We start from the raw sequence: 57,087 nt of genomic DNA, 5'->3' as shown, positions 1-57,087 counted from the left end.
GTTCTTAATGCATTCTCCAAGTTCATCCCTTACGCTAAAGAACAGATCATTCTCCTGAAAAGCCTCCCGCGAAGCCGTGGGCCGTAAATTCTCCGTGTTAATAATCCCGTTGACGAAAAAAGCCCAAGGCGGCAAAACATTGCTCATCTTATCGGATAAAAGCATGCCTTTCAAATAAACACGATGTTTTTTCTCATCTTGCAGGCTGACAGCATAAGGCAGGATCGAAGCGATGCCCTTAACGCCCCCTATGACCGAACTAAGCGAGATTACATCCATAGGTCTGAAATAGGCCGTTTCCTCTACAAAATCCATGGCTTCTTGTTTGTCCATATCCCACGGCGGGATGGAAGTATTGATGCTCACTTCGTAGTTATCTTCGGACAATATAATCGGTGTCGGCAGAAATTCCCCGTATTTCTCCAATAGCTCTCTCAACCGGTAAAACTCGAAATACTCTTCGTAATCCGTTTTCGCTTTCAAATATACCGTAGTTCCTACGGGGACTTGGCGCTCTAATTTTTTGATCGAGTAGGTGCCATCCGGCTTTCCCCGCCATTCCAAAGAGCCGCCTTCCCCATTTGACGAACGGGTAATCAGTACGATCTCTTCACTGACGACAAAGCAAGACAGAAGACCGACGCCGAATTGTCCGATATAATCGTCTGCAAGATCCTTATCTTCTCTTTTGGCGGAACTGCCGATCTTAGCGAGAAACTGCTCAATTTCCTTTTCCGTTAAACCGCAGCCATTGTCGGAGAAAGAAATGGTACTTGAAGAGAACACCTCTACTCTTACTTCTCCTTCAAACTCCTGTCCGAGTCGTTTTCTTGCCGTAACGGCATCTATGCCGTTCTGAAGTAATTCCCGGATAAAAACTCCAGGGTCGGAGTAAAGGTGATTCGATAACAAATCAATGACACCTTGTAAATCAACCTGAAAATTCATCGTTTTCATCGTCCTTTTAATTTTGTAATCACGGATTGGTTAAAATTAGTATATCAAATTGTGAAATTGGGAGTGTAGATAAAAATTAGCTGTATATAGAGTTTATTTTAAAGTTTATTGTCCTTATTTTTTTGAAATACAATAAAATAAACATTCACTATCCATATCCGCCCCCGCCGCTCAATTCCGGAGTTTGCCGATTGTCTATCCGTTTAATAGAGTTTGACTCATTGGATCTGATCGCAAAAGTTCAAAAACAGCGATTCTGGGAGGCGAATATCCTCCCAAACGAAGAAGACTGCCGGATTCGAGCAGTCTAAAAAGGAGACTCTATTATTTTCATAGTGGAGGCATTATAGTCCGAATAATCGCTAAGGATTGCTGCATGTTGTGCAAACCCCGATAACCTTACCCTTTAAATCTTGCAGGGATAGTCTGCGAAAGGTGGAGGTATTGCTCCTGGACCAATCATCACCGATGATGAAGACTTCATCCCCGCTCAACGTGATTTCTTCCGCCTGTTTCTTATAGATTTCTTCGATCAACCTTTGTTTGGCGGGCTCCTCCATGTCACTAGTTTGAAACTCTTTATAATCATATCCCCGAATATGGGCAGCCCCGTAGAACGTATCCAATTTGGCCCCGTTAATATAAATTTGTCCGTTCGTTATGTTTATTTTCTCATTCGGAAGTGCGACCACTCTGGATACGTTACGATCCCCATAGTACACGATGTCCCCTCTTGCCACGGCCCGGGTTTTATAAGATGAGACATCGACTACCACATTCTTCTCTAGCTCGTGCCGACCACGGTCCATTGCGTCACTTAGCGGATCCACGAGTGTATGATTGCCGGCGGACATTTCGGGCACAGATTTCTTCGTATCTTTGTCCTCCATCACCTTTTCGGAACATGCGGCAAGTGAACTTAGTAGAAGGCCTGCTAGAAGCCATTGTTTCATCGTTTATCCCCCTCCGATTGGCATAATACCGTTTCGCCTCTATCTGCCGGTAAGTGTCTCCCCGGTTTCAAGGAAGGTTTTCATGCCCGAAAGGATAACCGGCATGGCCCAGGGCGAGAAAGTGATAGCCAGAATTGTGATAACCGGTACGCATACGGGCACATTCGCAGGAAACGCGCCGACAGGCCGGTCCGTGAAGATCACCCAGTTCCGTGAATTCCGCTTAACGGGCGGCAGCATCGCCGAGCAGCACGGCTGGTTCGACACGGGCACGCTTTTGCCGCAGCTTCAAGCCGATTAAACCGGCTTTGTTCGAAACGAAGGTCTCAAGACCGGCCATGCCAATCAAACCGAAGGAGATGCTGGATATGAAAACAACCGAGCAGCACAATATCGAAACCGTAAACGCGTTTATCGAAGCTTTCTGGAATCAAAGCGAGTGGGATTGTACCGAACGGTTTTTATCCGACGATTATCAGGAACTTTCTTACGAATCCAAGGAAGGTCTCAAGCGCTTTGCCGGAACAATCTTGGAAGCCTTCCCCGATAAACTCTACACCGTCGAAGAAATCATGGCCCAAGGCGAAAAAGTTCTGGTACGCATGGTCGTGAAAGGCACGCATGAGGGAACGTTTTTCGGAAGTGCGCCTACCGGCAATTCCATTGATGTCACGTTGTACCGTCAATATCGTGTAGATGGCGGCCAAAATAACCGAGCACCGCGGGTGGATCGACATGGTGACCATGTGGAGCCAGATTCGGGCAAATAACCGCTAAGGAGATGTCCCCGTCATGGCGTTACAAATGAACACCTACCAACCATGAACGGAAACGCACAAGAGGCAATCCGTTTTTACGAGAAAGCATTGGAGCCAAGGTCCTCTTTATGCAACGAAACCCGACAATAGTTTCTTTTCACGCTTGTTTATAGAACCTGCATGATCGTACCCCCTGCGTATGAAGGCTTTCCTCCCGGAAGGATCGGCAAATCGCTCGGGGTATTTTTTGCATGCTTATGCGGACTCCGGCCTGTATTCCCAAGATGGGTCCATGCGGCACTTCTTTCCTTCCCACGCTTTCCCCTAACCTTTGTCCGCCCCCATTCGTCCTACTATCCGTGAAAGCTAATCCGCCGCAGGGCGCATCCGGCTAACCTTTTTACCCCTTTCACAAAAATTTTTTTTAAAACTAGTGAACCTTTTCGGTCCGGAGAGCCAATCTCTCATGTATACAAGTTCAGGGGGCCCTCGAATGAATGACGAACAGCTCGAACATTGGCTCGACCGGCTGGCGGCCGGGGATCAGGAAGCGATGGAAGAGATCTATCGCATGACCCGGCGCAAAGTTTATGGAACCGTCGCCGTGCTCGTTTCCAATAAAGAAGACGTTAACGATATCGTGAGTGAAATTTACTACCAGCTGTGGCGCGCATTGCCCGGCTATGACCGCAGCCGTCCTTTTCATTTCTGGCTGAACGGAATTGTCATCCGGCAGGTGAGCAGCTGGCGCCGTCAGCTCTGGAGACGATTCCGTCTGACCGACAAAACTTCTCGTCTGAGCGAAGAGCCGCATGTGGAAACGCCGGATGAAGCTCTGGCCGGTAACGAACTCCGGCAAGATGTGCGGGATGCCATTAACCGGCTGCCCTATAAACTCAGGGTGGTCGTTATATACCGCTATTTCTACGAGTATACGTACGACGAAATTGCCGAACTGCTGGCGATTCCGTCCGGCACGGTAAAATCCAGAGTTCATCTGGCTTTGAAACAACTGCGAAATAAATTCGACACTCCATTGGACGAGGAGGCTTATCCGAATGTCTATTCCGGAAAACATTAAAGAAACGCTGAAAGATCAAATCGAAAACGTTGAGATCCCGCAGGAAGTGGACCGGCGTGTCCGCCAATCCTTCCTCGAATTTCATAAGAAAAAGGAGTCCAAACCCATGAAAAAAAGACTTGTCGCCTTCAGTATCGCCGCCGCTATCCTTGTTCCCACGAGTGTATTCGCCTCCCTGGGCGGAACGTCTTACTTCTTCAAAGATTCGGCCAACATCAACGGACTGGTTAGTGAAGGCACCAAACGCGCCCTTTCCGAAGGCTTGTCGGTTCCGATGAACGAGAAAATTACCGATCACGGCCTCACCGTCCAGTTCTCCGAAGTATACGTCGAGGATAGCAAAGTGCTCGTACACTATAAGATCACCGGAGAAGACGGGAAGCTCGTTCCTTACGAATTCGATACCCGCGGCCTGAATGTCATTAATGACGGCAAGAAAAACGGCAAGCAGGTGGATAATCCGACCTATCAGGAGAACGGATTGGAAGGTTTTTCGGTCCTCAGCTTTATCGGCACCGGTAAAAAGGATCATCTTCCGTTCACCTTGACGGACGCGGCCGGAAACGAAATCAACACAGGCATCGCCGAGAAGGATCAGCCCGAGGGCGTGCTTGCTTTCGCCACACACGCCAAGCTGCCTGAGTCTATCCGCCTGAACGTGGATATTAACCGCATCGGCGCCACCAAAGGCAGCTGGAAAGCGCAGTTCACGATCGATCAGAGCAAGGCCAAGCAAGCTTCCGAGAAAGCGCATTGAGTCCGGTTGATAAAAATTTCGAGAATAGGAATCAGGAAGAAGACGTCGGCGGCCCGGCGTCTTTTTTATTTGCACTCCCTTATCCATTTTCGTGCTCGTTGATTCTCTTAAACAGATACCGGCAAGGTATGTGCTTATGCTCTATTTTCCTGCCGTGCCGTTCCTATTACTAGCATTCTACATATCGTAAATTGAGATAGTATGGAGTCTTTACGGATAGGAGGAACGAAAAATGAAAGAAGGCTCAATAGAATCTGTAAAAAAGCTGGGAGTTTCCGTTATCACATGCACCAATCGCCGCAATTATTTAAAAAATCTGTTTGATAATTACAAGAGACAAGAGCACCCGACTAAAGAGCTCATCATCATCGTGAACAATGATAAGATACCGCTCGCCCCCTACCGGGAATTAGCCAAAAAACTTCGAAATATCCGCATTTTCCGCGTTACGGAACAAACCTCTCTCGGCGCTTGCTTGAATTATGCAGTCAAGAAAACCAAATACGGCTACATTGCCAAATTCGATGATGACGACTATTATGCCCCCTATTATCTCACCGAAAGCTTGCAGACCCTCCGGCAAACAAAAGCCGATGTCATAGGAAAGCGGGCTCATTATATGTACTTGCGCGGTTCGAAAACGCTTATCCTTCGTTTTTCGCAGGATGAAAACCGTCCCGTTACCCGGTTGCCGGGAGCTACTCTCGTCATTAGACGCGACGTTTTGAAGAAGGTGCCGTTTCCGGACCGGAACGTGGGGGAAGACGATCTTTTTTGCCTAAGAAGCAAGAAAAAGGGCTTCAAAGTCTACTCCGCGGGAAAAAACAACTTCGTCGCCATACGCCGGAAAAACTCCAGCAACCATACCTGGATCATCAGCGACCGGGAACTGATCACTCATCATAAGAAAATCTCCAACGTGAACAATTACAAGAAGTTTGTGCAAAAAAAGCCCAAGGACGGCGCTCTCTAATGGCGAAGCCGGATGCCGCTCGGCCGGAACATGCCGTTTCCATCATCACTTGTACCAAACGCCGGGACTGCATGGAGACTCTTTTCCGGAATTACAGCAGACAGAAATTCAGAAACAAAGAACTTATCGTGATCCTGAATCAGGACAACCTGAACGTGAACGAGTATATCAAAGCCGCAAAAGCCCATAAGCAAGTACGGATATACAGCCTGCCGGGGCTTATATCGCTCGGTAACTGCCTGAATTTCGGTGTCCGAATATCGAAATATAACCGGATCGCCAAATTTGACGACGACGATTACTATGCTCCCGGCTATTTGACGGACAGTATGCGGATTATGGCGAAAACCGGCGCCGATATCGTAGGGAAGCGGGCCCATTATATGTATCTGAACGGGAAAAACAAACTCCTTCTTCGTTATCCCGCCCGGGAAAATCAATATGTCTCCCTGGTACAAGGGGCGACCCTTCTCGTGAAGCGGCACGTGTTCGATAAAGTCGGCTTTCCGGACCGGAACCGGGGCGAATGCGTGAAGTTCTGTTCCGACAGCGCGGCAAAAGGGTTTAGGATTTATTCAGGCAGCCCCTATAACTTTCTGGCGATTCGCAGGAAAAATTCCAAAGATCACACGTGGATCGTAAGCGATCGGCGGCTTTTAGCCGGAAACGCCAAAGTGGTGAAAGCGGACAACGCACGAAAATTCGTGAGCCGCCGGAGTTTAGATTCTTAAGCTCACGGTAATTCAAGTCGGCAGTCTTGAGGGACGAGGCTGTCCTCATCCCTCGGGCGACATACAAAAGAGCACCGTTCGGAAGAACGGTGCTCTTTTCGGCGGCTCAATCGGATGAACAAACCTTATCCGTCTGCGGTCACGTGCCGCAGAACGTCCGGTAAGGGCTGTCGCAAGCCTCCGGCAGCGTAGAATAAGCGGCCTGTTCGGGAGAGTGCGCGGAGGGCTCCGCCAGAACGCCAAGCAGCCGCTCCATTACGCTGTAATCTCCCTGTTCCACCGCGGCTTCCAGCGCCTCTTCCACCCGGTGGTTGCGGGGGATTACGGCAGGGTTGCTGCTGCGCATCAGCTCATGCGAGGAGGCTTCGGACTCCGGCTGCCTGCCCCGTCTGGCCTGCCACAGCTCATGCCACCGGGTAAACTCATCCGTCCCGGACAAGGCCGTGCCTTCAAATTTACCGAAAGTTAAGGCCAAGAACGTGTTGGTGTAGTCGGCCTCCCGCTTCCGCATCAAACCGAGGAGATCCTCTATGAGGGACTCATCACCCTCCTCCTCGTTAAAGAGGCCGAGCTTCGCTCTCATACCGGCAAGGTAGCTCCGGTTATGCAGCACGCCAAACTGCGCGATCGCCTCTTCGGCCAGTTTGATGGCCTGCTCCTGATCGTCATGAAGCAGCGGCAGGAGCGTTTCGGCGAAGCGGGCAAGGTTCCAGGCCGCTATGTGCGGTTGATTGCCGTAAGCGTAGCGCCCGTACGTGTCGATGGAGCTGAACACCGTCTCGGGGTCGTAGGCGTCCATGAAGGCGCAGGGACCGTAATCGATGGTCTCTCCGCTGAGGGCCATGTTGTCGGTGTTCATCACCCCGTGGATAAAGCCGACAAGCTGCCACTTGGCAATCAGCGCCGCTTGGCGCTTGATGACTGCCTGAAGCAGCGAGAGATAGCGGTTCCCGCTTCCTGCTGCGGCTGCTTCCGGGTAGTGTCTTTGCAGGGTGTAATCGGCCAGCGCCTGCAGATCCTCGGCGGACCCCCACTTCGCAGCGAACTGGAAGGTCCCCACGCGCAGATGACTCGCCGCCACGCGGGTCAGAACCGCACCGGGCAGCTCCGTTTCGCGGTAGACCGGTTCGCCGGTGGTCACCACGGCCAGGCTGCGCGTAGTGGGAATGCCGAGCCCGTGCATGGCCTCGCTGATGATGTACTCGCGCAGCATCGGCCCGAGGGCCGCCCGGCCGTCGCCCCTGCGGGAATACGGCGTCCGGCCCGGCCCCTTGAGCTGGATATCCATCCGCTCGCCGCCGGGAGTGATCTGCTCTCCGAGCAGAACGGCACGGCCGTCGCCCAGCATCGTAAAGTGCCCGAATTGATGCCCTGCATAAGCTTGGGCAAGCGGTTCGGCGCCTTCGGGAATCCGGTTGCCGGCGAACACTTCGGTTCCTTCGTTGCTTTTAAGCGCTTGACTGTTCAGTCCCAGAGACGCCGCCAACGCATCGTTAAAAATGACTACATCCGGCGAAGCCGCGGGAGTCGGATTCGTCTTGGTAAAAAATATGTCCGGCAAACGGGCATAACTATTGTCAAAATTCCAACCGGTTTCCGTCCCTGCTTTTTTATCCGTCATCTTGTCTCCTTCTGTTCTCCATCATTTTATTTGGATCGCTTAACGGGTTTGTAGAATAAGAGTCCACCTCTACACAAGGCTGCGTCTCCTCGTGGAGTCCTGCCCTTTTATAAACGTATATTACCCTTTCTATGCCCGAATCACTCGCTGCCGCCTATCGGCTGAAATGAGCCTTCTCTATGTAACCCTGTGTACCTTGCAGGTGTGAACGTTGTGCTTGTCCCCTGCACCCGCCTCTTGCTGGTGAAAGGCTTTCCTCATTATTCTCTTATCCGGGACAAAATTTCAAATCTTTTTTAGACAAAAAGAGCTTATTGACTCTAATAACTCCAGTAATAAGCTCTGTTTAGTAGTTTAAGCGATCTCGGAGGATCAGCGTGTCCAGTTCATTATGACCGGCGTCAAGTTCGCTTCAATCAGGCTGGCCGCAATCAATAGCACCGCTACGATGGCGAAAAGTTTGGCGCTGTCCGAGGCTTCCTTTTTCCAGCTTATTGCCTGTTTCAACTTGATAGCACGAGCAAATAAGCCAAGCGGCCTCATTCCGATAGCCCCTGCAAGCAGCAGTGCGGGGATTTCCAGAATCGCGTGCGGAAGCAGCCCTGCCAAGATAGTAGGCCAAGAATGCACCGCGGAAGACAAGACGATGACAAAGCCGATCATAAGGCCGTTGAACAGCAGCAGCAGAACTGTCGGGATAGACAGCAGGATCCCGCTGGCCGCAACGATAAAAGCCGTTCCGATATTATTGATGGCAAGCGCGTACCACACGGCATCCCGATCGGGACGGTAGTACGTGCCGGGGTTAACGTTTATCTGGCTTCCCAGCGAAAGGCCGAGAATAACGCCGACAAATAAGAGCACACCGGAGACCAGAAGCCGTTTCTTCTCTTGTTTCCAAACCCGGATCAACATGGATTTCACCCTTAATCTCCCCAATCTTCGTGATGTCCTTGCAAGCTGACGTTAAGGGAAAAAGTGTATCTGCCGGGCAGATACACTTTTTCGGTGACTTACAGAGCGATGGCCGTGTCGATCAGACCCAGGTTGATCAGCGTGAGAAGAAGCTGACGTACCGGCTCCAGCTCCGGAGGAAGAGTACCCGAGGAGATCAGAGCCTCAATGATTTGAGTCGCGATCGAAAGGTCAACGCCGAGAATTTGAGCTACATCCATGAACATGGTAAGCACCACCTTTCCCTTTAAGATACTGCTACTCTATGAAACTACCTTTGAAAAGGTTCTAAATTTGAGTAGAGTATCCGATAGATTCGGGACAGGTATCCGGAGAAGTCTATGGAATACGCGTAAGAAAATACTAGTCTTCTAATTTCTGTACAGCTAAAGCTCCGGAGATTTAACCACCGTTTTTAAACGGCAAAAAAACAGCCCCGCATAACGCGGAGCCACCTGATTCTTATCCGTTTTTCGGATACATATGCTGCAAATAACGCCAGCGGATAAGAAAGAAATAAACAACCTGAATCCCGATGAAGGACAAGAAAATGAGCACCGAATTCGTCCAGACGGAAAAATCCACCAACTGCTGCAGAGCGATAAACGCTACCCCGCTGTGTACGAGCGCCATGACGATCGGCAGGAAAAACATGAGCAGCAGCTGCCTCGTCACAATCCTCCGCAGCTCCTTGTTCAGGAGGCCCATTTTCGCGATCATCCCGTATTGCTCCCGGTCCCGTTCCATATCGGCGTACAGCCGGAAGTACAGGAAACTGGCGGCGAAGGTGAAAAATACGACGCCTACCATTGCGCTGATAATGAACAGCAGTCCGTTGGTTTGCTTATCGGACAGCCAGTCCAGCACTAACGCATCGAATTCGAACCGGTCGAATTCATCCTGGCCGATCTCTTCTGACAGCATGCTCGCGACATCCCGGGTGTTCTGCCAATCGGCCACGTAGAAAAAATTAAAATGCAGCTGCGTGTCTTCAATCTCCGGCACAGTTTCAAAGACTCGATCGGAAACGACAACGGTATAGTGCCCCTCCGGCAGGATGACCGTCGGCACGTACTGCTTTACCGTTACGTTCTTTTGCCAGGTTTCACTAATTCCGAGGTCAATTGAGTCAGGCACGATTTCCTCCTTCTGTTTAATTAGAGTAGCCAGATAGAGGCTGCCCGGCAGCAGCAGGCTTTCCCCGTCTGCCAGCTCCTCCGTATCGCGCAGTCCCAAGGTTTTGGCCAAGGCGTTAAATTCGCTCTGCTTGACGAGGACAAGGCGCCCCCACAGCCGCTTTGCATGAACAACGTTTAAGTCGTATTCGAAGCCGTGGTCCTCCAGTTGTTTTTGGATCCGTGAAATAACTTCTTCTTCCTTTTGAACACTCAGATCCGTTTTGTACGTAAAGGCATACGGGTTCTCCATCTCTTTCAGCCCAGGGTGATTCGTCGCAAGCACCGTGCCGATCCCGGTAAAGGCAATCGCCGAAACGATCGTGATCATGAAAAACATCGTCGCGTTATCCTTCATGCGATACGCCAGCTGCGACAAAACCAGCAGATTCGTCCCTTTGAAGAACACGCGGTCCTTCCGTTTCAAGCTCCGGAGCGCGTACACGCTGAGCTGCGTGAACAGGAAGTAGGTACCTGCGACTACGAGACCGACACCGGCAAAAAGAAGCCAGAACGAGTGAAAGTACCTGTGGACGTAAACCATCACAACGCCGTATCCTGCCAGGATCAGGACAATCGCCAAGACCGACAGCAGCCGTGAAGGCTTCGGCTCGGGCTTCGGCTTTTCATCCGACCGGAACAAATCCGCGAGCCGGCCGGCTTTCACTATCCGGGAGGTGACCAGCGCGACAACGCCAAACAGCAGAGCGAATGCGGCAGCCGTCGTAACAATGGCCAGCACCGGCACGTAGAAGGTCAAGCCGGCCTTGATGACGAGCAGCTTGGCGATGCCGAGCAGAATCATCTTCGTGAAAACAAGCCCCACGACGATACCCGTTACAATCGACGCGCTCCCGATAAGCAAGTTCTCCATGAAAACGAGACGGCGCAGCTGCCGCGGGGACATGCCGTGCATCATCAGAATGCCGAATTCCCGCTTGCGGGTTTGCAGAAAAGTCCCGGCCGAATACAGGCAGAAGAAAAACGAAAAAATGAAGAGGATCACTTGCGAAAGGCGCATACCGTTGGTCGCGAGTGCACTGATCGTTCTGCTCGTCGTTTTCAGCTCTCCCTGCAGATCGGGATGAAACAACAGAAGGGCATAGACGAAAAAAACAAGGACCGAAAACGAGCTGCTTAAGAAGTGCGCCAGATAAACCCGTTTGTTGCGGATGACGTTATTAAACGCGAACTGTCGGAAAGTCATGTCTGTAGCCTCCTAGCAGCGAAAGGGCGTTGATGATCTTCTGGTAAAAGACTTCACGGTTTCCTCCCTGCGTGATCTCATTATGAAACCTGCCGTCCTTGATAAATACCACGCGGTCGCAGTAGCTTGCCGCCATCGCATCGTGCGTGACCAGCATCATCGTCGCTTCCTGCCGCTTGTTCATCGCCGTCAGCAGTTCCATGACATCGCGGGCCGATTTAGAGTCCAGATTGCCTGTCGGTTCGTCGGCAAGCACCAGCTTCGGCGAATGAATCAACGCGCGCGCGATGGCCGTTCGCTGAGCCTGTCCGCCGGAAATCTCATAGGTCCGCTTGTCCAGGACCGGCGTAATGCCAAGCTGTTCCGCGATCGGCTCCAGCAGGCTTTTCATTTGATCCAGCGCGACTCCTTCGAGCGTAAGCGGCAGTAAAATATTTTCCTTCACGGTCAGCGTAGGCAGCAAATTGAACGATTGAAAAATAAAGCCCAGCTTGCGTCTGCGAAAAAGCGCCAGCTCGTCCGCGTTCATCCGGTGCGGATGGTTGCCGTCCACGCAAACCTCTCCGGACGTCGGTTCGTCGATGGTCGACACCAGATTGAGCAGCGTCGTTTTGCCGCTTCCGGAAGGACCCATGATGCCGACGAATTCCCCCTTCTCAATCGTCAAGTTAATATCCGACAACGCCTCAAACGGCATTTTTTCATTGTAAATTTTGCATAAGTTCGTCACCTTCAAAATGTCCAAGCAAAACACGTCCCTTCTTGCTTCTAGCATACCCCAAGCGATCCGCCGCTCCTATCTCGCTATCTTGCGCCAATCTTACAGAGATGTAAGACTCCGCAAAGCCTACACACCGGTGCATACACAAAAAGGCGAAGAGTGATCGCTCACTAGTCGCCCTATTCGGTCGCGTACGGAAAAATGATGCGGACGGTCGTCCCTTTGCCGGTCTCGGATTCGATCTCGACCCGGTGATGCAAGCGGTCTGCCACTTCCTTCACCAAATACAGGCCCATGCCTGTCGATTCTTTAAACTTCCGCCCGTTTTCGCCTGTAAAAAACGGATCGAACACCCGCTTCAAATCGGATGAGGGTATGCCGACGCCGCGATCCGTGACGCTTAGAATGACGGCCCTATCCTGCGTATGCGCCTTGAATACGACCTTCGTCCTGCTCCCGGCCGAATACGTAATGGCGTTCGAGATGAGCTGCTGGACGATGAACCGCAGCCATTTGGCGTCGCTCTCGACCGTGATGCTCTCGTCAATCAGAAGCTCCGGATGCACGTAATGCCGGATGAACGACCGCCGGTTGTCCTGAATGACCTCGTTCACAAGCTCTCTTAACTGCACCCGGTAAATGTGGAAGTCCTGGGCGAACGTTTCCCGCCGTGCCATATAAAGCACCATTTCAAGCCCGTGACGCAGCCGGTCGGACTCCTCCGCAATACTGGCAAACCGCTCGTCGTCGCCGTTCTGCGTAATGAGCTGGATGACCGATAACGGGGTCTTCATTTGGTGCACCCATTGATTCATGAATGTCAGGTGCTGCCGCTGTTTTTCCTCCCACACATGCTGCCGCTGTTTATTTTCGCGGTATTGGGTATCCAAAATCTTCGTTAGAGATGCCGCGAGCGGCGCACGGCTTACCTTAAGCTCCCTCGGCAGGACGTCGCTCGGGTCGGAGATGTACCGGTAAAATGCCCGAAGCCGGACATAGCGGTACATCAGATAAACAAGCAGCACGCAAAGGCCGAGAAACAGCGCGTACAAAGCGGTCCCTAGATGGTTGTACCCGTCCAGCCAGCAGATCAGCAGGATGGCCAGCATCTGTACCAGACTGAACCCGACAAGCGGCACATGGTCCCGTACAAACAGCCTCATCGCTTCGTTTCGCCCTTCCATGTAAGGTGCAGCCGGTACCCGACGCCGCGCAGCGTTTCGATGGCATCGTCGATGCCGAGTTCCGCCAGCTTCTTGCGCAGCCGCGTAATGTTGACGCTCAGCGCGTTATCGTCGACATAGCTGTAATCGTCCCACAGCTTGTCGAGAATAATCTCCCGGCTGGCAATCCGGGGACAATGATGCATCAGCGTCTCCATCAGCAGCGATTCTTTGCGCGTCAAAAGCGCGGACTGCTCCTTCAGCCGCAGCTCCATCCGCTCGGGATACAAAATGAGCCCATCCCGTTCCACAATGCGTTCCTTCGTCGCATAATCTCCGTAGACGCGCCTGATCTGGCTGCGGATCTTGGCCATCACGATCTCATAATGGAACGGCTTCGTGATATAATCGTCCGCCCCGCTCTCCAGCGCCATCACCTGATCCATTTCCCCGTTTCGGGCGGAAATGAAAATGATCGGACACGTGGACACCGTGCGGATTTGGCGGCACCAGTAATAGCCGTCGTAGCTCGGCAGATTGACGTCCAGCAGCACGACCTGCGGAAGCTGCTCCTGAAACAGGTCCATCACGCGCTGGAAATCATCCACCACGATCGCTTCGTCCCCGTATTTTTGAATGTGCGATTTCAACAATTCCGCTATTTTAGGATCGTCTTCGACGATCATAATTTTATTCATCCGGGAAATTCCCTCCCTTTTTCTGCAAATGCCTCGGCGTCACCTCCATTAAACCACAAAAGAGCGCGTTGTCCCAATAAGGGAGACGCGAGGTGGAATCTGATTATGGAGTTGGTTGCATTTCATTTAATCTTTGAATTGGGGGTTGTAAAGAAGCTACATTCCGCTCAGCAGTGCAAGAGTCGCTTGCTTGTTCAGCTATAATCTTAAGTAGCGGTTCATTTTTAAAACAAGATCTGTAGAATCGTATTGAATCTCCAGTTACAGGAGATAGTAAACTAGCTTTCCGGAGGTGAGTGGTTTGCATTCAAAAAACGGCCCGGATTTGCAGAAGCAGCAAGCTTCTGATTCCATAGACCGAGAGCGGACCTATCCGATTGGGGACGTGGCCAAAATAATCGGGTCCACAATCAAAACCGTGCGTTACTACGACGAGGTCGGATTAGTAAAACCAGCTACCTACACAGAGGGAGGGCACCGGTTATACACGACGCAAGATATATGGCGCTTAGAGCTGACGATAACTCTTCGTTACTTGGATTTCGGAATTGATGAAATAAGCCAGATCATCTCCCGGGAAACACCCGTCGATAAAGCACTTGACTGGCAGATCGAGTCCTTAGAGCTACAGGTTAGCACACTGACGAACATGATCTCGATTTTGCGTTTGGCGAAAGAGAATGACGGGGATTCCCTGCAATATATCTATGATCTGGTCCATGAACGGGCTGTCAATAACGAGAAACGAAGCCGTTTCATCGCGAAAAGAGTGGAAGAATCCAAATTTCTAGAGGGCATTCCTGCGGAATGGAGAAGCTCGCTTCTTTATAACTTTAACAAGTACATTGTCAATCAGACGAAAACATCGGCCAAACAAACCGTTGCTTGGAACGAGTTACAGGAACTTATTAACGATCCCGAGTTTATTTCGGACCTTAAAAAAGATGAGTTTCTGTTTCTTAATATGGTCCATCAACCTCGAATGGGTGCGGACGCATGGGTCAAGAACCTGGAGGGAATACACACCCGATTAAATACGGCTTTGAAGCGCAAACTATCTGCCGAAAGTCCTTTTGTACAAGCCATTGTAGAGGATACCGCCATGCTATATGCGAACTCGGAGCAATCGGTTGATCAAGAAGAGTTTTTTCGCTATTTTGCCGAATATTCACAGAGAACCCGATCGGAACGCATCGAACGCTTCAACACGCTATGCTCTCTCTTGAGTCCTAAATTCCGCTTGTTTTCTCAAGGAAACCTCTTATTGCTTCAAGGTATCAAGTGGAGGCTTGAACAGATGTAACCCCTTCTAACGAAAAGCGAGGGCTACCCGCCCTCAACCCTTCGTTATATGGCAGCGGAAATTCAGGCTCAACCTTTCTGCAGCGTGAACCCCGGATGTTCGCCGATAGTCTGTTCCAATAAATTAAACGGCTTTTGCTTTAAATAATGGTTAAAGAAATCAAGCGAGTACTCGTTAATCAGCCGATGCGCCTTTCGCACATCCACCCCTTCCATCTTTTCAAACACGGGTGAAATCAGATACATATCGGAGAAGCCCATATGTTTCATGGCATTCATTTTGATCCAGTAATTTCCGCCTACGGTTATATATTTATAGCGCTCTAATGTTTCGTCAAAAAACTTAGTCAGTTCCTCTCTTGTCGTACCCTGAGAAGCGATATTCTCATCGCTCGTATTCTTCGTACCGGATAGCGTGTCATCTGCGCTCAACATCAGAAACGGCTTCCCCAGTCCTTCCGCCGGAATCCGCAGCTCGCCGTATAATCCGCCGTCCATATTGATTGCCGCTTTAATCCTGGAATCCGCCATCAGCATTTGGACGGCTGTCGCTCCGCCGAAGGAATGGCCGAACATACCCATGTTCTCCAGATCCATTCGGTTTGTAAAACGATCGTCCGGATCGCTCTTGGCAAGCCGCTCGATTTGATCGACCACAAACTTTGCGTCTTCCACCCATTCCCCGTTTATTTTATCTAAATAGGCGACCGTATTCCCTTCTTGAGGAACAAAATTTACAACGCGGCCATCGGGGAAAACCGATGTAGTACTACGGTAAGTATGATCAATACCTACCACGATATAACCCTGACTGACTAATTGTTCGACCTCAAACGTGTTTTGATTTTTGGTTCCGTTTAAGGAATGCGAAAAGACGAGCACGGGATAGGCCGGTTCCTTGTCGGATAGTTCCGCTTTTTCAATCGCATGAGTTTTAACCAATCCCATGCTCGTAAATAACGGTTTAGGCAGATGAAGCGCTTTGCCGTATCCATCTGCAAAAATATCGGGATGAGACACATAAGAAGCCGTCTTTCCCTTTGCGTTCATGCTCGCCGGATACCAAATCTGTCCCATCAACTCTCTCTTATCGCCGGGGTCGGGAGTATGGATATCCTTTCGCTGATCGTCTTTCCAATGATAGGTTACGGTTCCGATTTTGTACGGGCCGGCCGGTTTCTCGAACGTGAATACCGGAAGCAGGACGGGCAGAGCCACGGCTGCGACAGAATAAAGCGCGGCAAGCGCCGTAATCAGGATGATTCGGCGGGTTCGGGCTGCCTTCTTTTCCTCTTCCTTCGGTTCGATCCTGTACCTTACAGCAAAAATCCCGATTGGGCCTAACGTCATCGCATAGACGGGGACCATTTGCCAACGCATGCCTTCGGTAAGCCCCTGCGTCAGCGCCAATAAGGCGGAAATCCCGAAGCCAATAAGCAGCATGCGCCGCGACTTGTTCTTGGCGACTATTAACCAACCGAGCAGTAAGATATTAAAGATGGTAACTAGCATTTCAAAAGACCTCATAAGAGAAACCCTCCATTTACAGTTTTGGCTGCTTGCAGCTCAAAGTATAAATCCTCCTGTAACTGGAGATTCAATTGTGGTTTCTAAATTTATAAACAAGGAGCCTCTCCATACTCTTCAAAGTACATGTGAACCGCATTCCGTTTGCACTCTATGTAACAGGTCTTATTCATTTTCCCATAAAAAAATCCCCTCTAAGTAAACGGTAACGTGCTTTTAAAGCACTGTTTACTTAAAGGGGATACGATCAGTTTTCTAACCCAATTCGACCGTTTTATTTAGATCGGATTCGTCATTCTCTTTGCCCGCCAGTTTCTTGAACATATTCTTCACCAGCTTCGCTTTATTGCCGGTTTCCCAATACTCGGCAGTTTCCGCTTTGACTTTAATCAAGGCGAGACTCGGATCATCGCTCGAAACCCCGAAAAACTTCTCGTACATAGGACTCCAAAGCTCTTTCAGTTTGGCCCTGTCTTCAATCAGTTCAGCTTCACCGCGAACCGATACATACGATTTGCCCACATAAGCCAGGTTGACGCTCTTATTCTGAAGCAGCTCTTGATAGACGCTTTTGTCCTTCATCGTCATAAACCACAGGTCACCGTCGAACTCCACTTCCTGAGTGCTCATCGGCCGGGAAACCAGCCCGTCGCTGCTTATGGTCGTGAGCATGGCGACGTCGATGTCTTTGATTAGATCCCGGACCTTCTCGACAGCTTCCTGATTTTTTTCATAAGTGCTCATTCTAACATCCCCCTTCATGCGTTTGTCGGTATACGAATGGAACCATCTGAAAGGTTCCTGCCAAGTGCGCAGTCTCTTTTCTATTTAAACCAAACGCATAGACCGGCAAACGGAAGCTCCTAAAGCTTGTACGAAACTTACTTCATTAAGGATTGAGCGCTCTTGCAATCGCGTCCACATAACTTTTGCTGGCGCGTTGGCTTACTTCCGCTTGCGGAACCATCACTTCAAAGCTGTGGAATGTGCCGGGATATAGATGAAATTCGACGTCTACACCCGCTTGCGCCAGGCGCGTCACATATTCAATCGTCTCATCCCGGAACAGATCGAGCTGGCCTATGCAAGTATAGGTCGGCGGCAGCCCCGCCAAGCTTTCCGCTCTCGACGGCACCGCATAGGGGGACACCTCGCTGTCTTCGATACGATTGCCCAAGTACATGTTCCAGGCCGCCAAATTATTCGCCCTGTTCCAGGTTGCGTTGCCGGCTGTAATTTCAAGACTTGACGCCGTAATGTTGCGGTTGTCGATCATCGGATACAGCGGCATTTGGAAGATGAGGGACGGCCCTCCTTTGTCGCGGACCATTAAAGCAAGCGCTGCGGTCAGACCGCCGCCCCCGCTTGCACCGGCAATCGCGACACGCTCCAAGTCGATGCCCAGCAGTTCGGCTTCGTCCGTCATCCATGTCAATGCGGTGTAACAATCATCGATGGCAGCTGGGTAAGGGTGCTCGGGAGCAAGCCGATAATCAACCGATACGACGACACATTCCGCCGCCTGCACGAAGCGTTCGCACAAAGCGTCGTCCATATCCGGATGGCCCATTACATAGCCTCCCCCGTGAATCCACAGCATCGCCGGAAGCTTAGCGCCAGTTTGCTGGGAAGGTTCATAGATTTTGACCCGTATCTCGCCTGCTATGCTCGGAATCATCCGGCTTGTCGTGCGCACGTGCTCCGACTTTCGGATGGGAGGACCCGACAAATAACTTCGGCTCAGCTCTAAATTTTCCTCCAGTTGAAATCCAGGAAATTCGGCTATTATCGGCCTTAACTCTGGCAATACCCGACTTTCAAAATCCATTCGAATCACTCCTATAATTGAATTGAATTATGATCTTTTTTCCGTCTCAGCTTCCCACTTGGTTATTTCCTCCCGAACTCGGGGGGCTACCTCGGTTCCTAACAGCTCAATGGCTCTCATCACCTCGGCATGCGGCATCGTGCTTAACGGAACATACAGCATAAAGCGTGTAACGCCTACATGTTTGCGAAGGTGGATGATCTTCTGGGCCACCGTCTCGGGATCGCCGACATACAGTGCACCTTCAAAGCTGCGCGCGGCATCGTAGCTGGAACGATCATAATGCGCCCAGCCCCGTTCCTTGCCTAACCTATTCATACCTGCCATGGTAGAAGGGAAAAATATATCTGCGGCACGTTCAGTACTCTCTCCAACAAATCCTATCGAGTGCGATCCGACCCTGAGCTGCGATTCGTCATGACCGGCGTGTGCCGCTGCCTTCTTGTAAAGCTGCACAAGCGGAGCAAAATCCGTCGGTCTTCCACCGATTATCGCCAGCATCAAGGGCAGTCCTAACAAACCTGCACGGATAGCGGATTCCTGTCTGCCCCCGCTGCCAATCCAAACCGGTAAAGAATTCTGAACAGGCCGCGGATACACGCCCAAATTGTTAATTGTAGGCCGATGCCTGCCTTTCCAGGTTACTTTTTCGGATTCCCGTATTTTAAGGAGCAAGGCCAAATGTTCTTCAAACAGCTCATCATAGTCATTCAAGTCATAGCCAAACAGTGGAAAAGATTCAATAAAGGAACCCCGGCCCGCTATAATCTCCGCACGTCCATTTGAAATGCCGTCCAACGTAGCAAAATCCTGAAAAACGCGCACCGGATCGGCTGAAGAAAGCACCGTAACGGCACTGGTCAGCCGAATCCGTTTCGTCTGTGATGCAGCCGCAGACAGCACAAGTGCCGGTGAAGATGCCGCATAATCCTGCCGATGATGCTCGCCTATGCCAAACACATCAAGTCCCACTTGATCAGCAAGGACAATTTCCTCAACAACTTCACGCAATCGCTGTGCGTGACTCATCACTTCACCAGTCTGAATGTCCGGCTTTGTTTCTACAAACGAAGTAATCCCTATCTCCACGATTAATCTCTCCTATTCGAATAGTTTTCTCTGTCCATAACCTTGAAATTGCGAACCCATATCCTGGTCTTTTTCAAGTAGGGGAATGTAAAGCTAAATAGACATTATATTCATATATACAAATAATTGAATATGTAAATACAAAAAACGCGCGCCTTTATTTTAATGCGACAGCCGCAGCTCGGCGGGTCATCGCCCAGAACAGGAGAGCTATAGCACTAACAGAGGCTCCAAGCAAGCATACTCCGTCCCAGCCATAGCGGGCATATATATGGGTCGAACTGACAGAGCCGATAGCACCGCCGATGGAATAGAAAACCATGTACCCGGCAGTGAGCCGACTGCGCGCCTCCGTACGCAGTGCCAAGATCATACTTTGATTAGTGACATGAACGGCCTGAACCGCCAAGTCAAGAAGAATAATGCCAATGGCCAATGCGAACAGCGACCTTTCTGCATAGCAGATTAGCAGCCATGACACCAACAATAGAGTCAAAGATATGCCTGTCGTTCTTTGTCCGTAACCTCGATCAGCCAATTTCCCCGCATGTGCCGCAGCCAACGCTCCCGCAGCTCCCGCAAGACCAAACGCCCCGATTGCAGTGTGCGAAAGAGATAGTGGCGGCGCACTAAGAGGCAGTACTAGCGAAGTCCACAAAATGCTGAAATCAGCAAAAATCAGCAGAGCCAAAATAGCGCGGATGCGTAATATTCGTTCTTGTGCGAACAACCTAAACACGGACCTAAGCAGTTGGAGATAGGACAATGATTTTACTCTACGCTCAACATTTGGCATCACCCTAAATAATGCACAAACCATAAGAAACATCAACGCAGCAGAGACCAAATATATGGAACGCCAACCCGCAATATCTGTTAATATTCCTGAAATGGTTCGAGCAAGAAGGATGCCAATCACAATTCCGCTTGTTACTACGCCAACGACGCGTCCTTGTTCGGCAGGACAAGCCATTGTCGCCGCGAACGCCACAATTGTCTGCGTCACAACGGCAAGCAGTCCGACTAATGCCAACCCTGCGAATAGTGCTGTGCCGGAGGAGGCAGTGCCAACTATCAGCAGAGCTGCAATGGATACTAGCATCTGCCCGATAATCAGTCGGCGTTGGTTCAGTAAATCTCCAAGCGGTACGAGCAGCAGCAGTCCCGCTGCATAAAAGATCTGAGTGATCGTAATGAGAATCCCAATAGTCGAATAGTCAATACTGAACTCACTCGATAATTTATCGAGTACCGGTTGTGCGAAGTAGATATTGGCGGCAGACAACCCGCAGGCAGCCGCAAACAATAGGGTCGCATAACGAGGCATATGAGATCCCCGAACTGAATCAGATGCGACAATCGTCCCCTGTGGCGAATTCGCCTTCAAATCAACATGAACTGCTACTTTTCCTTCAGCCTCCATTCTGTACACATCCTATTTCCCTTAATTTTTAACCACCAAAAAATATCATACTCATCGGTACGTTATTTTCCCAGTAAATATACCTCTCAAAAATGAATGTTGTCAACAAATATATTTATATTCAATAGGAAAAACCTCATTTTTTATTTTCTCTTGTTAACATAAACTAACCTTCGTTTGACAATAGAAACGGAAAATTATAAAATAATATCATACTGTATGGTACGTAAATAAAGGCCGCTACCAGCTGCATTATGACCAAAATTATGGTGCAATTAAGAAAAAACAAGAGTAACGAAAGGGACTAGTTATGGGACGAATCCGCGAATTTGACGAAGATCAAGTATTAGATGCAGCTATGCAGCTATTTTGGGAAAAGGGATATGAAGCTACCTCCCTGAGCGATTTAACTTCCAGAATGGGAATTCAACGCCCCAGTATATACTCAGCATTCGGAGGCAAAAAAGAATTGTTCGAAGCCGCGCTGCGCAAATACACGATGACCCGCGCTTCTCTTATCCGAGCCAAACTTCAAAGCAATCCATCGGTAAAAGAAGGATTTCGTATTTTTTTCGAAGAGGTGATTGCTGAGGAGTATGCGGAAAACCCTAGAAAAGGATGCTTTTGCATCAATACTATGGTCGAACTTGCGCCTCATGATGAGAAATTTGAAATTCTTACAAGGGAACATCAAATGTACCTGGCTGTCATATTTGAAGAAACCATAGAACGAGGTATACAATCAGGCGAGCTCGAAATCGGGGTAAATGCGAAAGCCTTATCACAGGCACTACTCGTATCTTTAATTGGACTAACCGTACTAATAAAGTCTCGTCCGGAACGATCATTTATTGATAATTCGATAAGGGTGACACTTACACTGCTCAAGTAATAGGGAATGAGTAAAATTAACGTTACTGAAATAAAAATCGCCGCCACGGCCCAAGAGGGAGCGTGAACGGCGACAACTTTAAAGTCATCACATAGGTTTCCGTTCTGTATTTTGGTATAGGCCGACTACCTTTACAAAAACTAACCGGCCAATTCCGCCAGCACTTCACCCAGCCTGTCGAGGTTCTGTTCATTGGCTTCCACACAGTAAGGCTTGGCCTCTTCGAACTCTTCTTTGATCTCGAAACGCTGGCGGAACGTAACTTTGGTGCGTCCATCCACATCCTCGAAGGTTCCCGTTAGCCGGAATTCGTGGCCGGATAAATGATCCAGCACAACCCGCTCCGGCGCCACGATCTCAACAAAGACGTTGTGATTGGGGTAATCCGTGCCATCCGGTCCGTGCATGGTGAGGGTCCACGTGCCGCCCGGCCTGATGTCGCACTCGTGAGACGTATTCGTGAAGCCCCGCGGCCCCCACCATCGCGCTAACAATTCGGGGGTTGTCCATGCCCGGAAAACAAGCTCCCGCGGAACATCGAACTCGCGTGTGGAAACAATTTCATTTTCGCCGATCACCATGCTCATTCCTCCCCCTCCAGTGCCTTGCCCAGTCCATCCAGCATCGCATTGGTACCGTGTTCCCGCACCTCCGGCGTATCGTGTCCGTCGAAGAACGCGCCCTGCTCCGTGAAAATAAGCTTCGTGCCCCCCTCTACCGCGATTAGCTCGACCGTCGTGTTCGAGACGGAGATGCGCGTGCCGTCCGAATCCAGGGTGTACGTATATACAATGCGCCGGTCCGGAACAAGTTCCTGATAGCTCGCATCGAAGGTAAAGACCGGACCTTCCGGCGGTCCGCCGCTGCTGTATTCGCGTCCGCCGACCTGAAAGTCGAAGATGTCCGGCTTCGAAAACCACTTGGCTTTGGCAACCGGGTCGGCCCAGGCGTGATACACCCGCTCCGGCGATGCGGCATAAACCCTCTCGACGACGAAGGTCGCATGTTTGACGAATCGTTCGTTCATTGTTTGTCCTCCTCTGGTTTCGGTATTCCGCTCCCACCGGTAAGGAAGTCTCCCAACCGGTCCAAATGTCGTTCCCAACTCATTTGCCGCTCTATGACAGGCTTTTCAAATCCCATTTGCATCGCTTGCAGAAGATCTGTGAAATCCTCTACCGTTACTTGCGCCCTTCCCTGCATAAGCTTGGATACATGCCCGAGCTGCTCCAATAGCTTTTGCTGCCGCCTGATCTGTTCTTTGATTCGGTCTATCTGCAGATAGACGATCTCAAGCGGGCTGATTTGCCCGCCGGTCAGAACCGAGTCGATCTCTTCCAGAGACAGGCCCAGTTCCTTAAGCGATAAAATCTGGTGAAGGCGCGACAAGTCCGGCTCGCTGTACAGCCTATGACCGGAATCCGTCTGGGCGGAAGGAGAGAACAAACCGATTTGATCGTAATAACGCAGCGTACGTACGGTAAGACCCGTCAACTTGGCGAGGTCTCCTACTTTCCAATGCCTCTTCATGCATCATCTCCGCTCTTTAACGCTAGCTATGTACCGGTAACTGTATTATAAAAGCTTACGTCGCGTAAGCTGCAAGCGAAATAAACGTTCAACTGCAAGATTTTTGGGGCGAAAGAAGACGCGTCCTTGATTTAAGTCAATGAACCTACCCATCCGGCCTATTACAACGAAGTCCATAGAGCAAACTAAAGGAGGTTATGGGATGGTTCCTTCAAGAATAGAGCTAAAGGAACAGCGAACAGCCGCTCTGACTGCCGGCATCGCACGGATTATTATGACGCTTGCCGCATTTTTTCCTATGGCTTTGTCCACGAAATCCTTGTGGCGCAAGGCGCTTAATATTGTATTTATGATACCTATGGTTGCTGGGGAATTGGGCTTTGGAGTATGGCTTCTAGCAAGAGGGGGAAAAGGTTCTGTATAAGGCATGAGTTTTTCTTAGATCTTATCTTGATGCACCCGCCTATCGGGTCAAATACTTGAACAATACTTGTTTCATAGCAGCTGGGCAGCTGTTCTGTCACCACCCAAGACTAAGTCATAGAGCTCAATTGCCTGGCAAACTTATGCTTCCGGGCCACGCGACGGACAATTTTCCCTTGCCGCTTATCCCTGCTTATGGCTAAGGCTCACCGCGATGTAATCTTAGCTGTTCAGCTTTTTAAACAGGTTTGCTAATTCCGCTTTCTCGTCATTGGTTAATTTTTCGAATAGATTCCGGCGCAGTCTTTCCCCCTCCAATGTGGCTCTTTTAAGGACTTCGGCACCTTTGTCGGTGATGCCCAAATAAATAATGCGACGATCCGTCTCATCCACCGTGCGGACGGCTAAGTTCTTCGCGACGAGCTTTTCCGATAAATAACTGAGCGTGGGCGGAGTAAGGCCCAATGTTTTCGCAATGTCCGAAGGCCGGCTTTTCCCGTTCTGCTTGAGATGACCGAGCACAAGAATATGAGAGACGCCGAGGTCCTCATTGAATGTTTTGTTCCACTGGACAATCAACCCGTTCGTGAATTTGTCCATGTTATGTATAAGTTCGAAAACCGTTTGCTCTTCCATAACATCCTCCTTGATAAAAAGAAACGACAGCCCCTAATGAAAATGAAGGGCTGTCATAATCTTACACGCTATTGGGCTGAGTATCCACCATCAATCACTAACTCGGCTCCCGTAATATAGGAAGAAGCATCGGAAGCCAGGAACAAAGCCGCCTTGGCGATATCGTCCGGCTGTCCCAGGCGCTGCAGAGGCGTCATTTGAATCAAACGGCCCAGCAAATCCTTGGATGTGCTCAGAGCTTGAGTCATCGGAGTTTCAATGATCCCCGGGAACAGAGCGTTCACCCGGATGCCTTGACGGCCGAATGCTGCGGCAGCCGCTTTGGACAGAGCGCGTACCGCACCCTTGGAAGCGGAGTAATGGTTGAAGCCTTGGCCGATCATAGCCGTGTACGAAGAAATGTTTACAATGGAGCCTTGCTTCTGTTCAGCCATGTACGGAGTAACATGCTTCATACCGGCAAACGGACCGAAGCCGTTAATGGAGAGCATTTTCTGCCAATCCTGTGCGTCTATTTCTTGGAAAGGTTTTTCCGAAGAGATTCCCGCGTTGTTAACGAGGATGTCGATTTTGCCGAAACGGTCGTTTACTTCCTTCGCAAGCGCCGCCCAGTCTTCATCCGACGCCACGTTCAGTTTCATCCCGTGGACATTCTGCTTCTGGCTGGCTCTCTCAAGCGCCTCCTCATTGATATCCGCGGCAATAACGATGGCGCCTTCCTGTGCGAAAAGATCTACCATGCGTTCGCCGATACCCGAAGCTCCTCCGGTAATGATCGCTACTTTGTTATCCAATTGTCCCATTTTACATGCTCCTAACGTAGTTTGATTGAACCGCCGTCCACCATAATGGTCTGTCCGGTTATATAATTCGAGTCGTCACTTGCCAGGAATAGGGCGACACGGCCGATATCCTGTTCCGGATCACCGAGACGGCGAAGCGGAATACGTTCGATCATCGCATCGTACAGGTGCGGGGCGCTCTCACGCCACTGCTCCACGCCCGGCGTCAGTGCGATCGGCGAGATCAGGTTGACGTTGATGCCGTCCGGACCCCATTCGTTCGCGGCAACGCGGGAAATGGCGCGAATCGCTTCCTTGGCGGCCGCGTAAGAGGTTTGCGTCACTTGTCCGTCAAGACCCGCGCCCGAAGCGAAGTTGATGACCTTGCCCTTCGTTTTTTTCAACTCGGGATAAGCGGCCTGCATGAAATGAAACGTCGGGTAGAAGCCCGTTCCGAAAGACAGATCCAGCAGCTCCTGCGTCGTCTCTACGAAAGAAGCCTGTCTGGAAGCATGTGCGTTGTTCACGAGAATGTCCAGCTTGCCGAACTTCTTGACGACTTCTTGCACAATTTCATTGGCGTTTTCTTTTACGGAGATATCCTTGATAAACAGGCATCCCCCCGTGTGCCGATTAACTTCCGCAAGGGTTTCCTGCCCCTTCTGCTCGTTCACGTCGACAATGGCGACATGTGCGCCTTCTTTAGCCATGGCAAGCGCAATGCCGCGGCCGATTCCCGAAGCGCTGCCTGTGACGATGGCGACTTTGCCTTGTAATCTCATGTGTAGGTCCCTCATTTCTCTAGTTGATAGATTCACTGGCTGATTAATTCCACAATCCGGCTTGCTCAAGCTTCTTCTTCCCGCCAAAGGCAATGCTTATGCAGACGATGTTAATGATCAGCATGATGCCGATGGCATACAATACGGGGGTGTAGCTTCCCGTAAAGTCGAATACGAATCCGTATGCCGGCAAAGCGATAATCGAAGAAATAGCGAGGCCCATGGAAGCATTGGAATAAATCTGGCTGTATTCCTTGTTGCCGAACAAACTTGATGTAAGAGCCGGTCCCAATGTTCCGATAGAGGCGGAGACAAGACCGAAGAGCCCCACAGCCAGCGAGATAACAAGCGTGCTGGTCGCCGCGAATAACAACAGCCCGATGGCCAGCACGCCCAGAACCATGGCGATAAACGTGGTGTTTCTGGTGCCGATTTTATCGCTCGCATAGCCGATAACCAAGGAGCCGATCAGCACGCCGATCATATTGGTTGCCATCACATTGCCCGCGAAGGTTACATCGAATCCCTTGTTCATCAGATACGTCGGAATATGCACCGAAAAGCTTGCCGCCGATGTAATCAGGAAGAAAAAGGCGATGAGCGCATAGAAGGCAGAAGACTTTTTGGCGGCTGCCAATGTCACCCCTTTGTTTTCCGCTCCTGCAGCCGCAGCGTCGGTTGTTGTGCCGCTTGCGGCTTCCGCTCCATAAGGAAGCGTTTTCTTTTCTTGGGGTGACTTCTTTATCAAGAGCAGCACGATGGGAACTACAATCACGATAACCGCAATACCAACGATCATATAGGAGGTTCTCCACCCCTGATTGGCGATCAGATTGCCGACGATGGGCTGGGAAATCGCGCCAAGCGCTCCGCCTGCGGCTCCCATAATTCCAAGCGCCAGACCTTTGCTCTTTTTAAACCATTGGTTAATTAATACCGGTCCTGCGATAACGGTAATAAATACGCCGCCCACAGCGAGAGGAATGGCAAGGATGTACCAGCCCCACACCGAATTCATTAATCCGAACAATGCAAACGCTCCGGCCTGCAAAATGATCGCGCCGCTTAAAAGCAGCCGGGTATCATACCTCGCCATTAATTTACCGCCAATCGGCAAAAAGACCATGGTGACAATAGCCGAGACACTGAAATAAAGGGTCAGGCTGCCCATTCCGACTCCCAAGTCCTTGGAAACTTGCCGCAAAAAAAGACCGGCGGAGTTATTTAAACTGCCTTTCCCCAAGCCGACCATCATGCAAAGCCCTAGCAAAATCCACCACGCATAGTGAATTTTCCTTTTATTTTGGCTCATAAAATTTCTTCGCTCCCCGTTTCCAATATCCGTTCCAATTTAAGATGATGTTGCATTATGCCATTCTCACAAATGGCGAAGCCTATCAATGCTGTTCATTCTCCCTGCTGCTCGCCAGGCTCCTTTCTTGGAGGAACAATCATGATATACGCGATATAATATTTAGATATCGAAATATTATATGTCTAAATAGTAACAAAATATTTTCCCGCCTGCAACGGAGAACAATGGGAAAGTTCATGAAAAATTTAAGATTTGGATTTCAGGTATTGTAAACCGGCCTCAAAAACGCAAAAAGAGGAGCATTTGCTCCCCTTTTACATACCTGATTATGAGGCTGATAAGTTAAATCTATCCTTTTTCATAGCAATCCTACGCTTTCCCGGCGTTGACCCTCCGACTCAAACTATATATTCCGCCATAATTTGCTCGATATCGTATGGAGTAACTCCTCTATCCACGGAAAATATCGCATCTGCCTGATCGGCTGCATCGACTAATTCCCCTCTTGCTTTCGCATGGAGGACGAACAAATCGTACAGATCCGGCTTCCGTAAAGTTGTCATGGCTTTGCCCATCAAGACCATTCCCTTCTGATTCCCTTCCACATTGTTATAGTAGTGAGGTTGTCTCGTAAGGGACAGATCCGTCCAAATGACCGTACGTTCCACCAAATCCAGGATGACGGGAATGGCAATCCGCGTATCGGCGGTAACGTCGATTTTGTTGACCACCGTCGAAGGCTCGAAGATTTCCCCGGAACCGGGTTTCTTGCGCATCATCCAGCCTGCGAAGCACTCCGGCAAATTGCAATACGGCTGTTCCGTAAAGGAATGCAGGGAAGCCACAATATAACGCCCGCCGTAATCGACGATGGAAGGAATGTGCAGATCAATGAACTCGCAGGCTCCATGCGGAGCCGACACGATATCTCCGCTGTGGATCGCCTGGTACTTGGAGGACCTCAGATTCGTATACGAAATGTGCTCTACATAGTCCCAGTTGCGGTCATACATGACTGCGGACAAGTCGATGTCCACGCGGCCCGTGGGCTTGCCGTCCACGGTTCCTTCTTTCCACCAGTTGAAGAATCGGATCGTGTCCCCCTCCGCCATCGGCACACGGCTTCCCCGTACAAGCGTATGCAGCGCTTTGCTTGCGGATCGTTGGGAGAACGGGACATGATAGTCCTTCAAACGTTTATCGACATGGGTCTTCCCCAGAGGAGGCAGTTCGGAGAATCGCTGAACCAGCGTCTTCTCGCATACCTCCACGATGTCCCGGCATACCGTTTCGTTGATTTCGGGGAGCGTATGGGGAATCGCAAACGCTTTAGCCGCATTGCCTTTCGGGAAGAAGACACGCAGCTCGGGACGCTCATGGCGGCGGGCAAAATGATTCTTCACCTGCAGCAGCACGGGCGTCGATACCTGATCCGCCACTTCGCCGAATGCCAGCACGACATACTCCGTATGATCGGTGGACCGCAGCAGCTGATCCAGCCTTCTTGCAAATTCACCCGGACGCTGCATTAACAGATCGATCAAGGTCCAGACCTGACGGTACCGGAAGGCAAGTTCCACGCTCCCGCCGAAGGTTGTAAAAGGCTTGTTGTTGCGTAATATTCCGAAAGCCTCCTGACAACGCGTAAAACGATTCTTGTACTCGGAAGGATGCAGAATTTCTCCCAGCCGGATCCAGCGATCCTTATATCTCAGCATATCCTCCGTAATGGAGTGACAGCGTTCCAGCAATCCTAGCAGCAGCCGTCTCTCGCTCCGCTTAAACTTGCGGAAACGCGCAGCCTCGGCAAGACTGACATCGCCATCCGACCAGGCCGCTGCCAGGCGGAGGACATCGGTTGCGGTTTTAAAGTACCGGCCGATCCGTTCTACGTTAGCCTTGTCATGCTTCAATAAGGAAGCTGCCACGAAGGCCGCATTCTCCTTGAACGGGATCTCGGGCGGGAGAATCGCCTCCAGTTCATCCGGGTCCGCGCACTCTACAGCCGCATCGATATCTTCCTTGTCCGTCTTGGAGATCGAGGTCTTGGCCTGAATCAGCCGGTTTATCAGGACATGAAACTCCGTTTTGCTTCCAAGATCAATCACTTTCAGGCTTACCTCATCCCGCAGTGGAGGTCTTTCCGCCGTCTCATACTCAGGCAAATCCAGCGTTAGATAATGATAAACGGCATTCAAGTAAAGCTCCGCATCATGTTCCTCCATGACCTGCGCCGGAAAGTCGGGATACATCGGCTTATACCCCACATGGGCGCCGACCAGCTGTTTCAGATCGCCGATCAGCCCACGATAAAACGCTTCAAATTGCTCCTTGGATAAGGTGTACACGGCACGCATCAAGCGATGGGAGAACGTAAATCCAAGAGATTCGATATTTTTCACGGCCGCAGCCAGATAAGCCTTAGAAAGACGATCCTCGCCTTCTCCCTGCTCCACAATCACTTTGCCCGCTCTGCGTAAATAGATGGTGTTTATGTTCATAAAAAAGAGTCCAGGAAAGCCATATCCCTACTGTCATTGGAAGAATCCTTAGAAGGAAGGAATATGATAGCCTGGACACCTCCTCTCGCGAATAGAAATCCTTCAGGAAAGCTGCGACCCTAATTCGTCCAATGAAGTAGAAGGAAGGATCGCAATAGCCTGAAGTTCAAGGCTCACAGTCCGTGACTCCGAACCTTTGATGGATCCATCTTCCCATACTTCCCCGCATGCCAACAGGGCGAAAGTATTACGACTTTGGAAAAGATAAACAACGCGAGCCTTATTCGGATATAAAAAAAGCGACGTCCGCAGGGCACGGCAGTCGCTTGATCGGTAGGATTTTCCGCGGATAGTATCCGCGAGCAGGGCACAAAAAAGCTTCCTACATCTACATCCACCTGCTCCGCTGCAGGTGGTGCCAATAGCGGTCCATTATTGCAGCTCTCCCTCAAGAAATTTGATGAGGTAGGTTTCAGGCTGCGCGAGGAATTCTGTAAACCCGCATAAATCCGCATACTCCTGATGCTCCACGTCATAACAGCCGATGGAGCCTTTTTTCTTCGGATTCCATACCAGCTGCAGATCCGAGTAGTTGTCGATGTCGGCCGACAGACGCAGCAGCTTTTGCCGGCCGACTTTCATCTCAATCGTATCGGTCAGGGTGAAAAAGTCGATATACCCGATCTCATAATCATTTGGCGCCAGCTCCAGGCGCAGCTTGTCCCCGGTAAGAAAGGCAACCAGCTCATCGGTCAGCTTATACTTTTTCAGCTCAAATTTCTTGTTCTCGCTATCATGAAGCTCTGCCGGCTCCAAGGATTTCAAATAGTCGGCCAAAGCGGCATCCTTATTGCCGACCGCAATCGTATACGCCCGGTCGCCATCCTTTTCCGTTATCGTAATGTCGGCGCCGCGTTCAATCAAATACTTGACCATCGCCGCATTGCCCATTCGCGTCGCAACGGTTAAAGGAGTCGCTTGATAAGGATAGACCTGGTCCGGCTTATTGTAATTAATGTCCGCCCCATGATCGAGTAAATACGCGAGTGTCTTAAGATCATGGTCCGACACGGCCTGGCGCAATACGGCGCTGCCGTGCTGCTTTATACCCAATCCCAGCTCATGGAGAAGCGGAATATTCTTTTTATTGCCGTAGTAGGCTTGGGAATAAGCGCCCGAGCCGATATGATTAAGCTGGTCCGGCTTGGCACCTTGCTCCGCAATGTAGCGGACGATGTCTTCCTTGCAGTAGCGGACAGCGCGCAGAAAGGCCGGATTACGGGGGACATTCAGATTGACGCCGTTCTCTGCCAGCAGCTTTACAACGTCCAGTTTCTCCGATATAAGCGCCAAATCGAGCGGACTCAGCGTGGTATACTTGCTCAATTCGATGCCCTCTTCGATATCCCAGCCTCCCGCAATGGCCTCCCGCAAAGCCGGCATATTTCCTTTGTAAATGTGCATCGCGATTTCCGGCAGCTTCTCGAATTTCCCGATATCTTTCAGTTGGATCATCCATTACCCTCCTACTCAAAGTCTTACATTAAATATAGAAAAGTACTTGGCAAAAAACAACAGGGACTCCGCCATGGGCACGGTTGCGGCCACTAGTCCGGGAAGCGAAAGGCCTGCCTCATCGCGCCCTGTCAAATCTCCCGGCTGTGCAAAAAGAGAACCCGGCCGCAAAGCCGGGTTCTCCGTCTGTCTCACGATTGCTTACAGGTGCGATCCGCCGCTCGCGTCGATCAACTGGCCGGTTACCCAGCGGCTGTCCGGCGAAGCGAGAAAGGCGGCGACATCCGCCACATCCTCAGGCTCTCCCCACCGGCTAAAAACGGAAAGCCCGGCCGCATTTTTTTGCCCGTTCGGATCTTGCAGCGTTTCCGCATTCATCTCCGTGTTAATGATGCCCGGCTGAATGGCGTTTGCCGTAATCTTGCGGCTCCCCAGCTGTTTAGCCAGAAGAAGGGTAAACGTGTCGATAGCCCCCTTCGACATACTGTAGGTGAACACGCCGGGAGAGGCGGCGCGCGTCACAAAAGAGGAGACATTAATAATGCGCCCGTCGTCCTTCAGGCGCGGTAAAGCCTGCTGGGTAACAAAAAGCGGAGCTTTGACGTTAATCTTCATCACTTCGTCAAAAGAAGCTTCCGTTGTCTCTTCGAGGCTGAGAATCTGCCCGATTCCGGCATTGTTGACCAAAATATCGAATCCGCTGCAGCCCGTATGTTCCCGGATCGCCTCATCCAGTGCCGCGAATAAATGATAAATGCCCTCAAGGGCGCTCAGGTCGGCACCGATGGCGCACGCTTTTCCTCCGCTTTGGCTGATCTGCCGGACCACCGCCTCCGCTTCATTCCGTCTTTGTCCGTAATGCACGGCGACAAATGCGCCTTCTTCGGCCAGACGCAGTGCGATAGCGCGGCCGATTCCCCTGCTCGCTCCCGTTACTAAAGCAATTTTACCTTCCAGTTTCCTCATGCTCTCATCTCCTTGTCCGAATTCAAGAAGAATATAGCACAGGATAAATTTTGAAATGTTGCTCTTATATTCGGTCCAAGGGGCTAGCCGTATGCCGCTCACTTGTTTCGTGAGTTTAGGAGAATTATCAAAAACCCGCTATCGGATTTTCCATTTTCTCCGCGCACTTCCCTTCCACTCAAAATTGAGCCAAGCTGATCTCACCCTCAAGTAGAACGGATTCCGTCTAAGGCGGTTAGCACCAAATGCTGCACATAGGGCTCGTCCAACGTGTCCCCAGTTACAAGCAGCCGATAGAAAATCGGTCCGTAGATAAGATCGATGCATATGTCAATGTCGAGCTCTTTTTTCAATTCTCCGAGTTGAATCCCCTTTTCCAGAAGACCTCTTGCCTCAAGTCGGCGGGGACGGAAGAACCGGGTTCGGTAGGCCTCCGCCAACCCTGCATCAAACTGTCCTTCACCCAGTAACTCCGTAATGATCTTTCCTTCCCGGCTTGTCAGAAACCGGGTTAAATTCGCGGCGTGATTGAGAATATCATCGATTGCCGAACCCGTATCAGGCACGGGCAGTCTGGCGGTGGCGGCATACAGGAAACCGTCCATTACCACGGCAGCCTTGTTAGGCCACCATTTATAAATCGTGGCCTTGCTGACTTGGGCACGATCTGCAATTTTATCAACCGTGACGGCTTGAAAGCCGTTTTCCAACAACAACTCATAAGATGCGGAAAGGATAGACTTTTGCGCTTCTACATTACGCGGCCTGCCTCGTTTGCCATTCATCGTAATCTCATCCCCTTTCGTCCATACCTATCTTAATCCATAAAATAAACTATACGTTCAGTATACCAATTGTGAATAAAAAATAAAGTTCAAATCACCTATTTACAAAACCATACGTTCAGTATATTATTTTGTTATTGATTATTAAACTGTACGTTCAGTATTTAAAATACGATGACGGGAGGACCTATCAGGAAGAGAAATCCGCATGAAATCGTCATTGTTTTCGAACCAATGAAGTTACTGGCTGTAGAGCATTATATTTCAATATAAGGAGTTGCCTAAAATGACTGCTTTAAAAAAACAAACAACCGAAAAAAATACCCCGGCATGGTTAATCCTACTGCTGGCTGCCGCATGCGGGATCATTGCGGCTAATCTTTATTATGCGCAGCCTTTGGTTGGGGAAATCAGTTCTTCAATCGGGCTGTCCGCAAACAGTTCCGGCTTTATCGTGACGTTAACGCAGATGGGTTATGTCGTCGGCTTGTTATTTGTCGTGCCGCTGGGGGATATCGTTGAAAATCGAAGGTTGGTTGTCGTTTCTTTACTTCTCACAGGGGCCGCGCTTGCAATCACGGCAGTGTCGAAACAAGCTGTGCCATTCTTAGCGGCTTCGTTTGTAATCGGTTTAGGGTCGGTCGCCGCCCAAGTACTCGTGCCCTTCGCGTCCTACCTTGCATCCGAATCTTCACGCGGCCGCGTTGTCGGCAATGTCATGAGCGGGCTCTTGCTAGGAATCATGCTTTCGCGTCCTGTGTCGAGCTTGGTAGCCGACTTCTTTGGCTGGCATGCCGTATTCGCTTTGTCTGCCCTAGCTGTTATTATTCTGGCTATCGTACTGTCAAAAGTGCTGCCTGTAAGAAAACCTTCGACGAACACAACCTATACGGCTCTACTCGGTTCGATGTGGCACTTGCTGCGAACAACCCCGGTCTTACGCCGCCGGGCTGCCTATCATGCCTGTGTGTTTGCGACTTTCAGCTTGTTCTGGACAACGGTACCGCTGCTGTTATCCGGACCGCTCTTTCATTTTTCCCAGAAAGCCATCGCGTTGTTCGCGCTTGCCGCGGTCGCGGGTGCCATAGCGGCACCGGTGGCCGGACGGTTGGCCGACCGCGGCTGGACCAAACCCGCAACAGGGATAGCACTCGCTGCGGTCGTTATTTCTATGCTGCTGCCGCTCATAATCCGTACGGGTTCATCCGTAGGAGTAGTCGTCCTCGTCGTTGCAGCCCTGTTATTGGATGCCGGCGTATCCGCAAATCTTGTACTTGGACAACGCGCGCTCTTCTCGCTGAGCCCGGAAATCCGCAGTCGGTTGAATGGGCTTTTTATGGCTATGTTCTTTTTTGGCGGAGCCATCGGGTCCGCAATCGGAGGGTGGATATTCGCCACGGGGGGATGGAGTGCCGCGTTATGGACCGGAATCACCTTCCCGGTCGTGGCCCTGCTTTATTTTGCCACGGAAAAGAAGCAGGCGCTATGAGCAGCCTTCACTAATACGACGTTTATAGCAGTCAGGAAATGTATGGATGCACTGCACCCAAAGAGGCAGACTGACCTCTGCTGTAAAAACAAAACCATCCCTAGTATTTAACTATTCCGGGATGGTTTACTTTTTTGAGGGATTCCTGATCGTTCAATAAATCAAGTCGTCAGTTTCGCATACGCGATAAAGAAGACCATCATCTCCCCGACGATCGCATAATTCGGTACAGGGTAAATCAAATTTAATGCTAGACAGCAGCCCAATATCCCTAATAATACGGCCAAGTGATAGGGCTTCAAACGCAGATGTTTCGGTCTGTATAAGTGAAAAACCAAAGAGGTGGAGAAAAAATAAAGAAGAACGGACCCGAATGCAAACATCAACATGAACGTATAATTCAGTTTCTCTTGATATAACAGCTGGATGGCAGCGGCTAACATGCTCATGGACAAGTAGATGAATAAGTGTCCGTAAATAATCGTCTGGCCGGCCGTTTGTATTTCCTTACTCACTTTGGTTTCAACATTTTCAAAGTACTGCCACCAGATGGCGATCACTAACACGCTTGTAAACGCGACAAACAAAACGGATGGCAGATTCCAGCTGTTGAACTGCAGCACGGCCAGAATACTGACCACGGATTCACCTAAAAGAATGAGTGTAAATAAAGCGAAACGTTCAAATAAGTGAGGGGTATGTATAGGTGTTTTTACCAACTGTTTTCGGCCCATTAAGGGAAGTATAATATCGACGGCAATTCCCAAATACAGAACGGCATACCGGATCCACGAGTCAAAGAAAAGGGAACAGGAGGATATCAAAATTCCGATCAAAAAGTGGGTCCCCAAGTAAGAAGCGGTCGATTGCTGATGAGCGGCCTGGGATTTATGCACCAGCAGATATTGAATGGCGGTCAGCGCTCTCGAGCCTATATATCCGATAAAGAAGGGAATATAGTATTGATCGAAATCAGGGGATAAGCTCGCCGTCATGATTAGAATAAAAAAGAGCTGCAAAATGCCCAATATTCGATGGATAAAAATATCTTGACCGAATCGGTTTACAAAAAGCGTTTGTCCTACCCATCCCCACCAGATCGGGATAAAAATCAGAACAAATTTGACTAAATATTCGATGGGAATGACTCCATGATCCGCATGCAGTAACACATGAGTTGCTTTTGAGACTGCCGCGACAAAAAGAAGATCATAAAAAAGCTCTAACCAGGTGACCTTTTTCTCAACCATACCCTTATAATCCCCCTACTGGATGCCTGTTCCTCAAAGATGATTTATTTATTATACCAACTTTCTTGCCGGGGTCTATAGGATTTAAGGCTTACCATATATGGGCGGTCCGTTGTCAGAGCTCTATCCGACCATGATGTTCTTGTTATCCGGGTGAACGTCTGCTGGCTCGTACTCATTCATACGCAGCAAGATATATTCAATTTCCTCTAAGGGCATTTGTAATTCTTGGCTGACTTCATAAAGTCCCCTGTCCTGTGCAAGAAGCTCCCGGGCTTTATTTATTTTTCCATGGAGCCAGTTGTTCTCCAGCATCCAACTTTTCACCTGAGCCAATAGGCGATTCTGAGTATCCTTATCCGCGTGCTTCTTATATTTAGTGACAGACTCCGACAAATAATTGTACAAATAAATACCTAGCGCTTCACGCTGCTCGTTTTTAGACATTCGCAGATACTGCTCATAAATTAGGCTGATGTCTAGTCCCAGTAAGTTATCTCCGCTATCAAAACGTCTGAATGTTCTTCGCTCGTAGCTTTCAGGCAAAACACGAAATACAACAACGACCGCATACGGAAAAGTCCACGTTTTGGCTGCTTCCTCCAAAGGTAACAGTTCATCTCTCAATTGACCCACACACGTTCCATGTGTGTCTAAATAAAAGGATAGCTCCATTCCTAGCTCCTTTGCTGCCGTTTTTTTGCCCGTCTAAAGAGGTTGCTCTTTGCAAATTTCATTTGTTTTCCGGATACGGTTCGCATCCTTTCGACACGAGCCACTGCTTTATAGCGGCGAATGCTTGTATTTCCTCCCCTTCATACATGACGGCCACCTCTTGCTTGTTGGCATAATTAAATCTCACATAACCGCCCAGTGTCCGATAGAAGAGGTAACAAGAATAGTCGGTTTCAATGCACAGATCCGGCGAAAAAGCCGATCGGCACATTCCGGCCAGATCCGGCAGCGTAAGCTGATCCCGTCCCGGCGGCAGCCGTAAAAAGAGATGGCTACGGGTCCCCGTCCACGGTTCGTAATAAACGGCTCCCTCCCGGCCGCACCCGTACACCCGACGATAGATTTCGTCCAGCACCGAAGCGTACGTCCCTTCATCTTCCTGCTCCCGCGCCTGGAGGGGAATAGCCGTCACTTGTTCCGCGTGACGAGGCAGCCAGAGCAGTTGAGCCGTCTGGGGATGCACCGCCAGAAAATCGCCGTCCACCGTCGTGCCTATTGTGACACACTCACCGATCTGCGGCTCGGTAATCGGGCTGTCCGCGTCATGCTCCCATAACCCATACTCGGCAAAAGGCTTAAGCACCTCCGGATCCGGCAGCTGGACATTCATCCATCCGCTATAGGTCCCTTCGCCGAACGACCGTAAAAACCGGAGATAGCCGGGTGGAAAAAAAGCGGCCTCTTCTTTCGCAAGCGTTTGGTTGATGCCGTCAGACAGCGGCGGCTTTGGCCGAGATACTAGATACATGCCTCTTTCCTCCTGTGTCACGAACTTTCAATCTTCATTGTAAACAACATCGATTCATAAAATCCTGACTCCATTATACTATATATTGGAATCGATTCTATCATCCACCTTACGTATTGCGTCTTTTGAATGGCCCGCCTATTGATCCGCCTTCTCTTCCTCCTGCCGCAAATGCACAAAAAACCTCTAATCCCAAGACGGATTAAAGGTTTTCTTATACGTAGATCAGCTATACACCAGTTCTTTTTCGACCAGACCAAGCGTCTGCGCGGTTGACGTAAGAATTTCTTGGAAAAGCTCCGGATTGTTCAAGAGCGACAGGCCATAAGAAGGAATCATTTCTTTGATTTTCGGTTCCCACTCTTTTATATGCTGCGGGAAGCATCTTGCCAGGATCTCCAGCATGACATGAACGGCAGTGGAAGCCCCCGGAGAAGCGCCGAGCAGAGCAGCGATCGACCCGTCAGCGGCCGTAATAACCTCCGTACCGAATTGAAGGGTTCCTTTGCCGCCGGCTTCCGTATCCTTGATCACCTGCACACGCTGGCCCGCTACGACGATATCCCAGTCTTCGCCTTTGGCGTTCGGGATAAACTCACGCAATTCTTCCACGCGCTTTTCATTCGATAATAGTACCTGCTGGATCAGGTATTTGGTCAAGGACATCTCTTTAACGCCGGCCGCTAACATCGTCAAGACATTATCCGGTTTCACCGACGTGATTAAGTCAAACATGGAACCCGTTTTTAGGAACTTGGGCGAGAAGCCGGCAAAAGGCCCGAACAACAGCGACTTTTTGTTGTCAATATAGCGCGTGTCCAAGTGCGGAACCGACATAGGCGGAGCTCCGACCTTTGCTTTGCCGTATACTTTGGCATGGTGCTGTTCGATAACTTCCGGATTGTTACATACCATAAAGAGCCCGCTTACCGGGAATCCGCCAATATGTTTTCCTTCGGGAATGCCGGACTTTTGCAGTAAATGCAGGCTTCCGCCGCCGCCGCCGATAAAGACGAATTTAGCCGTATGGCGCTCGACGCTGCCGTTATCGAGGTTGCGCACCTTCAATTCCCACGATCCGTCGGCGGCACGTTTAATATTGTCCACGCTATGTTTGTACTGGATTTCCACGTTCTGGGTCTGTAAGTAGTCGAAAAGTATGCGCGTTAAAGCGCCAAAGTTGACATCCGTCCCGGAGTCGATTTTCGTAGCCGCGATCGGTTCACTTGAAGTACGGCCTTCCATGATAAGCGGAATCCATTCGTTCAGTTTCTCCGGATCATCGGAAAATTCCATTCCCTGGAACAAGGGGTTGTTCGACATCGCTTCAAAACGTTTTTTCAGGAATGCAACATTCTCCTGCCCCTGCACCATGCTCATATGCGGAATCGGCATAATAAAATCCTGCGGATTACGGATCAACTGGCTGTTTACAAGATAAGACCAGAACTGTCTGGAAAGCTGAAACTGTTCATTAATTTGAATCGCTTTGCTTATATCTACGGAACCGTCCGGTTTTTCGGAAGTATAATTAAGCTCGCACAGGGCAGAATGGCCTGTACCCGCATTATTCCATTCGTTAGAGCTTTCTTCTCCTGCTTTTGCGAGTTTCTCGAACACTTTAATTTCCCATTCCGGCACTAGCTCTTTCAGTAACGATCCCAAAGTCGCGCTCATGACCCCGGCACCGATTAAGATAACGTCTGTTTTCATGATAACCTTCCTTATCCTCTATATTTATAAAAAAAGAGCAGGCACGCCTGCTTCGTATAGTAAAAAAGCAAGGCACCACCTAAGAACAAAACGATTCTGTCTCCACTACAACCCTATCTACTCTATTATAATTATTTTTACACTAAAATATCTACCATTAAGTCCTTCCAAAAGCCCTAAAAACAAAAAAAACCAAGTCCTTAACTCAGTTTATGCTGAATTAAGGAGTTTGGTTTGTATTTTTTTGTGGAATCTTCTAGTTTCCGCTGTAGTTTGGGATAGGGTTCTGCCTAGCGGTACGCTGCTTGAATACAATTCATATACACCTAAAGCGGAATGAGGTTCTTCATGAACTATATAAAATTTTTAAAAACATAGACTTATTTTCTATATTAATTTAATCTTATCATATAATGTAGGATGAATTTTCCATTTTCGAATGAGGGAAGGCAGCGTCGTTGAAGTGAAATATATGACCATAGACAACGAGCAAAAATCGAGGTAGTAGGCTCCTATATGCGTTAGAAGAGGATTTGCAAGTGCGCCGCGCTTGGGCCTTGCCACTGACAACGTCATGCGCCTAAAGCTGAGAAGACTAACAGAAACACACAAAGAAAGGTGAGAAGCACAATGGGATCTTGGGGCACAAAATCACTGGAAAGTGACGAAGGACTGGATGTTCTTGAAGCGTTAACGAAATATACAACGGAGCGTAAATCGGTCAAGTTAAAAGAGCTGATCGCTCATTTCAGGGAGATCGGATTTCTTTCGGAGGATCCGGAAGAGGAGGATTTCCTTTACGATAATACGGCCATCGCTCTGGCTGAAATCGTATGCGCCTATATCGAAAACGGAAAGACGAAATATGAGCAGTTGAACGATCTAGACGAGATTGTCTGGGAGGCAGAGGATCTCCGCGAGTTGAAGCAATTGGTTCAGCAGGTGCTGGATAATAAAGGCGGGGATCGCGAGCTGCATGAGCTGAGAGATGGAGATTCCGACTGGATTCAACATATGGAAAATGTGATTCGTATTTTGTCGGAGCGGCTATAAACGCTGGAAAATAGAATCCGGAGCTTTCATTACCCGCAGCAAAAGAAATGGATTATACGAAGAAAGGGTGGTAATCGGGTTTTTCCTGCGCTGGCTCTCTTTCAATCGATCCATTTATCTCACCGCCAAATATAGATTCGGGATACAAGATAAAGTATGGCATATTTTAAATTAGAACCCCTTGCTAAGGCAGGGGGTTCCATTCATGATTAAAGAACTTTGGCCTATGCCTTTTCTTGAACATTGTTGGGCTCATGACGTACCTATACTTGATCTTCTTATCTAGAAGCCTCTCACACTTTACTTTTTCTTCCATAAACAAAGTACAATGTAGCAGCGGACATGATCATCAATATGACGGAATATACCAAAGTTAACGCTTTGGTGTCAGCCAGGGCTTGTGCATCCGTACTGTTCTTGATGACGATACCGAGAGGCTGGTACAAAGGATGATAGAGAAATACGGTAAGATCGTAATCCGCCAAAATACCGTTGAAATTCAAAGCAAGAATGGCCAGCGTGGACGGGAGTATGATGGGTAACAAAACTTTTGTGAAGGTATAAAAAGACTTGGCACCCAAATTTTTCGCCGCATCCTCAAGATTACGGTCTAGACTGAAGAAGGACGCTTTCACCATTCGGAGAGTGAATGGGATGTGTACGATGACATAGGCAAGAAACAGCATCCAGACGGATCCAACCAGTATGTAATTCCCGATAATCAGTCTTGGCGTGTTAAAAGTTACGATGAGCCCGATTGCGATTAATGTCGACGGCAGCATCCACGGGATCAGAAGCGCATACTCCAGGGCCGTTGTCCACTTGTTCTTGTACTTATGCAAAATTCGCGATGCCGCCAAGGCCAGAGCCACAACGGTTACCGATGCTGCAGCGGCATACACAATGCTGACAAGGTAAGGTTTGAACGCGGACATGTTGGAGAACACATTCATATAATTGCTCAAGGAGAAGCTTTGAAAGCTCAATGTCGCCGTTGATATGCTGTGTGCATCCGTAAAGGAAAAGACGATAATAAGAACGACCGGAATGATATAAAGGAGAAACAGGAAGTACGCCAGAATATGCGCGGCAATATTGCCGAGCTTATTGTTGATCTTTTGCTTAACCAGCTCCGATTTGACTTTGGAAACCGACATGAAGTTGCCTTTTCGTTCAAATCTGATCATAAGGGTCAGCAGAATTAAAGTAGCCAGACCTAGAATGAGGGCCAGCAGCGCAGCTAAATCTTTGGAGGACGTACTGTTCGAGAAGGTTAGGATCATCGGTGTGATCGTTTGAAACTCTACTCCGCCTAAAATCAGAGGAGCGGACGTTGCCGCGAGGCCCGTCAGAAAGATCAAGATGGTCAGCGCAAACATCGTAGGCTTCAAGACCGGAAGAACGACTCTCCACAGAATATAAAAGGTCGATGCCCCCATATTTTTTGCCGCTTCTACGGTTTGAAAATCAATTTTACGGACAGCATTGCTTAGAAATAGGACGTGGTTGGAAGTGCAGGCAAACGTCATTACGAATAGAACGGCCCAGTAGCCGTGAAACCATGTCGTATCAAAAGAAGGAAACAGATTGACCAGCAGCTTGGTCATGAAGCCGGTTTCGCCGTATACGAATTTATACCCCGACACCAATACGACACCGCTATAGATAAGAGTTGTAAAATAGCCCAATCTTAAAATTTTCGCACCCTTAATATCAAAATACTCCGAGATCAGAACCAAAGTAACGCCAACAATATTTACCGTAAACACAAGGGATACGGCCAGGATAAAGCTGTTATACAAGCTTCTCATCGCACGTTCGGACGACAAAAGCTTCTCCGCCGCTTCGAATGAAAATTTGCCGCCCTTAAAAAAGATTTCGTAATAGGTATTCAGGTTAGGGTAAATCAGAAAGGCTATGACAAACCAGGCTATCAGAGCGTAAAAAACGAATGCGGTCGGATTGATGGATGCCAGCCTTTTTTTAATTTTCTCTGCGTTCAACACACTTCCTCCTTCCCTTAGTACTGCAGAATATCGCTGATACGGATATAAATATCCATATCGTCGCCGACTTTATTAGGAGCAAACCCGCTTTCTTTCTCGATGGTCTTGATGAGTCCCCCTCCGGCAACCTCTATTAAATATTTGCTGTACAGCCCATAAAACTCCTGATCTATAATTTTGCCTTTGATTTGTACGGCATCTGTACCGGGCAGGGGCAGCAAGCTCACTTTTTCGTTGCGGATATAGGCTATTTTGTTAGGATCTATGCAATCCTTCAACCGGCTATTTTGGATAATCAAAGGGTCGATCCTATTGATATCGCCTATAAAATTACACACAAATTCCGTTTTGGACTGATTGTATACTTCTTGAGGAGTGCCGACTTGTTCGACGATTCCATTATTGAAGACAGCGATGCGATCAGACAAGGTCAGCGCTTCTTCTTGGTCGTGAGTGACATAGATCGTGGTGATCCCAAACTTCTTCTGAAGATTTTTTAACTCATTTCGCAATTGCACCCTTAGCTTGGCGTCCAGATTGGATAAAGGCTCATCCAGCGCCAGAATACTCGGCTTTAGGACCAGCGCTCTGGCAATAGCTACGCGCTGCTGCTGACCGCCGGACAATTCCGACACTTTCTTAAAAAGCTGGTCCTCCTTCAGATCCACCTTCTGCGCAATGTCCCTCACTTCCCGGTCTATATCGGCCTTCGAAGCCTTCTTGACACGCATGCCAAAAGCGAGATTTTCATAAACATTCATAGTCGGAAACAGGGCGTAGCTCTGGAACACCATGCTGATCCCTCTTTTTTCAATAGGCACATGGGTAATATCTCTGCCGTCCAGCATAATGTGTCCGCTCGTAGGTTTAATAAATCCGACCAGGCTGCGCAGAATCGTTGTTTTTCCACACCCCGACGGACCGAGAAAGGTAAAAAACTCCCCTTCTTTTATTTGCAGATTGAGGTTCTTGATGGCGTGGAAATGACCAAATTTAATTTGAATTTCATTAAATGTTATCATAGGTACCCCTATCCTTATTTTCTTAAAGAATAACTGCATATTGGCCCCCCAATATGCAGTCTGTTGTTCATCTCGCTTTGCTTATTTCATGATCTGTAATTCAATTTTCTCTACCCATTTTCCAATGTTGCCGGCAATAAAGCCCCAGTCCATAGGCTGTGCTTTTAAATTGGCATATAAGGCCTTCACGGACTCATTAGCCTTGGCGGCAGCTTGGGTATTCGCAGGCATGGAATTAAATTTAGAGGCAAATTCCCCTTGGACTTCAGCAGTCCCAATCCACTCGACGAACCGTTCTGCCGTCGCTTTCTTCTTCGTACCGTTAATGATAGCCGCATGTTCCACAATCATAGGCACGCCGATTTGCGGACTTACGATGCCTGCTTTCACTTTATACTGCTCTTCCTTCTTGCTTAGTGTGCCGGAAACCACCGCTCCAAGCGGCGTTTTGCCGCTTGCCAGATTAGCATAGAAGTCTTCCCCTTCTACCGCCCTTACCCCGTTGTCAAACAATTGCTTAACTTCATTCCAGCCTTCTTTGGAAATACCGAGTTCACCGTTCGGATCCTGGTATCGGGTCAGAATTCCCGCGACTACGAGCTGCGGCGTAATTTGTCCCAGCAGGGTTGGGGCTTCATATTTGCCTTTAAACGCTTCATTTTTATAGAGCTCCGTCCAATCCTTTGGTGCAGTCTCGGCTGTGAATTTATTCGGATTGTAGCTGAGCAGAATAGCCTGCTTCACTAGTCCGTGATAAAAGCCGTCCGGGTCGTTTAAGCCCGGCTCTACATCTCCGGCCCATTTCGGAACGTACTTGGACAGGACGTTTTCTTTCTTCAAATTTTCATAAAGCATGTTGTTCAAGCCGAACACAACGTCTGCGATCGGATTGTTCTTCTCGGCAACCAACCGGTTCGTTAAGTTGGCACCGCCTGCTCCGACAAGCTCAATCTCAAAACCGGCGCTTTTCGCTTTGTCGACCAGCCATTCGCCGCGGCCATCCGAATTCGCATTTGTATAAACAATCAGCTTATCGTTCTTAGCCGGTGCAGACGAAGACGACGTATTGGTCGATGGGGCAGTCCCGTCCGCATTCCCGTTGTTATTGCTGCCACCGCAAGCAGTTACCGCCAGACATAGGATCGTTAGCAAAGATGCACTTACCATTTTTTTAAACATTCTTTTCACACTCCCTGTTCGTGTAGGTGGATTTTTTATAACCGTGGAACTGGCAAACCGCGTCTGTATCGTTAGATGTGGAGGATCATTCCGTCATGGGCCACCACGATCCCCGCAGGTTTGAAGATGTCTTCAAATTCATCGTGAAGCAGTTTGGAATTATGGCTGAAGTGCGTGACGATGATGCGCCCTTCTTCTTTCAAAATCTGTTCATTCCGGAACTCACGCTGAGCCTCGAGTACCGTCTCGATACACATATGATTGCGATCACGAGATTTCCCGGTGTATCCGTGCGTGCAGTCGAGTATGGCAGCGTCCAGATTTCTTCCCTTTAACCACGCCCACGTAGCTTCCGGAAACCAGCCCGAGTCATGTCCGTACAGCAGGCTTTTGCCGTCCTTTTCGATCACGTACAACAAGCAGGTTTCCATCCTGTCATGGTCCGCCAGCAGGGGTGTAACCCTTGCATCACCTACCGTTATCGTCTCAAACGGGCGAAGGAGATGAAAGGCAAAGCGCTCCCCCTCAAATCGGCCGATGGCAGCACGCGTATGATGCATCACGGCGTCGTTTCCGTAAATATGCAGCGGACACGAAAGTTCATGAGCGATTCCCGCTCTTCGGCATTCCAAATCATAAGCGTTATAATGATCCGAGTGCGTATGGGTGACAAGCAGGTGCTCGATTGCGCCCAAATCAATGTTATCGCGAAGGGCCTGCATATAAGAATCGGGGCCATAGTCGAATTTGATTACATCGTCAAGGATGGCCGAGCTTCGTGTACGGATGTTTTTTCCCCCGAGCTCCCGTGCTTTGAGGCAGTACTCACAGCGGCAAAATGCATTCGGAAAGCCCTCTGCAGCCGCGGTTCCCAGAAAATGAATTTTCATATAAACTCCTTCTGTCAATCCTAAAGAACGGATTTCCTCTCTACGATCGTCGTTTGAATTTTGATGGTGATCTGTTTCTCAAGAGAATGTTTGACCCTCTTCATAAGAAGATTACATGCCGATTGGGCAAGCTGCTCGGTATCCTGTCTGACCGTTGTAAGAGGAATTGGAGTTAACGCCGATAATTGGATATCGGAAAACCCGACGATAGAAAGCTTGTCAGGGACAGGAATCCCCATACGCAAAGCTGTATATAAGGTCGAGATGGCCACATGATCATCCCCGCACATAACGGCTGTCATCTGCGGATTTTCATGAATAAACTGTTCTTGTTCCGGGTCGCCCTCGTTAATATGGCTTGGTTTGCAAGGCACGCTTTTAAAATGAATAGATTGGTTTTTGACAGGAATCGCATGATCCAGAAGCGCCTGGATATAACCTTGGTACCGCTCTTCGCGGCTGGTGATATTATCTATCGGGTTCGAAGTGTATCCGATTTCCCTGTGTCCCTTCTCGATCAGATATTTGGTCATCTGGTAAGAGCCCAGATAATGATCGTGATACACGCAATCAATCTGAACCTCATGAAAGATCCGGTCAATAATAACAATCGGAAATTTCTTTAATTTCAATCTCAGCACTTGGTCACTGCACGTCTTGCGCCCCTGGGGAAATAAAATGATGCCGCTTATTCCCCCATCGACAAGCCTCTGCAGGCAGCGATCCTCATCCTCTTTATTCTGGCTGATTTTCAGAATAAGATCGCAATCGTGCTTTCGTGCTTCGATCTCGGCTGCTGCAATAATTCTTGAGGTGTAGTCGGATAGATGGGGCACGATGAGAGCTATCTGATTACTTTGCTTTTTTTCTATTGGAAGCGCTTTCTTTTCCGCAGTGAGCAGTCCGCTTTCAGGCACTCCATCCTGTTTTCCGGAAAGGAAGGTCCCTCTTCTCGGCAATCGATACACCAACCCCTTCTCAGCCAGTTGTTCCAGCGCCAGCTTACTCGTCATCCGGCTTACGCCGAACAGCTTCGCGAGCTCTCCTTCTGAAGGGACGGGATCATGCGGCTGAAGCCTGCGGCTCTGGATAATCTCTATGACCTTATCGGCAATTTGCAGATACAGCAGATTCGGTTTCTTTGTCGCCTGTACATTTTTCATCTAAGGTTTTCCCTGGCCAATGACTTCTCTCTGTCAGCATATTTATCCATAGGTGTGTGACATTCCCCTTCCTGAGTTATTGGGCAACGCTTTACTTGCCTCGCTGGTTCCTGGTCGCCTGCTTTTAAAAGTCACCTCTTGTAGGAGTATTAGGGTTCTCAGGCTGCCTAAGAATCGCCCCGTGACAGGTGATCTAAAATGAGCTTACTTAATGTCACTGACATATTCAATGACATACGTATTAAAAATATGTAAATAGAGCATTTTTCTTTAGAATTTCATGATAGATCGACGATTTCTATATCAGTGGAACCAATATTTTCATAATCTAACACTTTGCAAAATTGACTCTTAGGCATACAGAAGGGCCGTCCCCATCCGTCATCTCAGATGACCGGAGGACAGCCCTTTCTTGTTATAGGCAACTGGTTTCCCCAGTTAGCTATAGCCTAATCGTGTGCCGAGCCTTTTTTCAAATACATCTACTTGATTAGGGTGTATCAAAATGGCTGATCAACGCCAATGCCTCTTCATGATCAGGCTCCAGTTCTAACAATTTCTTTACGTAACTCAGTGCCTCTTCAACTAATTCTAGCTCGAAACAACAAATAGCCAGACAATAAAAGACGGTGGATACGACTTCATCTTGCTCTTCCTGTACCGAAATTTCCAAATACCGTTTGGAGTGCTCGTACATGTCCATCTCAAATAGGATCAATCCGGCATCGAGCGCCAGATCGTAACGCTGCTCCATGACGTAGTACGAGGATGACATCAACTCTATGCCTCTCAACAAATCCAGTTTTTCTTCATCGTTTGCATCCGGCAACAGACTGGAGATCTGCTTCGTGCTCTGAATGAAAAATTCCGCATCATATCCGCCCAAACGCCAAAAACTTAAGATTTGCTCCAGCCTCATGCTGTCCAGATTGCGGTCTACCCATCCCTTCATACTAAAAAACTCATCCGGACCAAATCGTTCGATGCATCGACGATAAGCTAATCTCATATTTGCATAGTCCATTGGTTTGTCCAAATGGAGGATAGAGCCGACATTTATATTTTTATAATGGTGGGGAGGGAATAACGCCTCGGCTCCTCTTTGTTCAAAAACATATGCGAACGCATGGTAGTTGGCCGTTAAAGAAAAACTTCCATGTAAGATCAACTCCGGCGGTTCCGCGAATTCCCAATTATCCAGCAGATGATCTCCTTTGTCTGCCGTTATCAATAAGAAGCCTGCCTGGGATAATGAATTCAAACGCTGTAAACAAGTTAATCCGGCGGCTGGAAATAAAATATGGGAGTCTTCCAGTTGTTCCTGATAAAAGGAGATGACATCGCGGTAAGGATAGGTGTCTTGTTCATACTCGGGCGCCCGCCGATGCTCATAGTGTAAAGTGATTTGATCTAACCATTCCGCTGGTTTAAGTGACTCATTATGTTCGGGATATTCGACATCAACATCCGCTTCGTAGATTTGCCCCTCACTCACATAAATCAGCTCTTGCGGAATGCCATCGAAAAAGTAGTTGGCCACAATGATTAACGGTTGTTTTAAATCCCCTTCACCAATGGTTGTACCTGATACAACGAGGTTCAGTACCGTATCATGCACAGCATCGAATTGCGCGAAATCCAGTAATCCCTCGGTAATAAAAGATTGCAGGGCGGGATGTTCCTTCCAAGCCATAACATTGTTCATCGCCAAATCCGTCATGATATAGCGGAACCCGGGCAGTGGTATTCCCGCGTAGTCTCTCATCTGACACAACTCATGCAGCACATGGTAAGCGAAACGTCCCGCTCCGGCTCCAAGCTCCACAATTAACACCGGCTCCGAACCATACCCCTTATTCGCCCGGTCTTGAAGAAATCCAAAGATCATCTCCGCATAGGCTGCAGCGATCATCGGATTACTCGTTATATATTGAGGAACCTGGTCATTGTTCCAGGCCTTCGTTCCTGCTTCTTCATAATATTTTCTCTGGATATCCCATATAGGCGCTTCACTGAAGCGGTAACGCTGTTTCTTAGTATCTGTCATTTCATCGATCCTGCTCTCTGGAAGTCATTGAATTACCTCTACCTATAACTTACAACAATACGTCCTTTTTTTATACACCCTATATCAAAACCCTATCTATTGCCCGCGTGTTCTCCCGGCTTCTCCTCCACCGCTGTTATTTAGGGAAGCGCTCACTGTGTCGTCTGTAACGATATTTTTTCGCCTTCCAGTATTTATGTTACTATTAACTGAACTTATAAAAAAGAGCTGAAATTCACAGAGTGCTTACGAAGCCAAACTTCACCGGTTAACAGGAGGTCGACATTTTGAGCAAAAAGCAATTCATCGCAAGATGGGACGACGATCAGCTCGCTGAAGCGAATCGGGCTTTGTCCGCTGTTACAGGCAAATCAAACCTGCACAAAAAAGAACGATCTTTCCCTTCCTCCCCCTTCGGACAGACAGCTGCCGGGTTAGAGGATTTTCGGGGAGTCGAACTCACAGAGACGATTCAGTACCTGACTGTACAAGGAGTCGATCTGTCTTATGCCCGTTTCGTGGAGGCTGCAAGTCTGAACACCTCGAAATTTACGAATTGCTGCTTTAACGGGATAAAACTGGATAGCCGATATGTGACACGCGAATTCAGCCACTGCTCGTTTCGAGGGGCAAAGCTTAATCATGCCAGGATCAGCGAACGATTTGAGGATTGCGATTTTACGGGAAGTAATTTAAGCAAAGCCATAGCAAACGACGTATCGTTCATACGATGCCGTTTTTCCGATGTTAATTTTCGCGGCGCCATGTTTATGTATTGCCGGTTTGAGGAATGCATCTTTGAAGGCGCTGTTTTTCATAACAGCTCGTTAGCCGGAAGCCGTTTTACGGGAGAGACCGGCCTGCTTCCGGTTTGGGGAAATACAATACTGGATGGCGTTAAAGTCAACGGGGAGAGTCTGTCTTAACCAACGGAGTCGGAGGATTTGGACAAAGCCCTCACCTGAACTCGCAACTCTTCATCCGTTCAAAGTTTACCTTTAACTCTTGTGTAGGATCACCCTTAACAAGGAACAGGATTTTTATTGTCGAATACTTACGTAATAATGTATTATTTATGCAATTTTAAACTAATAACTCGCCGCAGGGGGCTGAATCATTATGGCTTTTACGATTAATAATCTTAAAGATAACGACAACGTTGTGGTTAAGGAACAGCTTGGCGGATTTACGGTGATCGAGTATAAAGAAGATTTGAGCAGTACAACAATGTCGGAAGCAGAAAATAACTTCTTCATGAGCAAGAGCAATATGCGCAATAAGCAGCTTATGGTCGAACTCTACAACAGTGAGGTTATGTTGAGCGCAGGGGCTATGCAATATATGGTTGGCAATATTGAAATAACCTCAGGCGTTAAAGGAGTCGGAGGTTTGATGAGAAATCTAGTATCCAGTGCAGTGACCGGAACCAGTGCCATAAAACCTCTCTACAAAGGGACGGGTACGATTTTACTGGAAACCACCTATAAATATCTGTGGTTAATCGATGTTGATAACGATCATATTGTCATGGAAGATGGCATGTTCTTAGCATGTGAAACCACGCTCGAATTAGCAGTTACTGCGCGTAAGAATCTCTCCTCTGCCGCACTTGGCGGTGAAGGTCTTTTTAATTTAAGCGCCAAAGGGAAAGGTATTCTTGCACTGGAAGCGCCCATTCCAACCGAAGAAGCTGTTATCATCGAACTTCAAAATGATGTGCTGAAAGTCGATGGAAACTTTGCGTTAATGTGGTCGAATTCGCTAGACTTCACCGTCGAGAAATCCGGGAAAACCAAAATGGGATCTATAGCTTCCGGCGAAGGGCTAGTCAATGTTTATCGAGGAACAGGAATGGTATGGCTTGCACCGCTCAGATCCATACAAATTGGAAATACCCCCGTCAAGTAGACACGCCCAAAAAGACTTGTCATAAAGCAGCAGCCGTTTCTCGGTATTTAACCGGGGAACGGTTGCTCCGTTTTTCCTGGAAGCAACCCATATTGTAAAACAAGATGTAGTCATGAAGGTGTTAAGTCCGGCCATTTAAGTCCAGCCAATTAAGGCCATCCTTTTTCGGATGGCCTCTTTTTTTAGACTTGAAAAAATTTTATGGTCAGCTGTGAGATCGACTTTTAAATTCGAAAATCTCATCAACGGCTTGACGATATCCGCCTGATTTTCGAAAAGATTCGCCGATATGTGCAACAGCCTTTTTGAAAGATGGGAGACTTAGCACTTGCTCGGCGGCTTCACGCAATTGTTGTACAGTCAAACCTTGCATCTGTAAGGCAAGGCCCGCTCCGATTTTGGCGACTTGCCCCGCAACCATCGGCTGATCGGCACTTTGGGGGATGACAACGAGCGGAACCCCGTAATAAAGTCCTTCATGGGTACTGTTCATTCCACCGTGTGTGATAAATAACTTCGTGTATTGCAGCACATCCGTCTGCGGAACATAATTTTTTACGATGAAATTACTGGGTATCTCCCCCAAATCGGAAATTAGGGTGTTATTTCCTACAGACATGACAATCGTATGATCCGTGTTCCCGAACGCCTCGAAACAAAGCTTATAGAAATCAACCGCCTGGTTAAAAACGGTGCCCAATGAAATGTAAATCGGGTTTTTCCCCTTGATCGCAGTCAAGTCGAAGTTTTTTTGAGCTGGCCGTGAAGAGATGGACGGACCTACAAATTTATACGTTTGATCGAAGGCCTCCACATCCGTTTGAAACTCCCTTGTTGTATACACGATAGTAAGTGGAGCAGGATTATAAAAAGCCTCGTAAGGAGTACGGATCTCCACACCATATTTTTCGCTCACCATTGCCGCCAGGCTTTGAAACCGACTAACGATTTCTTCGGGGATTTTTACGGAAGGCGGTTCCAAGAAGTTGTCGAACGTTTCTTTTGTATGCGCAAAAGAAGTACAAGAACTGATAGCGGGAAGCTTAAGAATTTGAGCAAGCAAACGCCCGCAACCGAACATGGAATCATGAATCATGTAATCAAAATGCTCTCCCCGGGTCTGCTCCAGAACAGTCGGGATGACTACATCTGCCGTAAGCAAAAGACCGTTGGCTCTTTCGAGCAAATAGTCTCTTCCGCCGGAAATAAAGGCTTCTATAAAATTTTGATCGTCAAATGTTCGTACCGAAGCTCCCGTCTTCTCCATGCGATCCCGATAAGCTTCCGCACAAAAGTACACCACCTCTTCTCCACGCGAAATAAGCTCCTGCACAACGCCGATCGTTGGATTGATATGTCCCTCTGATCCGGCGTTAATAAATAAAACACGCGCCATTTCTACCACTCCTTAGGTTACGGTTCTCTAAATCGTGTAAGAGCAACGCCTTCCATGCAAATAATGGTAACAAGTCTATCATATTACAATTCCCGGCAATCTCAAAACTTTAAGCAAAAAGGCCGCCCCCTTCGGGACAGAGCAAGTACTCAAGCGTTGGATCGCTGTACGTAGACGATTCGGTGTCGATCTCGATGACACGCTTGTTTTTGACAGCCGGGATATTGTTCCATGTCGCTGTTTTCATGAATGAATTATCACCCTTGGAGCTTCTGCTTAGAACCTTATGAAAGCGGCCATTGGGTAAAGGTTCCAACAATCGTTGCACTAACGTTGGAGCGATTAAATGCAGCTTTTATTTGCGTGATCTTATAGTATAAATATAGGACATTTGATTGTAAGAAAGGAGACCGTTGTGGAATGCTAAAGATCAGTGAATTTTCCAAGCTGAGCGGTGTTTCCGTCAAAGCATTAAGATTTTACAATAAGTTGAAACTGCTTGAACCGGCCGCCATAGACCCTACTAATGGCTATCGGTACTATACTCAGAAGCAGCTTCTGACCGTTAAGCGCATTACCGCCTTTAAAGAACATGGATTCACGCTAGAGCAAATTAAACACTTCCTGGAAGAACACCCCGTACCCGACGTAAAACTAAAGTTAGTTGATAAAAAGAAAGAACTTGAGCGTTCCATCCTGGAAGCGCAGCAGCAGTTGAAAGAAATCAATAACCGGATTACCCGTGTCGAAGAAGCGCATAACCGCCAACAGGAAACGCCGATAACCGTTCGTAACGTACAACCTCAACTTACGGCTTCTATTCGTGATAGGGTTCCACGCACGCACCTATGCCTTCTGCTTGACGAGCTCGCCCGTTACGTTAATTCCTATGGGGAGGACGAAGGGCGAGATTTGACGATTTTATGGTACGATCATGACAACTCGGATACGGATCAAGCCGATCTTGAAGTTGCCTTACCGTTAACAAAGGCTATTCCAAGCAGCGGAAGAGTGAGCGTCCGCCTTATGCCCGAGTTAAAAGCGGCCGCTTCCCTGGTGCACCTCTGCAACCCTTACGACAACTCTTGCCTTGCTGCTGATCAGTTAGTTTCGTGGATCTCATCTCAAGGCTATGTCCGATCCTATAAAGAGCCGATCCGTGAAACCTATTTAACTTCGGACAAAGATATTTACGGAAAAATGCGTTTGGCTGAATTGCTCATTCCCCTAGAGCTCGGATAAGATCATTTGTATCTCCATGCCTCCTTGAGGGGTTCTTTTTTTTCTGAAAATATAGGTTTATCTCTTCTTGACTCTCCCCTTTACGGGAAGGTGTACAGTAGCACTACACATCATAAAGGAGTGAGTGCTATGAAACGGTTGGAAGGAAAAATTGCATTGGTCACAGGCGGTAGCCGCGGTATCGGAAAAGGAATTTCGCTGCGATTGGCGCAAGAGGGTGCTCTGGTCATCGTTCACTATGGCAGCCGCCGTGCTGCGGGAGAGGAAGTTGTTCGGACCATTGAAGCCCAAGGCGGAAGGGCTTTGGCTATAGGAGCAAATCTCGAAACCGTTGCCGGGGTAACGGATTTGGTTCAAACCATGGAGCAAACGCTCCTTCGCCTAACGGGTCAGAACCGGATCGATATTCTCGTTAATAATGCCGGTATAGGAACTTCCAAAACATTGGAGGAAACCACAGAGGAGGATTTCGACGCGATATTTGCCGTGAATGTAAAAGCGCCGTTTTTCCTCGTTCAGCAGTCCCTGCAGCTTCTGCGTGATGGAGGACGAATTATCAATATCTCTTCAGGCGTCACGCGAATCGCATATCCTCATATTATGGCGTACAACTTGACGAAAGGTGCTATAAACACGTTTACCCTGCATCTTGCGAAACTAGTAGGGTCTCGCGGGATTACCGTTAATGCCGTGCTCCCCGGCATCGTCGATACGGACGTGAATGCGGAATGGCTGCATACACCGGAAGGTCAGCAACATGCGGCCGAAATGTCTGCCCTCGGCAGAGTCGGCGAGCCTTCGGATATTGCGGACATCGTGGCTTTCCTCTCTTCACCGGACGCCCGTTGGGTTACCGGACAGATGGTCGATGCCACGGGCGGGTCGCATTTATAAGAGGCCCTTACGTTACTTTCAAGTGCTTATGTGAGTCCAAAGTGCGTACTTCTCAAGTTCCTTCTTCCCTCTCATAATAGACACTATAAGAAGGAGGAGAGCCCTATGAAACCAGAAGAAACCCTATCACGTAAAACCGCTCTTGTCATTGGAGCTAACGGAGTAATCGGAGGGAATCTCATCCAGCATTTGATGACGCTCCCCGAGTGGGATATTATTGGAGTTTCCAGACGTGGCGGAGAGGACACCCCCCAGGTGCGGTATGTGGCGGTTGATCTGCTAAATGAGGAGGATACCCGAGATAAGCTGGGCCATCTAACCGAAGTCACTCATATCTTCTACGCCGCTTATCAAGATCGCCCTACTTGGGCCGAACTGGTTCCACCCAACTTGGCCATGCTCGTGAACGTAGTCAACGCGGTCGAACCGATCGCCCCTAACCTGCAGCATATCAGTCTGATGCAAGGTTATAAGGTGTACGGGGCGCATCTCGGTCCCTTCAAGACACCTGCGCGGGAAACGGATGCCTATCATATGCCGCCGGAGTTCAACGTCGACCAGCAGCAATTCCTCGAACAACGACAGTCGGGCAGCAAGTGGACTTGGTCGGCCCTTCGTCCATCGGTCGTTTGCGGGTTTGCACTAGGCAACCCAATGAACCTGGCCATGGTTATCGCGATTTATGCTTCCATGTCTAAAGAGCTCGGTCTGCCGCTCCGTTTTCCAGGGAAGCCGGGCGCCTACCACAGCCTGCTGGAAATGACCGATGCAGGCTTGCTGGCTCGGGCGACTGTGTGGGCGGCAACAGATGAACGCTGCGCGAATCAGGCATTTAACATCACGAACGGAGACCTCTTCCGCTGGAATGAGCTTTGGCCGAAGATTGCGGCATTTTTCGAGCTCGAGGTAGCCCCCCCATTACCGATGTCTTTGGATGTGGTCATGGCTGACAAGGAGACGTTATGGAACACCATGGTGGAGAAATACGATTTGGTGAATAACAGCTTCCAAGACGTTTCCTCCTGGCGGTTCGGGGACTTTGTATTCTCCTGGGATTATGACTTTTTTGCCGACGGCACCAAAGCGCGTCGTTTCGGCTTCCATGACTTCATTGATACGGAACAGATGTTTATGGACATCTTTGAAGACTTCCGTAAGCGTAAGGTCATCCCGTAATGTAGGGATAAACGCATGAAACCGGTTCCTCAAGTCCAGGAACCGGTTTTCTGTACCTTTTGTACCTCACTCGTCAGATTGCGGCGGTTCGAATAACACCCTTCCCCTATCCCCGTACACCTTTTCTATATGCGTATCGCCCCATCTGCACATGAGATGAAGGATACCCTTCAGGCCCCAGCCATAGTCCGTCAACTCATATTCGACTCTCGGCGGCACTTGGTTATAAGAAATACGGGACACTATCCCATCCTCCACCAGTTCCTTTAACTGCTGGGTCAGCACTTTTTGCGTTACCGCGGGCATCAGCTGCATCAGCTCGCCATTGCGCTTTTTACCGAACGTGAGGTGAAACAAAATGACCGGCTTCCACTTGCCTCCGATCACTTCAAGAGTAGCTTCCACCGCAGTGTTGTAGGTTTTGTCTGGTTCCTGCATAGCCTTGGATCGCCTCCCAGCGTGTCATAAAATACTCTCCGTTTGCGCCAATCCTACTGCTTCTTCACGGTTGCTGACGCCGAGCTTCGAGTAGAGAATCGAGCAATAATTGCGGATCGTCCCCTCCGATAAACACATTTTGGCGGCGATCGACTTGTAGCGCAGTCCGTTCGACAGATGCTGCAAAATCTCCATCTCACGTTTCGTAAGCCCATACGGATAGTGCTCCTGACTTGAGCCGTACTTCTCCAACTGCTCACGTTGACGCTTCATCTCTTCGAATAATCGCGTGGCGATCGATTGATCGATCCACGTACCTCCGTTATAGATAAGCTTCAAGGCTTCCTTCATCTCCCGCGGATGAATCGACTTCAGCATATAGCCTTCCGCTCCATGCTCCAGTGCAGTTGCTGCCGGTATGGAGTCCTCAAACGTCGTCATAAGCACAACCTTCATGGCGGGCCAGCGGTGCTTGATCTCAATTAAAGCTTCAAGCCCGTTCATTCCCTGCATCCGAATATCCATCAGCACGATATCCGGCTCGGATTGCTCACAGCACTCTAATGCTGCGTGACCGTCCCCGGCCGTACCAACGACAAGAAAATCGGCGTACTGGTCAAAAACTCGCTTCAAGCCGTCGGCAACGATCTCCTGATCGTCAACAATCAGCAGGCGGATCATACCATGAACAGACTCTGTCTGCAGAGGAACGTTACATATGATCACGGTTCCTTGCTCTAATTGAGAATGAACGATTAGTGTTCCGTGAAGCAGGTCCAGTCGTTCCTTGATACCATTCAAGCCAAATCCGAAGCGGATGTCTTCCGCTCCAATACCATTATCTTCGATCTGTAACCGGAGCTGCTGACTATCAAAATGCAGCTGAACGGATATCGCGCTCGCTTGACCGTGACGAACCGCATTCGTAAGAGACTCTTGCAGACAGCGATATAAACAAAAGTTTATTTTTTGCATCAGGAGAGTTTCACTGCCAATTACGCGGAAGCTGACCGCCACTCCGGTTGATTTCATAAAATCATCAGATAGCTGCCGCAGCGATTCACCTAACGAAAGGCCCGGCGAAATAGGAGAAAGCTGGTGCAGATGCTTACGAATATCATCCAAACTGCGCTGCGCGGCACTGATAAGCGAGTCGATCCTCTCGATCTCCGAATCAGGTACGGACAATCTCAGCGATTCCACACCGATGATCATCGAGGTTAACGTATGGCCAATCGTGTCATGAAGCTCATGTGACAACCGATTGCGCTCCTCCATCAGGGTAAGTTCCTCGATCCGTGTAATATGCTGCTCCAGCAATTGTTTCTGCTCTTGAATAATCCGGGCCTGCTTGTTCGACTGAATTAATACATTAAACGCGAAGCCGATGGCAAAACCAAAGCAGCAGCTTAAGATAAACTCAAACGGGGAGCGATCGGCTATCCAACCGTTGATGGCAGGGAAAATGATTCCAACCGGGAGTCCCGTCCACACGTACGTTCTCCGGTTGCTGCCTAAGCCGATAATCATGACGAGTAAAATGAAAGTCCAGAGCAATCCCGGCGCCGCGAAGGCTAAATAAAGATGGAAGAAGCCCGCCGCTGTGACTTCGACCCCAAGATACCAGCTTTCTTTTCGGTACTGGATGATGAGTGGAAGGAGATAAACCAAAGAGGCCAGGATGAATACACTC

General features: G+C 49.0%; 55 protein-coding genes (2 of these 55 running past the window's edge). 16 read left to right on the top strand and 39 right to left on the bottom strand.

The window, feature by feature from the left end:
* Together AC58P5_RS19455 and lepB are read right to left on the bottom strand one after the other, a co-directional pair.
* On the bottom strand, nt 1–948 hold the 5' portion of the coding sequence (locus AC58P5_RS19455) for an HSP90 family protein (RefSeq protein WP_497389410.1). Its footprint begins 828 nt before the window's first position; 948 of the gene's 1,776 nt are visible here — the first part of the coding sequence; its start codon is at nt 946–948; its stop codon lies off the left edge, out of view.
* Nucleotides 949–1,319: 371 nt separating this feature from the next.
* Complete coding sequence (gene lepB / locus AC58P5_RS19450; protein WP_497389408.1) at nt 1,320–1,910, bottom strand: signal peptidase I; 591 nt, start codon at nt 1,908–1,910, stop codon at nt 1,320–1,322.
* Between the two features lie 82 nt (nt 1,911–1,992).
* On the opposite strand from lepB, the gene AC58P5_RS19445 reads away from it, so the two are divergent.
* From AC58P5_RS19445 to AC58P5_RS19420, 6 genes are all read left to right on the top strand, one after another.
* Nucleotides 1,993–2,211 (top strand): ester cyclase, encoded by a 219-nt coding sequence (locus AC58P5_RS19445; RefSeq protein ID WP_497389406.1) that lies wholly within the window; start codon nt 1,993–1,995, stop codon nt 2,209–2,211.
* A gap of 67 nt (nt 2,212–2,278) precedes the next feature.
* Nucleotides 2,279–2,680, top strand: a complete 402-nt coding sequence (locus tag AC58P5_RS19440; protein ID WP_497389404.1) for an ester cyclase — start codon at nt 2,279–2,281, stop codon at nt 2,678–2,680.
* A 481-nt stretch (nt 2,681–3,161) separates the two neighbouring features.
* Nucleotides 3,162–3,749 (top strand): sigma-70 family RNA polymerase sigma factor, encoded by a 588-nt coding sequence (locus tag AC58P5_RS19435; protein WP_497389402.1) that lies wholly within the window; start codon nt 3,162–3,164, stop codon nt 3,747–3,749.
* Nucleotides 3,727–4,506: a DUF4179 domain-containing protein gene (locus AC58P5_RS19430; protein WP_497389400.1), complete on the top strand. Its 780-nt coding sequence runs from the start codon at nt 3,727–3,729 to the stop codon at nt 4,504–4,506. Before AC58P5_RS19435 ends, AC58P5_RS19430 begins: the two co-directional genes overlap by 23 nt.
* Before the next feature lie 232 nt (nt 4,507–4,738).
* Nucleotides 4,739–5,479 carry a glycosyltransferase family 2 protein gene (locus AC58P5_RS19425; protein WP_497389398.1) on the top strand — a complete coding sequence of 247 codons (741 nt, stop codon included), beginning with the start codon at nt 4,739–4,741 and terminating at the stop codon, nt 5,477–5,479.
* Nucleotides 5,479–6,210 (top strand): glycosyltransferase family 2 protein, encoded by a 732-nt coding sequence (locus AC58P5_RS19420; RefSeq protein WP_497389396.1) that lies wholly within the window; start codon nt 5,479–5,481, stop codon nt 6,208–6,210. The genes AC58P5_RS19425 and AC58P5_RS19420 overlap by 1 nt, the downstream gene beginning before the upstream one ends.
* Nucleotides 6,211–6,349: 139 nt before the next feature.
* On the opposite strand, the gene AC58P5_RS19415 is transcribed toward AC58P5_RS19420, so the two are convergent.
* The 7 genes from AC58P5_RS19415 to AC58P5_RS19385 form a co-directional block, all read right to left on the bottom strand.
* The gene (locus tag AC58P5_RS19415) at nt 6,350–7,831 is read right to left on the bottom strand and encodes a protein adenylyltransferase SelO (protein WP_497389394.1); all 1,482 of its coding nucleotides are present in this window, start codon (nt 7,829–7,831) and stop codon (nt 6,350–6,352) included.
* Nucleotides 7,832–8,203: 372 nt separating this feature from the next.
* Entirely contained in the window at nt 8,204–8,746 is a 543-nt protein-coding gene (locus tag AC58P5_RS19410) for a stage II sporulation protein M (protein WP_497389800.1), read from the bottom strand.
* Nucleotides 8,747–8,844: 98 nt separating this feature from the next.
* Nucleotides 8,845–9,012 (bottom strand): hypothetical protein, encoded by a 168-nt coding sequence (locus AC58P5_RS19405; protein WP_497389392.1) that lies wholly within the window; start codon nt 9,010–9,012, stop codon nt 8,845–8,847.
* 235 nt (nt 9,013–9,247) lie between these two features.
* Entirely contained in the window at nt 9,248–11,167 is a 1,920-nt protein-coding gene (locus AC58P5_RS19400; RefSeq protein WP_497389390.1) for an FtsX-like permease family protein, read from the bottom strand.
* Complete coding sequence (locus AC58P5_RS19395) at nt 11,142–11,912, bottom strand: ABC transporter ATP-binding protein (RefSeq protein WP_497389388.1); 771 nt, start codon at nt 11,910–11,912, stop codon at nt 11,142–11,144. Before AC58P5_RS19395 ends, AC58P5_RS19400 begins: the two co-directional genes overlap by 26 nt.
* Before the next feature lie 155 nt (nt 11,913–12,067).
* Complete coding sequence (locus tag AC58P5_RS19390) at nt 12,068–13,051, bottom strand: sensor histidine kinase (RefSeq protein WP_497389798.1); 984 nt, start codon at nt 13,049–13,051, stop codon at nt 12,068–12,070.
* Nucleotides 13,048–13,749: a response regulator transcription factor gene (locus tag AC58P5_RS19385; RefSeq protein WP_497389386.1), complete on the bottom strand. Its 702-nt coding sequence runs from the start codon at nt 13,747–13,749 to the stop codon at nt 13,048–13,050. Before AC58P5_RS19385 ends, AC58P5_RS19390 begins: the two co-directional genes overlap by 4 nt.
* A gap of 292 nt (nt 13,750–14,041) precedes the next feature.
* On the opposite strand from AC58P5_RS19385, the gene AC58P5_RS19380 reads away from it, so the two are divergent.
* Entirely contained in the window at nt 14,042–15,052 is a 1,011-nt protein-coding gene (locus tag AC58P5_RS19380) for a MerR family transcriptional regulator (RefSeq protein WP_497389384.1), read from the top strand.
* A gap of 68 nt (nt 15,053–15,120) precedes the next feature.
* Here AC58P5_RS19380 and AC58P5_RS19375 read toward each other — a convergent pair whose 3' ends face one another.
* The 5 genes from AC58P5_RS19375 to AC58P5_RS19355 all read right to left on the bottom strand — a co-directional run bounded on the left by AC58P5_RS19375 (nt 15,121) and on the right by AC58P5_RS19355 (nt 20,822).
* The gene (locus tag AC58P5_RS19375; protein ID WP_497389382.1) at nt 15,121–16,563 is read right to left on the bottom strand and encodes an alpha/beta hydrolase family protein; all 1,443 of its coding nucleotides are present in this window, start codon (nt 16,561–16,563) and stop codon (nt 15,121–15,123) included.
* Nucleotides 16,564–16,833: 270 nt separating this feature from the next.
* Nucleotides 16,834–17,322, bottom strand: coding sequence for a pyridoxamine 5'-phosphate oxidase family protein (locus tag AC58P5_RS19370; RefSeq protein ID WP_497389380.1), 489 nt, complete (start codon nt 17,320–17,322; stop codon nt 16,834–16,836).
* A gap of 145 nt (nt 17,323–17,467) precedes the next feature.
* Nucleotides 17,468–18,406 carry an alpha/beta hydrolase gene (locus AC58P5_RS19365; RefSeq protein WP_497389378.1) on the bottom strand — a complete coding sequence of 313 codons (939 nt, stop codon included), beginning with the start codon at nt 18,404–18,406 and terminating at the stop codon, nt 17,468–17,470.
* 27 nt (nt 18,407–18,433) lie between these two features.
* Complete coding sequence (locus tag AC58P5_RS19360) at nt 18,434–19,495, bottom strand: LLM class flavin-dependent oxidoreductase (RefSeq protein ID WP_497389376.1); 1,062 nt, start codon at nt 19,493–19,495, stop codon at nt 18,434–18,436.
* A gap of 157 nt (nt 19,496–19,652) precedes the next feature.
* Complete coding sequence (locus tag AC58P5_RS19355) at nt 19,653–20,822, bottom strand: MFS transporter (protein WP_497389796.1); 1,170 nt, start codon at nt 20,820–20,822, stop codon at nt 19,653–19,655.
* 406 nt (nt 20,823–21,228) lie between these two features.
* On the opposite strand from AC58P5_RS19355, the gene AC58P5_RS19350 reads away from it, so the two are divergent.
* Nucleotides 21,229–21,810, top strand: coding sequence for a TetR/AcrR family transcriptional regulator (locus AC58P5_RS19350; RefSeq protein WP_497389374.1), 582 nt, complete (start codon nt 21,229–21,231; stop codon nt 21,808–21,810).
* 140 nt (nt 21,811–21,950) lie between these two features.
* Here the strand turns inward: AC58P5_RS19350 and AC58P5_RS19345 are convergent, their stop codons facing one another.
* Genes AC58P5_RS19345 through AC58P5_RS19335 form a run of 3 tightly spaced genes read right to left on the bottom strand, consistent with a single transcriptional unit; the run spans nt 21,951 to nt 23,340 of the window.
* The gene (locus AC58P5_RS19345; RefSeq protein ID WP_497389794.1) at nt 21,951–22,391 is read right to left on the bottom strand and encodes an SRPBCC family protein; all 441 of its coding nucleotides are present in this window, start codon (nt 22,389–22,391) and stop codon (nt 21,951–21,953) included.
* Nucleotides 22,392–22,393: 2 nt separating this feature from the next.
* Entirely contained in the window at nt 22,394–22,837 is a 444-nt protein-coding gene (locus tag AC58P5_RS19340; RefSeq protein ID WP_497389372.1) for an SRPBCC family protein, read from the bottom strand.
* A complete protein-coding gene (locus AC58P5_RS19335; RefSeq protein WP_497389370.1) occupies nt 22,834–23,340 on the bottom strand; it encodes a MerR family transcriptional regulator in 507 nt (168 codons plus the stop codon). Before AC58P5_RS19335 ends, AC58P5_RS19340 begins: the two co-directional genes overlap by 4 nt.
* 202 nt (nt 23,341–23,542) lie before the next feature.
* Here AC58P5_RS19335 and AC58P5_RS19330 point away from each other — a divergent pair, with 202 nt between their 5' ends.
* Nucleotides 23,543–23,764: a hypothetical protein gene (locus tag AC58P5_RS19330; RefSeq protein WP_497389368.1), complete on the top strand. Its 222-nt coding sequence runs from the start codon at nt 23,543–23,545 to the stop codon at nt 23,762–23,764.
* Nucleotides 23,765–23,985: 221 nt separating this feature from the next.
* On the opposite strand, the gene AC58P5_RS19325 is transcribed toward AC58P5_RS19330, so the two are convergent.
* From AC58P5_RS19325 to AC58P5_RS19290, 8 genes are all read right to left on the bottom strand, one after another.
* Nucleotides 23,986–24,399: a MarR family winged helix-turn-helix transcriptional regulator gene (locus tag AC58P5_RS19325; RefSeq protein WP_497389366.1), complete on the bottom strand. Its 414-nt coding sequence runs from the start codon at nt 24,397–24,399 to the stop codon at nt 23,986–23,988.
* Nucleotides 24,400–24,467: 68 nt separating this feature from the next.
* The gene (locus tag AC58P5_RS19320) at nt 24,468–25,202 is read right to left on the bottom strand and encodes an SDR family NAD(P)-dependent oxidoreductase (protein WP_497389364.1); all 735 of its coding nucleotides are present in this window, start codon (nt 25,200–25,202) and stop codon (nt 24,468–24,470) included.
* A gap of 11 nt (nt 25,203–25,213) precedes the next feature.
* Nucleotides 25,214–25,963: an SDR family NAD(P)-dependent oxidoreductase gene (locus AC58P5_RS19315; RefSeq protein WP_497389362.1), complete on the bottom strand. Its 750-nt coding sequence runs from the start codon at nt 25,961–25,963 to the stop codon at nt 25,214–25,216.
* Nucleotides 25,964–26,006: 43 nt separating this feature from the next.
* Nucleotides 26,007–27,275 (bottom strand): MFS transporter, encoded by a 1,269-nt coding sequence (locus tag AC58P5_RS19310; RefSeq protein WP_497389360.1) that lies wholly within the window; start codon nt 27,273–27,275, stop codon nt 26,007–26,009.
* A gap of 401 nt (nt 27,276–27,676) precedes the next feature.
* Nucleotides 27,677–29,779, bottom strand: a complete 2,103-nt coding sequence (locus tag AC58P5_RS19305) for a TerD family protein (protein WP_497389358.1) — start codon at nt 29,777–29,779, stop codon at nt 27,677–27,679.
* Between the two features lie 432 nt (nt 29,780–30,211).
* Complete coding sequence (locus AC58P5_RS19300; RefSeq protein ID WP_497389356.1) at nt 30,212–31,294, bottom strand: ankyrin repeat domain-containing protein; 1,083 nt, start codon at nt 31,292–31,294, stop codon at nt 30,212–30,214.
* 201 nt (nt 31,295–31,495) lie between these two features.
* Nucleotides 31,496–32,260, bottom strand: coding sequence for an SDR family oxidoreductase (locus AC58P5_RS19295; RefSeq protein ID WP_497389354.1), 765 nt, complete (start codon nt 32,258–32,260; stop codon nt 31,496–31,498).
* Between the two features lie 206 nt (nt 32,261–32,466).
* The gene (locus tag AC58P5_RS19290; protein WP_497389352.1) at nt 32,467–33,045 is read right to left on the bottom strand and encodes a TetR/AcrR family transcriptional regulator; all 579 of its coding nucleotides are present in this window, start codon (nt 33,043–33,045) and stop codon (nt 32,467–32,469) included.
* 286 nt (nt 33,046–33,331) lie between these two features.
* Between AC58P5_RS19290 and AC58P5_RS19285 the strand changes: the two genes are divergently transcribed.
* Nucleotides 33,332–34,534, top strand: a complete 1,203-nt coding sequence (locus AC58P5_RS19285) for an MFS transporter (RefSeq protein ID WP_497389350.1) — start codon at nt 33,332–33,334, stop codon at nt 34,532–34,534.
* Nucleotides 34,535–34,695: 161 nt separating this feature from the next.
* Here the strand turns inward: AC58P5_RS19285 and AC58P5_RS19280 are convergent, their stop codons facing one another.
* The 4 genes from AC58P5_RS19280 to AC58P5_RS19265 form a co-directional block, all read right to left on the bottom strand.
* Nucleotides 34,696–35,784, bottom strand: coding sequence for a low temperature requirement protein A (locus AC58P5_RS19280; protein ID WP_497389348.1), 1,089 nt, complete (start codon nt 35,782–35,784; stop codon nt 34,696–34,698).
* Nucleotides 35,785–35,907: 123 nt separating this feature from the next.
* Entirely contained in the window at nt 35,908–36,459 is a 552-nt protein-coding gene (locus tag AC58P5_RS19275; RefSeq protein WP_497389346.1) for an Imm44 family immunity protein, read from the bottom strand.
* A 58-nt stretch (nt 36,460–36,517) separates the two neighbouring features.
* The gene (locus AC58P5_RS19270) at nt 36,518–37,267 is read right to left on the bottom strand and encodes a hypothetical protein (protein WP_497389344.1); all 750 of its coding nucleotides are present in this window, start codon (nt 37,265–37,267) and stop codon (nt 36,518–36,520) included.
* A 225-nt stretch (nt 37,268–37,492) separates the two neighbouring features.
* A complete protein-coding gene (locus AC58P5_RS19265) occupies nt 37,493–38,980 on the bottom strand; it encodes a malate:quinone oxidoreductase (protein ID WP_497389342.1) in 1,488 nt (495 codons plus the stop codon).
* Nucleotides 38,981–39,610: 630 nt separating this feature from the next.
* Between AC58P5_RS19265 and AC58P5_RS19260 the strand changes: the two genes are divergently transcribed.
* The gene (locus AC58P5_RS19260) at nt 39,611–40,033 is read left to right on the top strand and encodes a DUF4259 domain-containing protein (protein ID WP_497389340.1); all 423 of its coding nucleotides are present in this window, start codon (nt 39,611–39,613) and stop codon (nt 40,031–40,033) included.
* A gap of 293 nt (nt 40,034–40,326) precedes the next feature.
* Here AC58P5_RS19260 and AC58P5_RS19255 read toward each other — a convergent pair whose 3' ends face one another.
* From AC58P5_RS19255 to AC58P5_RS19230, 6 genes are all read right to left on the bottom strand, one after another.
* The gene (locus AC58P5_RS19255) at nt 40,327–42,036 is read right to left on the bottom strand and encodes an ABC transporter permease (RefSeq protein ID WP_497389338.1); all 1,710 of its coding nucleotides are present in this window, start codon (nt 42,034–42,036) and stop codon (nt 40,327–40,329) included.
* Nucleotides 42,037–42,053: 17 nt separating this feature from the next.
* Nucleotides 42,054–43,061 (bottom strand): ABC transporter ATP-binding protein, encoded by a 1,008-nt coding sequence (locus AC58P5_RS19250; RefSeq protein WP_497389792.1) that lies wholly within the window; start codon nt 43,059–43,061, stop codon nt 42,054–42,056.
* 81 nt (nt 43,062–43,142) lie between these two features.
* Nucleotides 43,143–44,240, bottom strand: coding sequence for an extracellular solute-binding protein (locus AC58P5_RS19245; RefSeq protein ID WP_497389336.1), 1,098 nt, complete (start codon nt 44,238–44,240; stop codon nt 43,143–43,145).
* Nucleotides 44,241–44,311: 71 nt separating this feature from the next.
* Complete coding sequence (locus tag AC58P5_RS19240; RefSeq protein ID WP_497389334.1) at nt 44,312–45,130, bottom strand: MBL fold metallo-hydrolase; 819 nt, start codon at nt 45,128–45,130, stop codon at nt 44,312–44,314.
* A gap of 20 nt (nt 45,131–45,150) precedes the next feature.
* Nucleotides 45,151–46,293: a GntR family transcriptional regulator gene (locus AC58P5_RS19235; RefSeq protein ID WP_497389332.1), complete on the bottom strand. Its 1,143-nt coding sequence runs from the start codon at nt 46,291–46,293 to the stop codon at nt 45,151–45,153.
* Nucleotides 46,294–46,783: 490 nt separating this feature from the next.
* Nucleotides 46,784–48,340, bottom strand: coding sequence for a tetratricopeptide repeat protein (locus AC58P5_RS19230; RefSeq protein WP_497389330.1), 1,557 nt, complete (start codon nt 48,338–48,340; stop codon nt 46,784–46,786).
* A 287-nt stretch (nt 48,341–48,627) separates the two neighbouring features.
* Here AC58P5_RS19230 and AC58P5_RS19225 point away from each other — a divergent pair, with 287 nt between their 5' ends.
* Together AC58P5_RS19225 and AC58P5_RS19220 are read left to right on the top strand one after the other, a co-directional pair.
* Nucleotides 48,628–49,266 (top strand): pentapeptide repeat-containing protein, encoded by a 639-nt coding sequence (locus AC58P5_RS19225; protein WP_497389329.1) that lies wholly within the window; start codon nt 48,628–48,630, stop codon nt 49,264–49,266.
* A gap of 193 nt (nt 49,267–49,459) precedes the next feature.
* Nucleotides 49,460–50,248: an AIM24 family protein gene (locus tag AC58P5_RS19220; RefSeq protein ID WP_497389328.1), complete on the top strand. Its 789-nt coding sequence runs from the start codon at nt 49,460–49,462 to the stop codon at nt 50,246–50,248.
* A gap of 205 nt (nt 50,249–50,453) precedes the next feature.
* Here AC58P5_RS19220 and AC58P5_RS19215 read toward each other — a convergent pair whose 3' ends face one another.
* Both AC58P5_RS19215 and AC58P5_RS19210 read right to left on the bottom strand, forming a co-directional pair.
* Nucleotides 50,454–51,644 (bottom strand): macrolide family glycosyltransferase, encoded by a 1,191-nt coding sequence (locus tag AC58P5_RS19215; RefSeq protein ID WP_497389327.1) that lies wholly within the window; start codon nt 51,642–51,644, stop codon nt 50,454–50,456.
* 109 nt (nt 51,645–51,753) lie between these two features.
* Nucleotides 51,754–51,891 carry a hypothetical protein gene (locus AC58P5_RS19210; protein ID WP_497389326.1) on the bottom strand — a complete coding sequence of 46 codons (138 nt, stop codon included), beginning with the start codon at nt 51,889–51,891 and terminating at the stop codon, nt 51,754–51,756.
* 173 nt (nt 51,892–52,064) lie between these two features.
* Between AC58P5_RS19210 and AC58P5_RS19205 the strand changes: the two genes are divergently transcribed.
* The 3 genes from AC58P5_RS19205 to AC58P5_RS19195 all read left to right on the top strand — a co-directional run bounded on the left by AC58P5_RS19205 (nt 52,065) and on the right by AC58P5_RS19195 (nt 54,956).
* Complete coding sequence (locus AC58P5_RS19205) at nt 52,065–52,886, top strand: MerR family transcriptional regulator (RefSeq protein ID WP_497389324.1); 822 nt, start codon at nt 52,065–52,067, stop codon at nt 52,884–52,886.
* A 129-nt stretch (nt 52,887–53,015) separates the two neighbouring features.
* Nucleotides 53,016–53,780, top strand: coding sequence for an SDR family oxidoreductase (locus tag AC58P5_RS19200; protein WP_497389322.1), 765 nt, complete (start codon nt 53,016–53,018; stop codon nt 53,778–53,780).
* A 105-nt stretch (nt 53,781–53,885) separates the two neighbouring features.
* Complete coding sequence (locus tag AC58P5_RS19195) at nt 53,886–54,956, top strand: SDR family oxidoreductase (protein WP_497389320.1); 1,071 nt, start codon at nt 53,886–53,888, stop codon at nt 54,954–54,956.
* A gap of 66 nt (nt 54,957–55,022) precedes the next feature.
* On the opposite strand, the gene AC58P5_RS19190 is transcribed toward AC58P5_RS19195, so the two are convergent.
* Nucleotides 55,023–55,394 carry a winged helix-turn-helix transcriptional regulator gene (locus AC58P5_RS19190; protein ID WP_497389318.1) on the bottom strand — a complete coding sequence of 124 codons (372 nt, stop codon included), beginning with the start codon at nt 55,392–55,394 and terminating at the stop codon, nt 55,023–55,025.
* Between the two features lie 24 nt (nt 55,395–55,418).
* Nucleotides 55,419–57,087, bottom strand: partial view of a response regulator gene (locus AC58P5_RS19185; RefSeq protein WP_497389316.1) — the 3' portion only. 125 nt of this gene lie beyond the right edge of the window; the window shows 1,669 of its 1,794 coding nt (coding positions 126–1,794); its start codon lies beyond the right edge, outside the window; the stop codon is at nt 55,419–55,421.

Source organism: Paenibacillus sp. JT31N7 (assembly GCF_059692095.1).
Note: the sequence above shows the minus strand (reverse complement) of the source record. Positions and strands in the feature narration are given on the sequence as shown.

Excerpts from the sequence above, each read along its gene's own strand:
- lepB (WP_497389408.1), bottom strand. The coding sequence starts at position 1,910 with ATGAAACAATGGCTTCTAGCAGGCCTTCTACTAAGTTCACTTGCCGCA.
- AC58P5_RS19445 (WP_497389406.1), top strand. The coding sequence starts at position 1,993 with ATGCCCGAAAGGATAACCGGCATGGCCCAGGGCGAGAAAGTGATAGCC.
- AC58P5_RS19440 (WP_497389404.1), top strand. The coding sequence starts at position 2,279 with ATGAAAACAACCGAGCAGCACAATATCGAAACCGTAAACGCGTTTATC.
- AC58P5_RS19435 (WP_497389402.1), top strand. The coding sequence starts at position 3,162 with ATGAATGACGAACAGCTCGAACATTGGCTCGACCGGCTGGCGGCCGGG.
- AC58P5_RS19430 (WP_497389400.1), top strand. The coding sequence starts at position 3,727 with ATGTCTATTCCGGAAAACATTAAAGAAACGCTGAAAGATCAAATCGAA.
- AC58P5_RS19425 (WP_497389398.1), top strand. The coding sequence starts at position 4,739 with ATGAAAGAAGGCTCAATAGAATCTGTAAAAAAGCTGGGAGTTTCCGTT.
- AC58P5_RS19420 (WP_497389396.1), top strand. The coding sequence starts at position 5,479 with ATGGCGAAGCCGGATGCCGCTCGGCCGGAACATGCCGTTTCCATCATC.
- AC58P5_RS19415 (WP_497389394.1), bottom strand. The coding sequence starts at position 7,831 with ATGACGGATAAAAAAGCAGGGACGGAAACCGGTTGGAATTTTGACAAT.
- AC58P5_RS19410 (WP_497389800.1), bottom strand. The coding sequence starts at position 8,746 with ATGTTGATCCGGGTTTGGAAACAAGAGAAGAAACGGCTTCTGGTCTCC.
- AC58P5_RS19405 (WP_497389392.1), bottom strand. The coding sequence starts at position 9,012 with ATGTTCATGGATGTAGCTCAAATTCTCGGCGTTGACCTTTCGATCGCG.
- AC58P5_RS19400 (WP_497389390.1), bottom strand. The coding sequence starts at position 11,167 with ATGACTTTCCGACAGTTCGCGTTTAATAACGTCATCCGCAACAAACGG.
- AC58P5_RS19390 (WP_497389798.1), bottom strand. The coding sequence starts at position 13,051 with ATGAGGCTGTTTGTACGGGACCATGTGCCGCTTGTCGGGTTCAGTCTG.
- AC58P5_RS19385 (WP_497389386.1), bottom strand. The coding sequence starts at position 13,749 with ATGAATAAAATTATGATCGTCGAAGACGATCCTAAAATAGCGGAATTG.
- AC58P5_RS19375 (WP_497389382.1), bottom strand. The coding sequence starts at position 16,563 with ATGCTAGTTACCATCTTTAATATCTTACTGCTCGGTTGGTTAATAGTC.
- AC58P5_RS19370 (WP_497389380.1), bottom strand. The coding sequence starts at position 17,322 with ATGAGCACTTATGAAAAAAATCAGGAAGCTGTCGAGAAGGTCCGGGAT.
- AC58P5_RS19365 (WP_497389378.1), bottom strand. The coding sequence starts at position 18,406 with ATGGATTTTGAAAGTCGGGTATTGCCAGAGTTAAGGCCGATAATAGCC.
- AC58P5_RS19355 (WP_497389796.1), bottom strand. The coding sequence starts at position 20,822 with ATGCCTCGTTATGCGACCCTATTGTTTGCGGCTGCCTGCGGGTTGTCT.
- AC58P5_RS19350 (WP_497389374.1), top strand. The coding sequence starts at position 21,229 with ATGGGACGAATCCGCGAATTTGACGAAGATCAAGTATTAGATGCAGCT.
- AC58P5_RS19345 (WP_497389794.1), bottom strand. The coding sequence starts at position 22,391 with ATGGTGATCGGCGAAAATGAAATTGTTTCCACACGCGAGTTCGATGTT.
- AC58P5_RS19340 (WP_497389372.1), bottom strand. The coding sequence starts at position 22,837 with ATGAACGAACGATTCGTCAAACATGCGACCTTCGTCGTCGAGAGGGTT.
- AC58P5_RS19335 (WP_497389370.1), bottom strand. The coding sequence starts at position 23,340 with ATGAAGAGGCATTGGAAAGTAGGAGACCTCGCCAAGTTGACGGGTCTT.
- AC58P5_RS19330 (WP_497389368.1), top strand. The coding sequence starts at position 23,543 with ATGGTTCCTTCAAGAATAGAGCTAAAGGAACAGCGAACAGCCGCTCTG.
- AC58P5_RS19325 (WP_497389366.1), bottom strand. The coding sequence starts at position 24,399 with ATGGAAGAGCAAACGGTTTTCGAACTTATACATAACATGGACAAATTC.
- AC58P5_RS19320 (WP_497389364.1), bottom strand. The coding sequence starts at position 25,202 with ATGGGACAATTGGATAACAAAGTAGCGATCATTACCGGAGGAGCTTCG.
- AC58P5_RS19315 (WP_497389362.1), bottom strand. The coding sequence starts at position 25,963 with ATGAGATTACAAGGCAAAGTCGCCATCGTCACAGGCAGCGCTTCGGGA.
- AC58P5_RS19310 (WP_497389360.1), bottom strand. The coding sequence starts at position 27,275 with ATGAGCCAAAATAAAAGGAAAATTCACTATGCGTGGTGGATTTTGCTA.
- AC58P5_RS19305 (WP_497389358.1), bottom strand. The coding sequence starts at position 29,779 with ATGAACATAAACACCATCTATTTACGCAGAGCGGGCAAAGTGATTGTG.
- AC58P5_RS19300 (WP_497389356.1), bottom strand. The coding sequence starts at position 31,294 with ATGATCCAACTGAAAGATATCGGGAAATTCGAGAAGCTGCCGGAAATC.
- AC58P5_RS19295 (WP_497389354.1), bottom strand. The coding sequence starts at position 32,260 with ATGAGGAAACTGGAAGGTAAAATTGCTTTAGTAACGGGAGCGAGCAGG.
- AC58P5_RS19290 (WP_497389352.1), bottom strand. The coding sequence starts at position 33,045 with ATGAATGGCAAACGAGGCAGGCCGCGTAATGTAGAAGCGCAAAAGTCT.
- AC58P5_RS19285 (WP_497389350.1), top strand. The coding sequence starts at position 33,332 with ATGACTGCTTTAAAAAAACAAACAACCGAAAAAAATACCCCGGCATGG.
- AC58P5_RS19280 (WP_497389348.1), bottom strand. The coding sequence starts at position 35,784 with ATGGTTGAGAAAAAGGTCACCTGGTTAGAGCTTTTTTATGATCTTCTT.
- AC58P5_RS19275 (WP_497389346.1), bottom strand. The coding sequence starts at position 36,459 with ATGGAGCTATCCTTTTATTTAGACACACATGGAACGTGTGTGGGTCAA.
- AC58P5_RS19270 (WP_497389344.1), bottom strand. The coding sequence starts at position 37,267 with ATGTATCTAGTATCTCGGCCAAAGCCGCCGCTGTCTGACGGCATCAAC.
- AC58P5_RS19265 (WP_497389342.1), bottom strand. The coding sequence starts at position 38,980 with ATGAAAACAGACGTTATCTTAATCGGTGCCGGGGTCATGAGCGCGACT.
- AC58P5_RS19260 (WP_497389340.1), top strand. The coding sequence starts at position 39,611 with ATGGGATCTTGGGGCACAAAATCACTGGAAAGTGACGAAGGACTGGAT.
- AC58P5_RS19250 (WP_497389792.1), bottom strand. The coding sequence starts at position 43,061 with ATGATAACATTTAATGAAATTCAAATTAAATTTGGTCATTTCCACGCC.
- AC58P5_RS19245 (WP_497389336.1), bottom strand. The coding sequence starts at position 44,240 with ATGTTTAAAAAAATGGTAAGTGCATCTTTGCTAACGATCCTATGTCTG.
- AC58P5_RS19240 (WP_497389334.1), bottom strand. The coding sequence starts at position 45,130 with ATGAAAATTCATTTTCTGGGAACCGCGGCTGCAGAGGGCTTTCCGAAT.
- AC58P5_RS19235 (WP_497389332.1), bottom strand. The coding sequence starts at position 46,293 with ATGAAAAATGTACAGGCGACAAAGAAACCGAATCTGCTGTATCTGCAA.
- AC58P5_RS19230 (WP_497389330.1), bottom strand. The coding sequence starts at position 48,340 with ATGACAGATACTAAGAAACAGCGTTACCGCTTCAGTGAAGCGCCTATA.
- AC58P5_RS19220 (WP_497389328.1), top strand. The coding sequence starts at position 49,460 with ATGGCTTTTACGATTAATAATCTTAAAGATAACGACAACGTTGTGGTT.
- AC58P5_RS19215 (WP_497389327.1), bottom strand. The coding sequence starts at position 51,644 with ATGGCGCGTGTTTTATTTATTAACGCCGGATCAGAGGGACATATCAAT.
- AC58P5_RS19210 (WP_497389326.1), bottom strand. The coding sequence starts at position 51,891 with ATGAAAACAGCGACATGGAACAATATCCCGGCTGTCAAAAACAAGCGT.
- AC58P5_RS19205 (WP_497389324.1), top strand. The coding sequence starts at position 52,065 with ATGCTAAAGATCAGTGAATTTTCCAAGCTGAGCGGTGTTTCCGTCAAA.
- AC58P5_RS19200 (WP_497389322.1), top strand. The coding sequence starts at position 53,016 with ATGAAACGGTTGGAAGGAAAAATTGCATTGGTCACAGGCGGTAGCCGC.
- AC58P5_RS19195 (WP_497389320.1), top strand. The coding sequence starts at position 53,886 with ATGAAACCAGAAGAAACCCTATCACGTAAAACCGCTCTTGTCATTGGA.
- AC58P5_RS19190 (WP_497389318.1), bottom strand. The coding sequence starts at position 55,394 with ATGCAGGAACCAGACAAAACCTACAACACTGCGGTGGAAGCTACTCTT.